A 57,671-nucleotide genomic window follows, 5' to 3' on the forward strand; every position below is an offset into this window, starting at 1 on the left:
GAATTACGGAGGATATTATGAGTGGACAGATCCTAACAACCTGGTGACAGGTCTGAATGTAAACGGAAACTCTAATCCATTAGGTCTTCTATATGGTATTCGTGATGTGTCATCCGTTTGGAGAGGTTTAGGAAATATTCAGTTGGACTATAAATTCCATTTTTTACCGGATCTACACTTTAACGTAAATGCTGGTTATGATTATTCTAAGAGTAACGGTGCAAAAACTGTAAGCCCTCTTTACAGACCGGGGATGAGTGATTTGGGTACATTCAATGAATATACTATGGAGAAAAAGAATAAATTGCTGGAAACGTATTTTAATTACTTAAAAACGATAAATGCAATTTCTACTTCTGTTGACCTTACTGCAGGATATGCATATCAGGGTTTCCGCACGAATATTCCTGGATCAACAACATTCAAAGGTAGAGGTCAGAATACATCAACCAATAATTTTGAAACAAATTATATTTTATTATCTTTCTACGGAAGAGGTATTTTTACCATAGCTAATAAATATATTATATCAGCTTCCATCAGAAGAGATGGATCTTCAAGATTCTATAACGGTACTACAAGTAATGTTTGGGGGAATTTTCCGGGAGTATCTGCTGCTTGGAAAATTAACGAAGAAAATTTCCTGAAAGATACAGGAATCAATGTTTTAAAATTAAGAGCAGGTTGGGGAAAAACGGGACAGCAGGAATTACCTACCCTGGATACTAACAAACCAAGAAACTATCCGTCCTATGCTGCTTATAATATGAGTTCTGACGGTGCTCAGTATCAGTTTGGAGATCAGTTCTTCTATATGATGAGACCGGAAATTTATAATCCGAATTTGGGCTGGGAGATCACTACAACCAAAAATGCGGGTATTGATTTTGGTTTTGCAAAAAATAGAATCACAGGTTCTATTGATGTTTATCAGAAAGATACTAAAGATCTGATCGTGGACTCGCCGATTGCAGCAGGAGATTTAAGTAATCATAACCTTTTGAATGTAGGTAATATGCAGACAAAAGGGATAGAGGGATCCGTTACTGTAGTTCCTATCAAAAAAGAAAATACCACTTGGGAAGTTTCATTTAATGCAACACATTATAAGTCTAAAATTACAAAACTTATTAATGGAGCAGATTCAACTTACAGAATTCTTGTAGGAGGAATTGAAGGAGGGGTAAACAATACCATTCAGGCTCATACAGTAGGACGTCAGCCAAATGCTTTTTATGTATTTCAACAAGTATATGATAATAGCGGTAAACCAATTGACGGACTATATGTAGATAGAAATGCAGATGGTAAAATTGATGTTAATGACAGATATTACTATAAATCAACTCAGCCTGATGCTATTATAGGATTTAATACTAAATTCTCTCATAACAACTGGGACATTGGTTTAAGTGCAAGAGCTGTATTAGGAAATTATGTGTATAATAATGCTGCATCGAATAGCTCTATCCAGTCATTAACAACCAATAACTATTTGCAGAATGTATATTCTTCTACAGCAGATTATAGATTTTCAAGTCCGCAATATTTCTCTGATATCTTTGTTGAAAATGCATCTTTCTTAAGACTGGATAATATTAATGCAGGTTACAATTTTAAAGATGTATTCTATAAAGGAAGTAACATCAGAGTTTACGCAATGCTTCAAAACGTATTTGTAATTACTAAGTATTCAGGAGTAGACCCTGAAGTATTCGGGAATATTGATAATGGATATTATCAGATGCCAAAAGTATATTCATTAGGATTTAACTTTCAATTTTAATTAAGATGAGACGATTTAAAACAAATATAATAGCAGTTGCAGCACTAGTAAGTATTTTAACTGTAACTTCTTGCGTCAATGATTTAGAGCAAATGCCAATCACCGACGTCACTTCAGCCAGTGTTTTTACAGATTTTGCAAATTATCCGATGGCTTTGGCTAAAATTTACGGAGGATTTGCTAACGGTGGGCAGTCTGCAAATGGTGGAAATTCAGATATCAATGGAATTGATGGGAACTTCTCACAATATACAAGAGTAATATACACCTTACAGACATTATCTACTGACGAAGCAGTAATTGCCTGGAATGACGGAACACTTCAGACCATTCATAAAATGACCTGGGATTCTTCCAGTGAATTTGTAGAAGGAGCTTACTACAGACTTTTTACGCAAATTGCTACAAGTAATGAATTTTTAAGAAATGTAACTGATGAAAAATTAGCAGCAAATAATATTACAGGGACTAATTTAGCAGAAGCTAAATACATGAGAGCTGAAGTAAGATACTTACGTGCTTTATCATACTATTATGCATTAGATCTGTTTGGGAACGTACCTTTTGTAGACGAAAGCTATTTACCGGGATCAGTAAACCCGCCTAAAAGAATTACGCGTGCAGAACTTTTTAACTTTGTTGAAAGCGAGTTGCTTGCAGTAGCAGGAGAATTGAAAGATCCTAAAGCAAATGTATACGGCAGAGCAGATAAAGCTGCTGCATGGGCTCTTTTGGCCCGTCTATATCTGAATTCAAATGTTTATAACGGCTCAAATCATTACACAGATTGTATTACTTATTGTAATAAAGTTATACAGGCAGGATATTCATTAAAGACTAAATACAAAGACTTATTCCTTGCTGACAATGATAAGAACAACCCTGAAGTTATTTTTCCTATTGCATTTGATGGGGTTCACATTCAGACATCAGGTGGTACAACATATCTTATCCATGCCGGTATCGGAGGAAGTATGCCTGCTTCTGATTTCGGTGTTAGTGGAGGATGGGGTGGTTTAAGAACTACAAAATCTTATGTTAACTTATTTTCCGGAGCAGCGTCTGATCAGAGAGGTAATTTTTATACCAACGGACAGAATTTAGAAATTAATGATCTGGGAGTATTTACCGATGGATATGGATTCATTAAATTCAAAAATCTTACAAGTACCGGAGTTCCGGGATCTGATGCTTCAGGAAATTTCTGTGATACGGATATTCCTCTATTCAGATTAGCTGATGTATATCTTATGTATGCAGAAGCTACTTTGAGAGGAGGAAGCGGGGGTAATGCAGCCACGGCGCTTACCTATGTAAATGCATTAAGAACGCGTGCAGGAGCACCAACAGTAGCGTCAATTAATACAGATTATATACTGGATGAAAGAGGAAGAGAATTAGGTTGGGAAATGACAAGAAGAACAGACCTTATCCGTTATGGTAAGTTTACAAGCGGTTCATATCTATGGCCTTGGAAAGGAGGTGTTAAAGATGGGAAAAGTGTAGAGGATTATAGAAATCTTTATCCAATTCCGGCAAAAGATATTATTGCTAATCCAAATTTAATTCAGAACCCTGGTTATTAATTTTAAAATTTGATCACGATGAAAAATTTATTTAAAATATTTACTCTTTTTGTCTTAGGATTTTTGGTAATTTCTTGCGAAAAGGATGAAGATAAAGTAGTATTGGGAAGTCCGTCAACTTCAAATCTTACTTCTGACAAATCAAGCTTGGTTTTGATTAAGAATAACGAGACGCAGGCTGCGGTTACTTTCAATTGGAAAGCTCCGGATTACGGTGTCGCTGTTGCTCAGAAAAATCAGCTTCAAATTGCCGTTAAAGGGACGAACTTTGCTAGTCCTAAAAATGTAGATTTGAATGATGGTGATACTAAAGCTACCTATACTGTGGCAGAATTCAATAATTATGCATTAGATGCCGGTTTAGCACCTAATGTTGCAACGGATATTGAAGTTAGGCTTTCTTCAAAATTAGGAAACTATGCGGCTATCACTTCCAATGTTGTGACAATTACAGTAACTCCTTATATGACAGCTTATCCGTCATTTTATATTGTAGGAGAAGCTTCTGCGGTAAACTGGAGTGCAAGCACAGCACAAATGTTGTACAAGAAGGATAATTTCTCTACAATTTATACTTATTTGGAAAACGGAAAAGCTTTCAGATTTTTAGGACAGCAAGATTGGGGACCTACTAATTATAGCTTGGATGTTACAGGAATGAATTCTGGAAATAGATACTTTAAAACCTGGTCTACAAATCTGGCACCTTCAACTCCTGAAAATATTCAGTTTAACGGAGCTACCGGAATGTATAAAATTGTCATCGATGCAGATGCTACAGTTAAATCTATCACTGTAACTCCTTCTGCAATCAATAACTGGAACCCTGCCAATTTATATCTTGTAGGTACAGTCAACGGATGGAATGCCGGAGGAGCTATTCCTATGACAAACTTGGGTGGAGGCAAATTTGAGCATACTATTGCACTTCCTGCAGGTTCACAGTTTAAATTTCTAGGACAGCAGAGCTGGGGAGATCTTGATTGGGGAAATCTTACAGCAGATGGAAATACAGGATATCTAGCTCCAAAAGGAAGTAACGGTAATATTTTATTTGATGGTACTGGCGGAAGCTATAAAATTTCTGTAGACCTGAAGTTGGGTACTTACAAAATACAGCCATTATAATTTAAGAATAAATAATATAGTAAAGTGTTGCTTTATCGCAGCACTTTATTTATTTTTAAAGTTTATAAATAGTCATTATGAAGAAAATTACAGTTGGAGCGATGTTGCTCTCAATGATGTTCACGGGTGTTAATGCACAGTCTTTGAAATCACCGGATGGTAAATTTGAAATGAATTTCCAGCTGAAACAGGGAGTACCATATTACAATCTGAAATACAATGGTGCTGTAGTGGTAGAAGATTCTAAGTTAGGATTAAGATTATTTAAAGACACAGCCATCAAATTTGCGTCTGAAATTGCTAAAGCAGAAGATGCCAAATTTGATCTGAACAACGGTTTCACGAAATCAGATGAAAAACGTGATTCCAAAAACGAAACATGGCAGCCGGTTCTGGGTGAAAAGAAAAGTTATATCAACAATTACAACGAACTTGCGGTTACCCTTGACCAGACTTCTACAAACAGAAGTATTGTTGTAAAATTCAGACTTTTCAATGACGGGCTTGGATTCAGATATGAATTCCCACAGCAGAAAAACCTGAATTATTTCGTAATCAGGGAAGAAGACTCCGAAATTGATTTTCCTACAGACATGAAAGCATGGTGGATCGTTGCAGATTATGATTCCCAGGAATATCAGTATCAGGAAACAAAAATCTCCGAAATTCCTTCCAGATGGGATAAAGCATTCGATGCCAATGCCTCACAATCGTTAGTGAAAAATGCAGTACAGTCTCCATTAATGCTTAAAAAAGAAGGCAAAGATCCTTTGTATGTAAACGTTGCTGAAGCAGCAGTCTTGGATTACCCTGCCTCCCACCTTGAGGTAGATGCTCAGAATTTTAAATTCAAAACCCATCTTACTGCAGACAGACAGGGAGCAAAAGGATACATTCAGACCCCATCGGTAACACCGTGGAGAACAATTATCGTTTCCCCGAAAGCAGAAGAGGTGATGGCTTCCAAAATGATTTTCAATCTTAACGAGCCTACGAAATATACCGATACCTCTTATATTCACCCTACAAAATACATGGGTGTATGGTGGGAAATGATTATTGGAAAATCCCAGTGGGCGTATTCTACAGCTGAAAACGTACATTTGGATAAAACAGATTTCTCAAAACTTACCCCGAATGGAAAGCACGCAGCCAACAATACAAAAGTTAAAGAATATATCGATTTTGCTGCTGAAAACGGATTTAAAGGATTATTGATCGAAGGTTGGAACATTGGCTGGGAAGACTGGTTCGGTCATTCCAAAGAATTTGTTTTCGATTTTATTACGCCATACCCGGATTTTGATATCAAAATGCTCAATGATTATGCCCATTCAAAAGGAATCAAGCTTATTATGCACCATGAGACTTCAGGTTCTGCAACCAACTATGAAAGATGGTCGGATAAAGCTTTTCAATTGATGAACAAGTATGGTTATGATGCCGTTAAAACAGGTTATGTGGGCGATATTATTCCAAGAGGAGAACATCATTATTCACAGTGGACGATCAACCATTTCTACAGAATTGCTGAAAAAGCAAACGACTACAAAATTATGGTCAATTCCCACGAATCAGTTCGTCCTACAGGAGAAAGCCGTACCTATCCGAACTATATTTCCGCAGAAGCAGCCAGAGGAACTGAGTATGAAGCATTCGGAGGAAATAAACCGGACCACCAGACTGTTCTTCCGTTCACAAGATGGATGGGTGGATCTATGGATTACACGCCGGGAATTTTCCAGACTAAATTAGATTATTATTTCCCTGGAGATAAACGTTTCGTGAAAACCACATTGGCGAAACAGCTTGCTTTGTATGTAACAATGTATATGCCTCTTCAGATGGCAGCAGACCTTCCTGAAAACTACAAAAAGCATATGGATGCATTCCAGTTTATCAAGGATGTTGCAGCAGATTGGGACGATACCAGGATTTTATCTGCAGAGCCGGGAGATTATGTAATTACAGCCAGAAAAGCAAAAGGTACCGATAACTGGTTTGTAGGAGGCATTACCGATGAGAATAAACGTGAATATACGGTAGATTTCTCTTTCCTTGACAAAGGTAAAAAGTATGAGGTAACAGTTTACGAAGACGGAAAAGATGCAGATTATATTGATAATCCTCAAAGTTATAATATCTACAAAAAAACCATCACAAGTGATTCAAAAATGAATTTTAAGATGGCTAGAAGTGGAGGTTTCGCAATATCTGTTAAAAAAAAGTAAATATTTTGTAAAAGCTTTTTGTTGTTTGGAAAAAAGATCTATATTTGGTGAATTAGTATAATTTATTAACACAAACTATTTTATCATGAAAAAGAAATTAAAAATTACAAACAGCCTGGAACAGAAAAGCATTCTTAAAAAAGCTATGCAATCTTCTGAAAATGAAAATGTAGATTTATACAAATCTATTTTTGGAGGAGGCCGTGGTTTTGAGACCGTAGAAAACTGTAATGTAACAGCTGCAACGGGAGCTTCTGCTGCTTATAACAGAATTGACCAATTCTTATTAGCTACTAAGCCGAGCACTAGCATTAATTAGTAATTCTTAAATTAAAAATTATAGTTCTTCGTTGTAATGAATAACGGGGAACTATATTTTTATCAGATATAATATGATTACTTCTTTTGTGTTAAAGGTTGCAAGTAGATGCAATCTCAACTGCTCGTATTGCTACATGTACAATTTAGGTGATAAAACTTATCTGAAACAGCCTAAATTTATGTCAATTGACACCATAAAAACTTTTGCAGATAAACTTAGTGAATATTGTACAGAAAATAATCTGAACAATATACAGATTGTTTTTCATGGAGGAGAGCCACTTTTAATTTCCAAAGATTTTTATCGGGAATCCATTGAAATCTTCACGAAAACACTTCCTGATAACAGATTCGATTTTGTAATCCAAACCAACGGGGTTGGGCTGGACGAGAACTGGTATCAGCTGTTTAATGAGTTGAATATCCGCGTAGGTATAAGTATGGACGGACCAAAGGAATACCATGATAAATACCGTGTTTTTCATAATGGAAAAGGCTCTTATGATGAAGTTAGACAAGCTGTTATACTGGGAATGGATTATGGACTTAATGGAATATTGTCTGTCATTAATATTAAAATTCCACCCCGTGAACTTTACGATGAAATTAAAAGCCTTAAAATAAGCGGCCTTAATATTCTTCTTCCGGATGGCCATTTTGACCAGCTTCCTGATGGAATGGAAAAAGAATTTGTGAATACCAAAAATTATACTCCTTATGCAGACTGGCTTATAGAACTATTTAAGATCTGGAAGAATGACAAAGACCGGGTAGAGATAAGGTTTTTTAAAACACTTATTGATTTAATTGTAGGAGAGGATGAAGGAGATCAAATCTTGGGTAAAAATATTAACGGCGTTGCTGTACTGGAAACCAATGGAAATTTAGAAGTTGCAGATTTTATACGGGCCTGCTATGAAGGAATAACAAGAAACAACATTAATATTCACACCCATGCCATTGGTGATGTTTTTAGCGACAGACTGTTTGATGTTTATATAAATGCCCATGCAATGGTATCTCAGAAGTGCCTTAACTGTTCCATTTATGATCTGTGCGGGGGAGGTTTTTTAGGCAATCGTTATTCCAACGACAGAGGTTTTGATAATCCTACTATATATTGCCATGATATGATTAAGCTTATCACGTTTATTCAGAATGATATTATTGATGGAATTCCTCAGGAAACAAGGGAAGAAATGGAGCTGTCAAAAGTTTCTTATGATGATATTGTACACGAACTGGAAGAAGAAAATGAGGATATTATGATTGAATCTGAGATTAAGGAGAAATTAATGTATTACCGTTTAGTATGAATCTGAAGAAAGGAATGTACCTGGTTGGAGATTCTTGTTCCAACCTGAGAGAGCAGCTTAAAATTAATAGTGGAGTAATCGCTGAGAAAGTTATAAATACAGGAATCGACTATTTTGATAACGCCTACTTACCTAATCATGAATGGCGGGATATGGCAGACACTGAATACAAAATTCTATCCGGTCCCGGGCAGCATAAAATGTTTAATACTTTAGGATTAGGTGAAATTCCGGATGAATTAAAAACACTGTTTAAAAAAATAAAGCTGGAGGAATGCAAAACTCTTTTTGATGTTCAGCCGAAATTTCAGGAAAATGAAGAGCTTACACTGCAGCTTAATAACGGCTTAAATAAATTCCTTAATCAGAAATCTGACGCTCAGAAATATCATTTTCACCGCATTACAAGAAGCCTTCCAGGTATGCATACCACTACTTTTCATCTTCATAATAAGGAGCATATAAAGTATACAGGCCTGCATATAGACCAAAGCACAAAATTTACCCCTAATACAGCCTATAAATCAGACAATAGAATCTCTATCAACATCAGTGAAGAATCCCGGTATCTCTATTTTGTCAATTTAACATTGAAACAGATTTATAACGATGTTAAAAAGCATTACCAGGATCTTTCTGTTACTTCAGATAATATCGTAGAATTATTTTTTTCATTGTACCCTGATTATCCTATTATAAGAATAGAAGTAAAACCCTATCAGTATTATATTGCTCCAACGGATAATTTTATTCATGACGGAAGTACGCTGGGAAATAAAAAGTTTGATATAACAATGGTGTTTGTAGGAGAATTTAATAATTACTAATGACTATGAAATTAAAACCAGGAATCAAAATATACGGAGACAATTTGGAAGATACCTTAGAAATCAATTCCGGGGTTGTTCATCACTCAAAACACGAACCCGTAGAAATTATTTTCAACGACAATAAGTTCAGGGCGCAGTACGAACCTGATGCACATCTGGCCAAAAGAGACTGGCGGAAACTTTCTTCTCAGGAACTTCATACTGTAAAAGGAGATCATGTTAACAAGAAAGATTATAACTCTGTTTTTATAGGAGAAATTCCTGAAGAGCTTAAACATATATTCAATAAGCTGAACCTTCATTCTGCCATTTCAGATAATGACGCATTTCAGAAATTTATAGAAAATAAAGAAGTTGTTCAGGAATTAAATACCCATCTTAATGCAGTGTTGGAAAAAATTTCATTGGCACCTTACAGGTTTATGAGTATTGCAACCAACTATCCCAATAGTGAAGTTGTTTCTTTAAATAAGAGAAAATTGCCTGAAAATTATACTTTTAAGGATATTCATTTTATAGGTGTGCATAAAGACAGCTCCAAAGATATGACTTTGCATACCTGCTACCGGTACGGGAATAGATTTACCATCAATTTAGGAGAGCAGCCCCGCTATTTCTTGTTCATTAACCTTACCATGAAGCAGGCGTATAAGATGCTTAAAGAGAAAGTAGAACTTAAAGATGTGGAAATAACCAATGAAAATATCACAGATTACTTTCTGAAACATTATCCGGATTATCCCGTAATTAAGGTAAAGCAGGAACCTTATCAGTTTTATATTGCACCTACGGATAACTGTTTTCATGACGGTACTACCATAGGTAATACCGCAATAGATGTCGTAATCACCTATTTGGGGAAATTTTGTATGTAATTTTAAATAGTATTGAGGTATGAAGTCTTTTTTATCTTTATGTTTGTTATCATTTTTAGCGTCTTTTTCGTCTGCTCAAAATAAATTACCTGTCCTGAAGGCAAATCAGCCCAAAGCCGTGATTTACGAGAAAGATAACGGTTTAAAAACAGATTGGAATATAGATGCTAAAGTTAAACCCGATGTATATACAGTATCCAAAATAAGTACCCGGAAAAAAGTGGTTACTGTAAAAACAGATATAGACTCCATTGCTGTAAAACTCAGAAAAGGAGAAAAAAAAGACTTTATCATTCTTCTGAAAAATAAAGATTCTGCACTTACAAGAATTCAATCTTTACCTCCGAAAGACTTTAGCAAAATGTCTTTTAAAGATACCCTGAAACTTCAGATTAATGAGCAGAATACCATATTTGTAAAGACCATACTAAATAAAACAGACACCCTTTTACTTAATTTTGATACAGGTACAAGTGAGCTTGTACTTACCCAGGAAACATTAAAAAATAAAATTAAAAGTACCTTAAAATCAGGCAGTAATATTCTGCAGATCGGTAAAAAAGAATATCAAAACCTTAATATTTACCCTGCGCAGCTTTCCGGTCATGGTACAGATGGCAGGTTTGGCTGGGATTTATTTGATGGAATGATTGTAGAATTGAATCATGATAAAGGAATAATGGTTGTACATTCCCAGCTTCCGTCTCATGTGAAGTCTAAATATTCTTCACTTCAGATGAAATATTTTAATAATGTTTTTTTGGTAGAAGTAGATATTAAACAAGGACAGTCTAAAAACAAAAGCTGGTATCTTTTTGATACAGGATATCAAAGAACAGCTATGTTAGACGGTCCTTTACTGAATGAGCAGGGTTTTCCTGCTGATCAGATGACAACCATAAAAAAAGTGATCATGAAAAATGCTCAGGGAAAAGAAATTCCTGTGATTACTTCCAATCTTCAATCCTTATCATTAGGAAATGTAAATTTAAAGGATATTCCTGTACAGCTTTTATCACAAAGCAGATTGGTAGGAGGTTCCAGGATGAATATTTTAGGCAATGAAATAATAAAAAGGTTCAATATATTCTTAGACTTTCAAAAAAACAGGGTGTATATACAACCTAATAATTGGGTTAATCATACTTATATTGAAAGTAAATAACTAATTTTTTCCACCCAATACTTACGATTACTTTTTTAATTCGATTTTATTTAATAATGTTGTGTTTGATTATTGTTCAACACACTATAACTATAAAAATGCAAATGAAAAAAATATATACAATTTTTGCTCTTTCAGCAGCTTCAATAGCTTTTTCTCAGATTCAGAAAGTAGAACCCGCTTTCTGGTGGAAAGGAATGAAAAACCCGGATCTTCAGATTTTGGTTTACGGAAAAAATATTGCCAATAATGAAATAGAACTTTCAGACGGTATTCAGGCAAAGAATATTCAAAAAGTAGAAAACCCGAATTATGTTTTCATTACTGTCAATACCAATGAAATTAATTTCCCCTCATTTAAAATCAATATAAAGAAAGGCAAAAAAAATATAAGCTCTTACTCCTATGAGTTGAAGCAAAGGCTTCCTGGATCTGTAGACCGTGAATCTTTCACCTCAAAAGACGTCATGTACCTCATCATGCCGGACCGTTTTGCCAATGGAAACCCATCCAATGACAATACCAGAGATACCGCTGAAAAATCAGACCGTAAAAATCCCGGAGGACGTCATGGAGGAGACATTGAGGGAATCATTAAAAACCTCGATTATCTTAAGGAATTAGGCGTTACTGCCGTTTGGAATACCCCTTTGCTGGAAGATAATGAACCTTCATTCTCTTATCACGGCTATGCGCAAAGCGACTATTACAAAATAGATCCGCGTTACGGAACCAACGAAGATTATAAAAGAATGGCAGATGAGCTTCATAAACGTAATATGAAGCTTATTATGGATTATGTAACCAACCATTGGGGATCGCAAAGCTGGATTATTAAAGATCTTCCTGCGAAAGACTGGATTCATTACTGGAAAGACGGAGAAAAAGGCTTCAAACGAAGCAGTTACAGAATGACCACTCAGTTCGATACCAATGCTTCCAAAATAGATATGGAAAACTGTATGGACGGTTGGTTTGATACCACAATGCCAGATATGAATCAAAGCAATCCGCTGGTAGTCAATTATATGGTTCAGAATGCTATTTGGTGGACAGAATTTGCCGGTCTTGACGGATTACGGGTAGACACTTATTCCTATAACGATAAAAAAGGAATCTCAGAATGGACGAAGAGAATCACCGATGAGTATCCGAATTTTAATATTGTAGGCGAAGTATGGATGCACAACCAGGCACAAATTTCCTATTGGCAGAAAGACAGCAAAATTTCAGCAATAGAAAACTACAATTCTTACCTGCCTTCTGTAATGGATTTTACATTGCATGATGCTATTGGTCAGGTTTTTAAAGAAAATTCCGGCTGGGATTCCGGTATGCAGAGAGTGTATGATAACTTTGCCAATGATTTCCTTTATCCTGACATTAATAATATATTGGTGTTTGCGGAAAATCATGATACACAGCGTTTTAATGAAACCTATCCTAAAATAGAAGACTATAAACTGGTAATGAGCCTGATTTCAACAGTCCGAGGGATTCCTCAGTTATATTATGGTTCAGAGATTGGAATGTCAGGAGATAAAGCCACCAAAGGTGACGGGGATATTCGCCGCGATTTTCCGGGAGGCTGGAATGGAGACACTAATAATGCCTTTGTAAAATCGGGAAGAACAGATTCACAGAATCAGTATTTTGATTTTACCAGAAAATTATTAAACTGGAGAAAAGGAAAAGAAGTTATTCACACCGGTAAGACAAAAAACTATGTTCCCCAGAATAATGTTTTTGTTTATTTCAGGTATAATGAAAAAGAAAGTGTAATGGTGGTGGTTAATAATAATGTGAAAGAACAGACCATAGATATGAAACATTTTTCAGAATCTCTGAACGGATTCACAAAAGGGAAAGATATCATCTCGGATAAAGAAATTTCATTACAGAATTCATTAACTATTCCTGCAAAAACTTCAATGGTGATTGAATTACAAAACTAAAATAAACAGACTATGAAAAAAATAACACTCATCTGTACGATGGTGCTGCTTATGTTTGGTTTTACAGAAATATATGCACAAGCCATTAATGCTAAATTTGAAAAAGACAAAACAGAGATAGGAACCATGCTCGACGGTTTCAATGTGGCAGCTGCAAAAGCAGATTTTAATGCATACTTCGACTATTTTGCAGACGAATCCACATTTATCGGAACTGATGCTACAGAAGTCTGGGATAAAAAAGCCTTCATGATTTGGGCAAAACCTTATTTCGATAAAAAGAAAACCTGGAACTTCACCTCCCTTAAAAGAAATATCTATTTCAGCAAAGACGGAAAATTAGCTTGGTTCGATGAACTGCTCAATACCCAAATGAAGATCTGCAGAGGATCAGGAGTTGTGGAAAAAATCAACGGAAGCTGGAAAGTGAAGCAATATGTACTTTCTGTAACCGTACCGAATGATGTAGTTGATAAAGTGGTTGCAGAGAAAGCACCTATTGAAGATACTTTAATCCAAGAATTAAAAAAACAATAAATGAATAGTTCTCAAAATACTTTTTCGAAAAAAATAAAACCGAACCTTTCCATGGCCCAGATCATCAACATGAGTATGGGATTTTTGGGAATTCAGATGGCTTTCGGTTTGCAAAACGGTAATGCCAGCAGAATCCTTGCCAATTTCGGGGCAGATGTTCACGAATTGTCCTGGTTCTGGCTGGTTGCGCCTATTACAGGATTAATTGTTCAGCCCATTATTGGACACATGGGAGACAACACCTGGAGTCCGCTTGGTAGAAGAAAGCCTTACTTTTTAATAGGTGCGGTTTTGTGTGCCATTGGTTTGGTAATGCTTCCCAATGCAGCTTCTGCAACGCAAATGATGGCTGCCAATGTTTTATTGATGGCAGTAATTTTCCTCGCTATGATGGATGCTTCAATCAATGTCGCAATGGAACCTTTCCGTGCTTTGGTGGGAGATATGCTTCCGAAGCATCAGGCAACCATCGGATTTTCTGTTCAGACCATTTTAATTGGAATTGGGGCGGTTATTGGCTCAGATTTACCAAACTGGTTAACAAAGCTGGGTGTTTCCAACGCTGCTCCAAAAGGCTTTGTAGCGGATAATGTGATTTATGCATTTTACATCGGGGCTGCAGTTTTAATTCTGTCAATTTTATATACAATTGTTACCACGAAAGAATATTCCCCTGAAGAATTTGCTTCCTTTGAAGGTGGAAAACCAATCGTAGAAAATGAGTCCAAACTTTCGGATATATTTAAAGATTTTAAGAATGCACCTTCCCAGATGAAAAAACTGGGAATTGTTCAGTTCTTCTCATGGTTTGCATTATTTACCATGTGGGTTTTCACTACAAGTGCTTTGGCAACCCATCATTTTGGACTTTCTCCCGAGGATACTCATTCAGTAGAATTCAATAAAGCCGGTGACCTTACAGGAAGTTTGTTCGGAAGCTATAACTTCTATGCAATTTTCTTCGCATTTGCCTTAACTCCGATTGCCAAATTTATAGGTAAAAAACAGACTCATGCTTTGGCTTTGGCTTGTGGTGGATTAGGTTTAATTTCAATGTATTTTATTAAAGATATCAACAGCCTCTGGATTTCAATGATAGGATTAGGATTTGCCTGGGCAAGTATTTTAGCAATGCCTTATGCCATGTTGATCGACTCTATTCCTCAAAAGAAAATGGGAGTATATATGGGAATTTTCAATTTCTTTATTGTAATTCCACAAATTATCAATGGCGTTTTCGGAGGCCCGATTGTGAGCAGCGTTTTTGGAAAACAGGCAATTGATTATATCGTAGTAGGAGGCGTTTGTATGCTGATCGGAGCTGTAGTTACTATGATTTTTATAAAATCAGAAGATGAAACTCCAAAAGAAATAGAAGAGGAAATCCAACAGGTACATTTTTAGAAATAGAAGTTAGATGCCGGATATGAAAAACCGGAAGAAAGGAAAAGATGTAAGAGAAAATATTCTTGGTTTCATAAAATATTTCATCACAATGAAAATTCAATAGAAGCGGGCTTTAGCCCGCTTTTTAATTTATAAGCAATAAAAAAGGCTTTAGCCAAATTAGTTGAACATGAAATCTTACATCATATCCCTGAATTTTATAAATCTGCATCTTCCGGAGCTTAAAAAATAACGGCCAAAAAATCTAATAGCTAAAAGGTTTATATTATAGAAAAGAACCCATATCCATGCATCCTTTTATTTATATTATCAATTGAAATTTAATTTTTTCTTAAGCAAGTCTGTTTTTTTATTCTTTACCTTGGGTAGATTAAAATAGTAAAAAATGTACGATATCATCATTATAGGAAGTGGAGCAGGAGGAGCAACAATGGCATATCAGCTTGCCGATACCGGAAAAAAGATTCTGATTGTAGAAAGAGGAGATTATGTGCCGATAGAAAAGGAAAACTGGGATTCCGTGGAAGTTTTTGAGAAAAACAGGTATACTACCACAGAATTATGGCTGGATAAACATGGAAAACCATTCCGTCCGGGTATGCATTACAATGTAGGCGGAAACACCAAGTTTTATGGAGCTGCATTATTCCGTTTACGGGAAGAAGATTTTAAAGAGATAAAACATTACGGAGGAATTTCACCCGCATGGCCTATACAATATGAAGATTTAAAGGAGTATTACCTCGAAGCTGAAAAACTCTTTCACGTTCATGGAAAAAGAGGCTCAGATCCTACAGAGCCTTTTGATTCAGAGCCTTATCCTCTTCCTCCATTACCCCATGAACCCAGAATTCAGAAAGTTGTTGATGAATTGACGAATTATGGCTGGCATCCTTTTGAATTACCGATAGGAGTCAATTTTAAGCCTCACGAAACAGCAAATGCCCCCTATATCCTGGATCGTTTTGATGGTTTTCCTGATGCTGCCGAAAGAAAAGGGGACGCTCATCTTTGCGCACTGGCAAAAGCTCTGGAGCATCCCAATGTAGAACTGATGACCAATACAAAAGTTCTGAAACTGAATACCAACGAAGAAGGAACCAAAATCACAGAAATTCTTGTAGAACAAAACGGAGAAACAAAAACATTAACTTCCGGCTTAATTATTCTTTCTGCTGGAGCCATTAATTCCGCAGCCATACTGCTGGAAAGCAAAAATGAAAAATTCCCGAATGGTCTTGCCAATACTTCAGATCAGGTCGGCAGAAATTATATGTTTCATCAGAATAGCGCATTGGTGGCTTTATATACAGAACCAAACCCTACCAGATTCGGAAAGACATTTGGAATTAATGATTTTTACCACGCGAACAAAGGCTATGACTTTCCTTTAGGACACATTCAGATGTTGGGAAAATCAGATGAACACCAGATCAAAGCAGACAGCCCTGTGGCAGCCCCAGGTTTTACTTTTGAATTGATGGCAGAGCATGCCGTTGATTTCTGGCTTACCTCAGAAGATCTTCCCGATCCTGAAAACAGGGTGACCGTAGAGAACGGGCAAATTAAAATCAGCTATAGCTCCAATAACGAAAAAGGCCATGAACTTTTGAAAGCCGAACTGATCAGAGCATTGAAAGCTTCAGGTAAATTTGAAAGCTTTTTATTCAAGGGAATGTATTTCAGCAAAGGAATGGATATCTCTTCACCGGCCCATCAGAACGGAACCACAAAAATGGGGCTTGATCCGAAAACTTCGGTTGTTGATACCAACTGCAAAGCACACGATTTTGAAAATCTATACATTGTGGATGGCGGATTTTTCGTTTCCAGCGGTGCGGTAAACCCGGCTCTTACCATTATTGCAATGGCACTGAGAGTAGGAGATCATCTTAAAAATCATGTTTTAACATCATGAATTCCAAAGTAGCCCGGATTATTATTGTTTTTTTATTAGCTTTTCTTACAGGAGTTAATTTTGTTGTATTTCCGGCATTAGGAACTGCTTTTACAGATTCCTCGCTCTTTAGGCTTTCTTCCTCACAGTTTGGGAATTTGTTTATTCCTCAGGTGATCTGTATTATTATTTCCTGCCTCGGAGCCCCGTTTTTAGTGAATAAATGGGGGCCTAAAATGGTTTTAACCATTGGATTGCTATTGATGATTGTATCTACAGGAGCCTTATGGGGACTTCAGTTTTTTATGAATGATACAGCTTTATTATTTCCTGTATTAATGATTTTGGTGGCATTCACAGGTTCGGGTTTCGGACTTTCCATCACCACTTTAAATCCTCTGGCAGCAAGTTTATTTGAAAACAATAAATCTTCAGCTATTTTGATTCTTCAGTTTCTGGTAGGATTAGGAACATCTACCGCTCCGTTAATGATGAATGTAATAGGAAATGTAAAGAATTGGATGTATGTTCCCGGATGCATATTTGTAATAGTAAGCGTGGCATTCGCAGCCTTTTTGTTATTAAAACTGGAAAAAGGAACATTCTTTGGGCTTCCCGGGCATTTTAAAATTCCTTCAAAATTATGGCTGTTTTTTATAACAATTGTTCTGTATGGCTGTATTGAGGGAACTTTCGGCAGTTTTGGAGCTGTAATTCTTAAAAATCAGGGACTGGATAATAATAAAGCCAGCCTGGGATTATCCCTGTTTTGGGCAGGAATTGCTTTAAACCGCTTGCTTTTCGGGATCTTTTCAAAAAATAATGATCTGTCTTATCTGTTTCTTTTTTCACCTTTAATGGTTGCCGGTTTGCTTTTACTGCTATTGCTGTATCCCAATGTAAGTATTATTGTTGTAATGATGTTTTTAATTGGTTTTTTCATGGGAAGCATATTTCCCGGATCTATTGGCTGGGGAACGGTGGAATTTCCTTCACTTTCAGTTTTGGTTTCCGGCTTCCTGATGGCAGCCAACCAGATTGGGACAGGTATTATCACCAATGTTTTAGGACATTTTTCAACCCAAACCAATATGATTTTCAGGTTTCTCATTGTTTGCATGGTTCTTATTTGCCTTTTACTTTTCTGTTTAAAGAAAAATTCTAAAATAAAAGAAGCCTTTTAAAATTAGCATAATAAAGGTTTCAGCCAAAACTTAAAATTTATGACAGATTTATTATGCTTTGGAAAGATTGTGCAATACATTCTATAAACCAGCTCAATCTGCCTGATCTGCGAGAAATAAAAATACAATTCTGGCATAACTCAAAAAACTCTGTTTTGCCTCCATCAAAGCCTGCATTCCTTTCTTAACCTACATCAACATTTTCAAACACCCGTTTATCCTACATTTGTACCATAAATAATCACAATATGAAAACAGTATATCATAAAGCAGATTCAAGAGGCCATGCAGATCACGGTTGGTTAAACAGTTACCATACATTTAGCTTTGCCAATTATCAGAACAATGACAGAACAAATTTCGGGGTATTAAGAGTATTGAATGATGATACCGTATCACAGGGAATGGGGTTCGGAACACATCCGCACAGGGATATGGAAATTATTTCTATTCCTCTGGAAGGAGATCTTGAACATAAAGATTCAATGGGAACCGCTGCCGTTATCAGAAAAGGAGAGATCCAGGTAATGAGCGCAGGAACAGGGGTAATGCACAGCGAATACAACAAAAATAAAGATGAAGCTGTAAAATTTCTGCAGATCTGGGTTTTTCCGAGAGAACTGAACGTTGAGCCGAGATATGACCAGAAAAGCATCAAAGAAGGTGAAAAGATTAATGGGTTCCAACAGATCCTGTCTCCGGACAAAAATGATGACGGAGTTTGGATTCATCAGGATGCATGGTTCAATTTGGCTAATTTTAAAGCAGGAAACGGCAAAAACTATATGCTTAACAAAAAAGGAAACGGAGTTTACGCTTTTGTTCTAAAAGGAAGTGCCAAAGTAGGAGACCGCGTTTTGAATGAAAGAGACGGCCTGGGAATCTGGGATACCCAAAGCTTTAATATCGAAGCAGTGGAAGATACCGAAATCTTATTAATGGAAGTACCTATGGAGCTGCCTGCCTACATGAAATAAAAATTAAATTTGTACATTAAAAAAATAAATAAAGAATAATGAAAGTTTTAGCAATAGCAGGAAGCAACTCAGAAGTTTCAATGAACAGGCAATTGGTAGCCTACGCATCATCACTTTTTGAAAATGCAGAAGTAGAAGTAATAGATCTGAACCCTTTTGAAATGCCAATCTACAAGCATGAAAGAGAACTGGCAGGCGGTGTTCCTCAGGAAGCACATGATTTTGCATCAAAAATTGACGGAGCCAATCTGCTTTTGGTTTCATTGCCTGAGCATAACGGAACATACTCTACGGCGTTCAAAAATGTATTCGATTGGGTATCCAGGATCAAAGACAGAACCGTGTGGAATGAGATACCAATGTTCCTGATGTCTGCATCCCCGGGAGGAAGAGGCGGAGCCGGAGTTTTAGAAGCGGCATCCAAGCGTTTCCCTTTCCACGGAGGAAATATTGTGGAAACTCTCTCACTTCCTTTCTTTAATGACAACTTTGATAAAGCTGCACAACAAATTTCTAATGAAGAGAAAAACAGCGAGTTAAAAGAGAAAATCAAAAAGATGGCAGCCATTGAAACCATCCTTGAAAAATAGAATTTGAATATTAATTTAAAATTACTATTTTTGCAAAAAGAAAAAAGATGAAAATTCAGACCACTTTTAAAGAATGTTTCTCAGAGAAAGGGAAAATTGTGGACTCTGAAATTCTGAGATAAAATAACGGCCGATAATCTACCAAGATTGTCGGCTTTTTTATTTTCCAAATCTAGTAAAAAGTAATTATAAAACTAATGTAGCAATATAACAATTTATCAATGTAACAATAAGCTTTACGAAGTTCAATTGGTAAATTGTTATACTGATAAATTGATACATTTTAAAAGTATTAAACATGAGCAACACTTACAAATCAGCAGGCGTAGACAAAGAAGAAGGATACAAAACGGTTGACAAAATCAAAAAAGCAGTAGGAGAAACCCACAACTCAAACGTATTGAATCATTTGGGGAGCTTTGGTGCCTTCTATGAAATCGGAGGATACAAAAATCCTGTGCTGGTTTCAGGAACAGACGGTGTGGGGACAAAGCTGAAAGTAGCTCTGGACACCAAACAATACGGTTCTATTGGTATCGATTGTTTTGCAATGTGTGCCAACGATATCCTTTGCCATGGGGCAAAGCCTTTATTCTTCCTGGATTATCTGGCTTGCGGAAAGCTGGATTCAGAAATAGCTGCTGAAATCGTTCTTGGAATGGTTAAAGCATGTAAGGATAACAACTGTGCTCTAATTGGTGGAGAAACTGCCGAAATGCCGGGAATGTACCAGCCGGGAGATTACGATGTTGCAGGATTTTGTGTAGGAATTGTAGAAAAAGATCAGATCATTGACGGTTCTGCCATCAAAGCAGGAAATAAAATCATTGCCCTGCCAAGCTCAGGATTCCACTCAAACGGATTTTCATTAGTAAGAAAAGTATTCCCGGACTTCGAAGAAGAATTTGAAGGAAAACCTTTATACGAAACCCTTCTCGTTCCAACAAGACTTTATTATCAGGATATTCATAAAGTATTGGAAGAAGTAAAAGTTTCCGGTATCGCCCACATTACAGGAGGTGGTCTTTATGAAAACGTTCCGAGAATCATCCCTGAAGGATTATGTGCTTCCATAGATGCTGCGAAGATCAAAATTCCTAGCGTTATGCTTGAACTTGAAAAAAGAGGAGGTGTAACCCGTGAAGAGATGTTTGGAACCTTCAATATGGGAGTGGGTATGGTGATCGTAGTAGATGCTGAACACGCTGAAAAGATTACCCATTTACTGGATGATGCTTACGAGATCGGAGAAATAACAGAAGGAAACGAAAAAATTGATTTGAAATTTTAAATGACATCAGATTTCAGACACCAGACATCAGACTTTAGGTCTGTAATCTGATATCTGACATCTAACATCTGAATTAATGAAAAACATCGTTGTACTCGTTTCAGGTTCCGGAACCAATTTGCAGAGAATCATTGATACTGTTGAAAATGGAGAGATCCAAAACGCAAAAGTATCGCTGGTAGTGGCAGACAGGGAATGTTACGGACTTGAAAGAGCAAAAAGCCATCATATAGAAAACATTCTTATTCCAAGAGGAAAAAATTTCAGTGCCGAATTGGGTAATGTAATTCCAAAAGATACAAATCTTATTGTACTGGCCGGATTTTTATCCATCTTAAAACCTGAATTCTGTAAGAACTGGACCGGGAAAATTATCAATATTCATCCTGCATTGCTTCCGAAATTCGGAGGAAAAGGAATGTGGGGAATGCATGTACACAATGCCGTTATTGAAGCCAGAGAAAAAGAAAGCGGTGCTACCGTACATTTTGTAACTCCGGGAATTGATGAAGGAGAAGCCATACTTCAGAAATCATTTGAAGTAACAGCAGAAGACACCCCCGAAACCATAGCGGAGAAAGTTCACCATATTGAATATGAAATATTTCCAAAGGCAATCAATAAAGTCCTGGGAAATAATTCATAGGATCAAAATTCCCCTCCCTTGGAGGGGTGGCAAAAATTCAGAGAATTTTTGACGGGGTGGTCATATATATAAAGCATAAAAAAACACTTTAGATTTTTGATAAAAATATTTCGAAAAAACTAAAAAAATCTAAGTAAAATAAAGTAAACCGGAGGTGAAAGACCCGGTTACAGTTTGAAATAGCTGTAAAAAGTAAAAATTGAAGTAAAATGAGTAAAAAGAGAGTTTTAATCAGTGTTTCTGACAAAAGCGGATTGACCGAATTCGCTCAGTTCTTGGAAGCCCGGAATTATGAGTTGATTTCTACAGGAGGAACGTTCAAACATTTGAAAGACGCTGGTTTAAATCCCATTCAGATCGATGAAGTCACCAATTTCCCTGAAATGCTGGACGGAAGAGTGAAAACCCTTCACCCCAAAGTTCATGGAGGTCTTTTGGCAGTACGTGCCAATGAAGAACACATGAAAACCGTTCAGGAACACGGAATAGATCTGATTGATATGGTCATCGTAAACCTTTATCCCTTCTTTGAAAATGTAAACAAAGACATTTCTTTACATGAAAAAGTAGAGTTTATCGATATCGGAGGCCCTTCAATGCTTCGTTCCGCAGCCAAGAATTTTGATTCCGTTACCGTAATTACCGATGTGGAAGACTACGCAACCGTAAGACTTGAAATGGAGCAGAACGGTGATTCTTACATCGAAACCCGTAAAAAGCTTGCAGGAAAAGTATTCAACCTTACTTCAGCTTATGATGCTGCTATTTCCAGAATGCTTTTAGATGAAGAATATCCAACGTATCTTAATGCATCTTACAAAAAAGTATCAGACCTGAGATACGGGGAAAACCCTCATCAGACTGCTGCTTACTACGTTTCCACATTTGAGAACGGTGCCATGAAAGATTTCGAGCAGCTTGGCGGTAAAGAATTATCTTTCAACAACCTTCGTGATATGGATCTTTGCTGGAAAGTGGTAACAGAATTCAAGGAAGAGATGGCCTGTTGTGCTGTAAAACACTCTACCCCTTGCGGAGTGGCTATCGGAACTTCAGCGTTGGAAACTTATCAGAAAACTTTCGAATGCGATCCGGTTTCCATCTTTGGCGGAATTGTTGCAATGAACTATAAAATTGATGCAGCAACAGCCGAAGAACTGAACAAAACGTTCCTTGAAATCGTAATGGCTCCGGACTTTGATGAAGAAGCCCTTGAAGTTTTAAGAAAAAAGAAAAACCTCAGAATTATAAAAATCGTTAACCCTGTTTCCGATAAGCAGACCTGGGTGAAAATTGACGGTGGTATCCTGGTTCAGGATAATGATACTCATTTTTCTGACGATATTAAAGTGGTAACCAATGTACAGCCTTCAGAAGAGCAGAAAAAAGCACTTCTTTTCTCCCAGAGAGTAGTGAAGTATGTAAAATCAAATGCAATTGTTGTTTCCAACGGTATCCAGGCTTTCGGAATCGGTGGCGGACAGGTAAACAGAATCTGGGCTACACAGCAGGCCATTGAAAGAGCTAAAGAGAAATTCTCAGGAGATCTTGTGTTGGCTTCAGATGCATTCTTCCCTTTCCGTGATGTAGTTGATTTCTGCGCTCAGGAAGGTATCAAGGCAATCATCCAGCCGGGAGGAAGTGTAAAAGATCAGGACAGTATTGAAGCTGCCAATGAACACGGTATTCCGATGATGTTTACCGGAGTTAGACACTTTTTACATTAATTAAAATAGAATTAAAAAATAATTTGAGATTGTATTTATAGCACTCAAAATTATATATTTGTAAAATAGACTAGATAATAAATAAAGTATGAGAATATTAATCATAGGTGAAGGCGGTAGAGAATCTGCTTTAGCGGCAAAGCTTCAGAATGACCCGAGAATTTCTAAAATGTTTTTTGCTAATGGTAATGCTACCACCGATGTAATAGGGAAAAATGTTCATTTATCAGAGATCAAGGAACTCAGAGATTTCGCGATCAAAGAAAAGGTAGATCTTACGATTGTAGGTCCGGAAGCGCCTCTTGTAGCCGGGCTTAAAGATGAATTCAAAAAGCACGATCTTAAAGTTTTCGGTCCCAACCAGAAAGTAGCAAGTTTAGAAGGAAGTAAAGCTTTCTCTAAGAAATTTATGCAGACCTATGATATCAAAACAGCCAAAGCTGTAGTATTTGATTCATACAACGATGCTAAAGAATATGTTCAGACCCAGCAGTATCCGTTAGTGATCAAGGCAAGCGGTCTGGCAGGCGGAAAAGGTGTGGTAATCTGCGACAATATTGAAGAAGCAGAAGCTACCATCCACGATTTCATGATCAGAAGAATCTATGGAGATGCCGGAATACGTTTGGTTATCGAAGAATATTTACAAGGTTTTGAGGCTTCAATCATTGCATTCTCAAACGGTGAAAAACTTTTCCCTTGTATTGCTGCAAAAGACTATAAAAAAGCTGGAAACGGTGATACAGGACCTAATACCGGTGGTATGGGATCTGTAGCTCCAAGCCCTGAATTCACTCAGGAGCACTATGCCGATTTCGAAAAAAATATCCTGGAACCTACCATTAACGGTCTTAAAGGAGAAGGATTCAGCTTTAAAGGAATCATTTTCTTCGGATTGATGGTAACCAAGAACGGAGCTTACCTTCTTGAATATAATATGAGATTCGGAGATCCTGAAACTCAGGTACTGATGGCATTGATGGAAAACAACCTCCTTGATGTTATCCAGGACTGTATGGAAGGAAAAGACATTCAGCTTAAATTTAAAGACGAAAAAGCCGTATGCCTTGTTATGTGTTCCGGAGGTTATCCGAGAAACATCGAAACAGGTTACGAAATTGTAGGCGAAGACAAGCTGAAACACTCCAAACTTCTTTACGCAGGAGCAATAAGAAAGGCAGACAAAGTGGTTTCCAACGGAGGAAGAGTACTGAATGTTGTGGCTACAGGATCTACTTATGATGAAGCCCGCAAAAAAGTTTACGAAGATGCAAGCCATATTCATTTCGATTACGGTTTCTACAGAGAAGACATCGGAAAATTTTAAAATAAATCACGAAAAAAGATTTGGAACATCTCCAAGTCTTTTTTTGTAACACAGTGAATTAGCAATAGGCTTTAAGCTATAGGCAGTAAGCTAAGACACAAAGAAAAAAGCCTGCTGCTTATAGCTTAAAGCCTGAAGCTTATCATTAATCAATTATCATTTATAAAATGAACAACGGTATTATCATATTAGATTTCGGATCACAGTACAACCAGCTTATCGGAAGAAGAATCCGTGAGATGGGAGTATATTCTGAAATTCTCCCTTTCAATACACCTTTACAGGATATTCTGGCAAGACAGCCAAAGGGAATCATCCTTTCCGGAGGCCCCAGCTCTGTAAATGCAGAAAACGCGCACCTGGTAGAAAAAGAACTTTACGAGCAGGGAGTTCCTGTTTTGGGAATCTGCTACGGAATGCAGCTCACAGCCCATCTTTTAGGTGGAAAAGTTAACAAAGGAGAGAAAGGAGAATATGGAAAAGCCCATTTGGAAATCATTAAGGAAAGCTCTTTATTAAAAGGTGTTACTCAGAATTCTATCGTATGGATGAGTCACTTTGATGAAGTAGGAGAGCTGCCTGCAGGTTTTGAATTAAATGCAAAATCGGGTGTAATAGCCTCTATTTCCAACGAAGACAGAAAAATCTACTGCGTTCAGTTTCACCCTGAGGTTTCTCATACAGAAGAAGGTGGAAAGATGCTTGAAAACTTTGTTTTCGGGATCTGTAATGCTGAGAAAAACTGGAAACTGACCAATTATATTGAAAAAACAGTTGAAGAAATCCGGGAAAAAGTAGGAAACAACCAGGTGATCCTTGGACTTTCAGGAGGCGTGGATTCTTCAGTAGCTGCAGTTTTAATTCATAAGGCCATCGGCGATCAGCTAACATGTATCTTCGTTGATACCGGTCTTTTGAGAAAAGATGAAGGCAAAAAAGTAATGGATCAGTATGGAGAACATTTCCATATGAACATTAAAATGGTGGATGCCAAAGAAAGATTCCTTTCAAAACTGGCTGGAATAGACGATCCTGAACAGAAAAGAAAGATCATCGGAAACGAGTTTATCCATGTTTTTGATGAAGAATCCCACAAGATAGAAGGAGCTAAATTCCTTGCCCAAGGTACAATTTATCCTGATGTTATCGAAAGTCAGTCTGTAAACGGGCCATCTGCCGTGATCAAGTCTCACCACAACGTAGGCGGACTTCCTGAAGACATGGAATTCGAGCTGTTAGAGCCTTTAAGAGAGCTTTTTAAAGACGAAGTTAGAAAAGTAGGTGAAGAGTTAGGTATTCCACATCATTTGGTATACAGACACCCTTTCCCGGGCCCAGGTTTAGGAATCAGAGTGTTGGGAGCTGTAGATGCTGAAAAGGTGAGAATCCTTCAGGAAGCAGACGATATTTTCATCGAAGAACTATACAAAAACGATCTTTACGAAAAAGTATCCCAGGCTTTCGTTGTTCTTCTTCCTGTAAAGTCAGTAGGAGTAATGGGAGACGAAAGAACTTACGAATACACGGCTGTAGTCCGTTCCGCCAACACCATCGATTTTATGACGGCAACGTGGAGCAGACTTCCTTACGAATTTTTAGATACTGTTTCCAGCAGAATCATCAACGAAGTAAGAGGAATCAACAGAGTGGCTTATGATATTTCAAGCAAACCGCCTGCAACTATTGAGTGGGAGTAGTACACTTGAATTTTAAATACAAATCCTGCCTTTCGGCGGGATTTTTTTATTGAACTTTAAATTAAAATTATTAACTTAGTAAAAACTAAAATAATATCCATGATTACAAAACACATTTCAGCACTAAAGGTTGATGTAGATCCTACAAAAAAAGAACTACTAAAAGAACTTGATCAATATAATTTTGAGCATGTCGCAATTAAAGCTTCTCAAGAATGGCCAGAATTAGATTTAGAAGAATTAAAAAATGAAGGTTTAGATCAATTAAGACGTTATTATGCAATGAGAATAATATACGGAAAAGGTAAAATGGTAGCATTACCTTTAAAAGTAGATCCTTTGGCGCATGTACACGTTCTTTATACAAAGGAATATAGAGATTTTTGTGATCATTTTTTTGGTGAATTTTTTGATCATTGGCCATGTGATAGAAATGATAAAGAACATATGGAGTGGATTGGAGAAGGTTATAAAGATACTTTAATAAGAATGGATGAAATTTTTTCTGATAGAGATCAAAAATGGTGGCCAGAATTAAAAGGAAGTAATTTTGATGAGGTTTGCTGTGGCTGCCAATGTAGAGGAATTTAGTTTAATATATATAAGAATTAAATAAAAGCTCCATTTGGGGCTTTTTTGTTAAAATAAAATTACATCCAATGCAAATAGAAACAAGAGCCCTGACCCTTCAGGATTATGATGAACTGGTAATAACAATGAAACGCGCCTATCCGCAGATGTCCGAATCTATTTGGTCCAAAAAAAGCATAGAAAAACTCACGAAAATATTTCCCAAAGGTCAGATCTGTATTACAGTAGACGGAAAACTGGCTGCTGTGGCACTTTCCATTATTGTGAATTATGACGACTTCGGGGACGATCATACTTATGTGGATATTACAGGAAACTATACATTCAATACCCATTTGTCTACAGGGAATGTCCTTTACGGGATAGAAGTTTTCGTAGATCCCGAATTTCGTGAACTGCGTCTGGGAAGAAGATTATATGATGCCAGGAAAGAACTGTGCGAGCAGCTTAACCTCAAGTCCATCATTCTGGGAGGAAGAATTCCGAATTATCATAAATACAGTGACGAGCTTTCCCCAAGAGAATATATCCGCCGCGTAAGAGACAAGGAAATTTATGATCCCGTGCTGTCTTTCCAGCTTTCCAATAACTTCCTTCCCATAAAGATTCTCAAAAAATACCTTCCCGAAGATGAATCATCACTTGAAAACGCTGTATTGCTGCAATGGAATAACATCTATTACAGCAAGAAACCGAATACCATGCAGGACAGCATTATCCGCCTCGGGCTTGTGCAGTGGCAGATGAGGCATTTTAAAAATATTGATGCTTTCTATGAACAGGTAGAATTTTTTGTCAATGTAATGGGCGATTACAAATCAGATTTTGTTCTTTTTCCGGAACTTTTCAATACACCGCTTTTGGCACCGTTCAATAAGCTTTCTGAAAGAGACAGTATGATAGAACTGGCCAAATTGAGTGAGGAGATCAAAAATAAAATCTCCGAACTGGCCATCAGCTACAATGTTAATATTATCTCAGGAAGTATGCCTGTTTTTGATAGTGACCATAACGATTTGTACAACGTAAGCTATCTGCTGCACCGTGATGGCCGCATCGATGAATACCGCAAAATTCACATTACACCTAATGAAAGAAAATACTACGGAATGAAAGGCGGAAACGAGATCAGAGTTTTTGATACCGACTGCGGAAAAATAGGCCTTGTCATCTGCTATGATGTGGAATTTCCGGAGTTACCGAGGATTCTTGCCGATCAGGGCATGAAAATTCTGTTCGTACCTTACCTTACCGATACTCAGAATGCCTATATCAGGGTGCGTCACTGTGCAGCTGCAAGAGCTATTGAAAATGAATGTTATGTTGCCATCGCCGGTTGCGTTGGAAACCTTCCGGGAGTAAACAATATGGATATCCAGTTTGGGCAGGCTGCCGTATTTACCCCTTCAGATTTTGCTTTTCCATCCAATGCGGTAAAAGGTGAGGCCACTCCCAATACCGAAATGACGCTTATCGTAGATGTAGACCTTAATCTGTTAAAAGACCTTCACCACAACGGCTCCGTACAGGTAATGAACGACCGAAGAAAAGATCTTTATGAAACCTATCTTAAGTAAGTATTCAATTAAAACAGTGTATAAAGACAAAAAGAGCAGAATTAATCTGCTCTTTTTTTAGTAGGTTCATTTTTTATGCATATTGAGGGCAGATCACCGCCGGGCAGATCAGTCTCGGGCATCTTGGTCTTCCGTCTGTAGGACAGCATTGGTTGGAACAGTTTCCGTTAATGATACCGCTTCCCGAAATTCCTTTTAATTGCTCTCTTGAAAGTTTGCTGTTACGTAAATTTTTCATTTTGTAATATTTTTAGGTTAGTTTGAATTTGATAAGGATAAAGATAAAAAAATCATTTAAATAATGTTATGAATAGTATTTTTTTCTTCATAAGATGTTCTTAGTGTCTATAAATACCAGAAAAAGAATGAATAGTGGGTTTATAATAAAAACCTTTCTGTAGCTGTATTTTCACAAAAAAAGATTCATCATATTAAAATTTCTGATGTTCAGATAAAATTATGTATCCTTTTTGATCATTGCATGGCTATTCAGATAAAATAAATAGCAATAGGAACAATTTTTGGAGTAATTTGCATCAACTATTTAGAAATATATGTTTGACAAACAGCAAAGAAAACTGAAAAGATCAGCCAGGCTTATTTCCGTACTCAGTAAATACGGGTTTAAGGATATGCTGGCAAGGATGAACACGGGAAATAAAAATGAAACAATTTCTGTTGATCCGGATGAGGTTATTTCTAAAGGAACGGTATATGAAAGGATCAGGCTGGTGCTGGAAGAGCTTGGCCCTACGTTTGTAAAATTGGGACAGACATTCAGCAACAGGGAAGATCTGCTTCCGCCGGAACTGATTCAGGAGCTGCAGAAACTTCAGGATAAAGTGGATACCGTAGATATGGATGTGGAAGAAATTCTGGAAAATGAATTCAATATATCTGTCAAAGACCATTTTCAGGAAATTCAGAGAGAACCTTTAGCCACTGCATCTATTGCACAGGTTTACAAAGCTGTTTTACTCAATGGGAATCCTGTGATCCTCAAACTTAAAAAACCGGATGTACAGGCCGTTATTGAAGATGATCTGCTTCTCATCAAAGACCTGGAGAAACTGGTTTCCGCCTACTCTGAAATTGGAGAAAAACTTAATCTGAAACAGGCCATTTCCACTTTTGAGAAATCCTTACTGGAAGAAGTTTCCCTGATCAACGAGAAAGAAAATATCCTACATTTTGCCCGGAATTTCAAAAACAATAAAGAAACCTATGTTCCAAAGATCTATGAAGAATATTCCAACAACAATATTCTCTGCATGGAATTTATCGATGGGATTAAGGTAACTGATAAAGCCACTCTTTTAGCCCATAATATTGATCCTGTAAAAGTCTCTGAAGTAGGGTTGAGGCTGTTCGTTTCCCAGATCCTGGATTATGGTTTCTTTCACGCAGACCCGCATGCCGGGAATATTTTAGTGAAAAAAGACGGAAAAATTGTTTTCATTGATTTTGGTGCGGTAGGGAAGATACAGCCCAATGATAAGGAAATCCTTGAAAGTCTTATCGTAAGTTTTGTCGCTAAAAATTCGCATAAAATTGTCCGTCACCTCAAAAAAATGGCAGTCAGTTACGAAATACCAGATGAAAGAAGATTTGAAAATGATGTGGAAGATATTTTGAACTTCGTTCACAGCTCGTCATTACAGGATATCAATGTTCAGGTGATCATCAATAAAATGAAAGATATTTTAAAGGATAACAGGCTTCATATGCCGGATTATTTCTATCTTTTATTTAAAGGAATCAGCCTGATAGAAGGGGTTGGAAGAACAATCAATCCTGATCTGGATATCGTAAAAAGCCTTCATCCCTATACCAGAAAAATCCTGACCAAAAAGATTAAGCCGAAGAATCTTTTAAAAACAGGTATGGACCGGATGATGAATTTCACAGATAATGTGGATGAAATTCCCAAAGAGCTCAGATCCGTGCTGCAAAAACTGGATGATAACAAATTTACCGTATCCAGCGAAATCAAAAACATTGAAAAGACCAACCAGCTGATCAAATCAAGCGTAATCAACCTGATCTTAGCCATGATCCTCGGAGCTAATATTATTGCGACGGCTATAGTTTTTGTCTCAGAATCCGGGCCAAGAATAGGGGAACTGTCTTTGGTTGCGGTTTTAGGCTTTGTATTTTCAGTAGTATTGGTTCTCGTACTTTTACTGAGAGTGACCAGGAAGTGATATTTTTGTTACGTGTTACGTGTTACGTGTTACGTGTTACGTGTTACGTGTTAAGGGTGGAAATTGATGACAAAAAATTACATTTTTGTTCACCAGGATTTATAGCTTAACCCAATGCCCCGAAACTCGAAACCCGCATCCGGCACAACCTCTCAATTTAAATACTTATCTTTGCACCATGGAAAAACTCACTTTTGCGGATTTTGACCTGCCGGTCAGAATTCTTGATGTTTTGGCGGATCTGGAATTATTTGAACCTACACCTATCCAGGAAAAGAGCTTAGGCCCTATACTTTCCGGGAGAGATGTAATGGGAATTGCACAGACCGGAACAGGAAAAACATTAGCTTACCTTCTGCCTGTTCTTAAAACATGGAAATACAACAAAACCGGGAATCCTACTGTTTTGGTTCTTGTTCCTACCAGAGAACTGGTGGTTCAGGTAACTGAAATCCTTGAAAAGCTGACAGAAAATATTACCGCAAGAGTAATCGGAATATACGGAGGGAAAAATATCAATACACAGAAACTGTTATTTAACAATGGATGTGATATTCTGGTAGGAACTCCGGGAAGGGTAATGGACCTTGCCATCGACAATGCCATTTCACTGAAAGAAGTACAGAAACTAATCATTGATGAGTTTGATGAGATGCTGAACTTAGGTTTCAGACCACAGCTTACCCATATCTTCGAAATGATGAAGCCGAAGAGACAGAACATTCTTTTCTCGGCCACAATGACGGAAGCTGTAGATGAAATGCTGGATCAGTACTTTGCCAATCCGATAGAAATTTCACTGGCAAAATCAGGAACTCCGCTGGAAAAGATAGAGCAGACTGCATACAAAGTTGAGAATTTTAATACAAAGATTAACCTTCTTGAACATTTGCTGAAGAATAATGAAGATATGTCCAAGGTGCTGATCTTCACGAATAATAAGAAGAATTCGGATCTTTTATTCTCTAAAGTTGATGAACTTTTCCCTGAGCAGTTTGATGTGATCCACTCAAACAAATCCCAGAACTACAGGCTTAAAGCCATGAAAAAGTTTGAAAATGAAGAGATCAGAGGATTAATTACCACCGATGTAATGGCCAGAGGTCTTGATATTTCCAATATTACCCACGTAATTAATTTTGAAACCCCTGATATTCCTGAACAGTATATCCACAGAATCGGTAGAACGGGTAGGGCAGATAAAGACGGTAAAGCAATTACTTTCGTCACTAAAAAAGAAGAAGCTTCCATCCTTGATATTGAGTTGCTGATGGATAAAGATCTTAAGTTTAATGAGTTCCCTGCAGAGGTAAAAATAAATCCTAAAAAAATCGCTTCCGAAGAAGATGTGATTATAATGAAAAACCCGGCACAGGTAAAACTGAATGAAGGTGGCGGAGCTTTTCACGAGAAAAAGGATAAAAACAAGAAAGAGAACTGGGGAGGACCATCAAAAAGGAAAGCGCCCAAGAAATTTGGAGCGAACAGAGCCCAACAGAAAGCGATATCAAAATCTAAGAAAAAGAAATAATAAAAAAAAACTCCCGATCCGGGAGTTTTTTTATTAAAACTGCATATTATTTTTTTTCAGGATTTCTTTAAACTTTTCAATTTTGCCTTTTTCCTTCATGTTTTTATAGATAAGCGACATCATAGTTTCTGCATCTGTTCTGTAAGGAGACTTTTGTTCAGTATAAATTCTATAGGCTTTACAGATATAATCCAATGCTTTTTCATCGTCTTTCATCCCTGAAAAATACACCTGCCCGATTCCGTAATACATTTCAGGATCGCCGGGATATACTTTTTCTAAAGCTAAATAAGCATCGATAGCCTTCTGGAAATCATTCTTGTAAACATAAACCAGTGGGATATTCTGTAAAGGCATTTTTCCTTTAGGGTCTATTTCAAGAGATTTTTTGTAGGCATCAAGAGATTTATCATATTCGCCTGTTCTTCTGTAATTAATGCCCAGGTTGTCCCAGGCATAAATAAATTGCGGATCTTTTTTTACCGCCTGCAGCCCATTTTGAATGGCTTCCTTCCAATCTTTTTTTTGTGAAGCTTCCAAGGCTTTATGATAAAATTCCAAAGCAGCCGGATCTTTTGAAAGCCCTTCTGTTTTGGTCTCAGATATCATGGCTGCATGTCTCACAGACGTACAATTTTCCATAAGATAACGCTCAAGCTCATTATAACTTTCCATGTACTGCTGGGAGTTTTTATCTGTATTGAAAGTGAGATTTACCTGCTTTTTGCCATTTACTTCAGGTGCATCTTTCTTTAAAGTTTCAACGCTTCCCATTAATACTCCGAGCTGCATTGCCCCTGCAGATTTATCAATACAATCATGTACATCTTTTAAAATGTCTTTTTTATCCCGGTTAAACAATGCAATTGAATCTGTGCATTTACAGGCTTTATCAGACAGTTCCCGGATAAGTTCTTTTTTGTCAAATCCTTTATCTTTTTGTCCAAAAACCAGTGAACAAATAAAAACCGGAATTAGAATGGTTATTCGTTTTTTTATCATTTTTTATATTATTTCATGTAAGGTTTCATTACTTCCGCCCAGATTTTATAGCCTTCCGGTGTCAGGTGAAGCATATCTTCCACAAAAAGATCCCTTCTCACATTCCCGTTGGAATCTTCCATGGCTTTTGTAATATCAATAAATTCTGAATTGGCTTCTTTTTTCATAAAAGCAGCAATTTTTTTATTTGTTTCTTGCATCTGAGGCCACAGGATTTCGCGGCTCGGCGAATATTTTATGGAAATATAATCTACTTCAATATTCGGAAATTTTTCACGGATCTTTTTATAGAATGTCTTAAATCTCTTTACCACTGCTTTGGCTTTCAGTTTATGGTTATCTGCAAAATCATTATCACCACAGTAAATAATAATCTGTTTAGGGTGATAAGGACTTAAAAGATCATCAGCAAAATCATTCAGATCTGTCATTCTTGAACCTCCAAAACCTCTGTTAATAATGGTTTTATCTGGGAAATAGCTGTCAACATCCGTCCATCTTGTAAAAGAAGAGCTTCCTATTAAAAGGATGGCGTCTTTTGGAGGAGGGGTTTCCTGGTCAATTTTTTTGAAATTCTGAATGTCCTGCCAGAACATGGGCTTTTTTTCCTGCGAAAAGGACAGGATAAAATACAGCAATAGAAATGCTGAAAAAATCTTCTTCATTATAATCAATTTTAAAATATCTGATAAATGTAATAAAAAACTCCCGATAAAATCGAGAGCCAGTATTTATCTTTTGTAGCTTACATAGGTAAGATCAGCAATACCATCACCATTCTGATCGGAGGTTCCAAATAGATGTGCCAGTTTCAGGTCATGGCTTGTAAGGACTTCCACTCTGTACCATCTTTCAGTATCATTGTCATTTTTGATGCTTAACAGCTTAGACTCTTCAGTATAGGTATACTTGCCTTCGGTTATTCCGGCCTGTATGCAGTCAGCAGCGGTGGTTCCGGCATAAAACGTATAGCTTGTATAATAATCACTTCTGAAATGCAGAATGTTTTTAGCTTCACAAGCAGAAGGTGTTTCAGTCTTAATTACTGTTTTATTGTCCTTTCCGGAAATAGTTTCTATTTTGCTCACCTTCCAGTCTCCGCTCATCATTTCGAGTTCATAAGCTTCGATATTGTCATCTTTACAGGAAGTTAGTGCCAGAGCTGAAAAGGCAAATAAAAGTAGCTGTTTTTTCATTTTCACAAATTTAAGAATATGCTAAAATATAAATAAATTTGAAATATTTATAATGAAATCACGCTTTTTTAAACGAATGTTTATAAATAAAGGAGTTTTATAGATGTTGGGATGCGAGGTACGGGTTTCGGGCTTTAAAAACCAGATAATAAACTGTTAAAACCAGTCATTATAAACTCTAGCACTTCGAATCTCGAAACCCGCACCCAGCATCTGTTAATAACTCATCTCCACAATCTTGTAAGCATCCTGGGGTGTCAGTTTTTTATATTCTCCCAGGCCGGACCATTTTCGGTCTGTAAATGCTTTTTCTACTCTTTCGGCAGTACCTTTGTAATCTCCGGTATATTCGGAAAGTTTGGTTTTGATGTTCAGGCTGTGGAAAAACTCTTCCATTTTTTTGATACCCAATTCCGCTTTTTCTTCAACCGTTCCGTCTTTGATTCCCCAGACTCTTTCAGCATATTGGGCCAGTTTTCCTTTTTTTGTTTCAAAATTATAACGGTAGTGGGAAGGGGCTATGACAGCCAGTGTTCTTGCATGGTCTATTCCGAAATAAGCAGTCAGTTCGTGTCCCATGGCATGTACCGCCCAGTCGGTAATCACTCCTTTCTGGATAAGTCCGTTCAGAGCCATTGTACAGCACCACATAAAGTTTCCGGCAGCATCATAATCAAAATCATCAGCCAGAACTTTTGGAGCGGTCTCCTGAAGGCTGATCAGGATGCTTTCTGCAATTCTTTCCTGAAGATCCGCAGAAGAAGGTGCCGTCATATATTGTTCTAAAACATGGGTATAGGCATCTGTAATACCGTTGACGATCTGGTTTTTAGGAATTGTTCTGATTACTTCAGGATCTAAAACCGAAAACTGAGGAAAAAGTCCCGGTCCGCCTGAAGATAATTTCTCATTGGTTTCTCTTCTCGAAATTACATAGCCTGAATTCATTTCTGAACCTGTTGCAGGTAACGTAAGGATACTCCCGAATGGCATTCCTTCACCTTCAAAAGTTCTCACAGAGTTTCTAAGAATATCCCACGGTTCACCGGTATAATTGGCTGCTGCTGAAAGGAATTTTGTCCCGTCAATAACAGATCCGCCACCTACGGCAAGAAGATAATTGATGTTTTTTTCTTTGATAAAGCTTAAAGCGTTCAACAGCACTTCGTATTCAGGATTCGCAGGAACACCCCCGAATTCATAAAGATCATGATCTTTCAGGGCTTCCTTTACCTGATCGTAAACGCCATTGTTTTTGATGCTTCCGCCACCGTAAATCATCAGTATTTTAGCATCTTTTGGAATCTCACGGGAAATTTTAGCGATTTCACCTTTTCCGAAAAGTATTTTTGTTGGATTTTTAAACTCGAAATTAAGCATTGTTCTAAATTTATTTGATTCAAATTTACGGAATGAAAAAAGAAAATTGAGTTAATGAAATTTTAAATTTAAAATGATTGAATGTGATGAAAACTATTGAAATTCTGCTAAAATATAAAGATAGTACTGCTTGTTTTTTTATTTATAATGTAGACTGATAAATTCTTTAGCTTTACAAAAATTATCTGTTGCACTTCTATTGTTAAACTGAAGCCGGTTATTTTCATAAAAAAACCTTCAATAAAGAAGGTTTTAATTTAATATTATGGTTTCCAGAAGGTCCAGACTTTTCCATTATAGACGGCCAGCTGTTTTTTTACGGTATCATAAGCCATCATGCCTGCGCTGGGGTCAATGATATTTAAATGTGGACTAGCAACTTTAGGCAGAACCATTGCTTTGTTGTTATCGGCAAGTACCAGTATCCCTTTTGTCGTATCTGTTCCATCATCTGCAGTAATGATAGAAACTTTGGCTCCCGGCTGCTCCGCTCTGTCACTAGCCTGAATGTTGAAATCTGTGTTGCCTGTATTGCCTGTTGTATCAACGCTCAGATCAAACCATGTATTGGTGTCTTTTAAATATTTTACTTTATAGTCTGACATGTCAAAAAGAAGGGTTCCGTTTTCTGTAATTCCTGTTTTATCTGTAACATAGGGAAGTAACAGACCTTTATTTTCATTATCTCCAAACTGCAGCGATACAGAAGCATTACTTACGGATTCTCTGCTTATTCCAATTTGGGCTGAAATCAGATCAGCTGCCAAAAAAACTCCTGTTAGTATTATATTTTTTATCATTTTTTATTTTTTTAGTGAGAACTGAGAGCCTGGCTGGTTGTTTCATATTCAGGCTCTCAAAATTTATTATTTAATCCGGACAGGTCTGTGTAGTAATACAGAACCATCCAAAAGTAGTTCCTCCATCTTGTGAAGTGTACATTTTTAAGCATTTGTTTGTCGTGTCATACACCATCATTCCCTCTACAAAATCTGAAGGCTGAATGCCTACAGGATTTCCAGATGCAAAAGCTATTCTGTTGACAACAAATCCTTTTGTTCTTGCTTCAAGAGCCAGCCATGCACCTTTACGCACCGCAGGCCAGTTATCTGAGCTCTGGGCTCCGGTTCTTTGTAATGAGGTAATTCCCACTTTACTGATCAGTGCCGGATTTCCTGCTGTAGAAGCAATTCCTGATCTGTAGCAGCTTCCAGTAACTGTAACGGTAAGTCTTGCGGTTGTACAGTTAGTACATGAATTGGTTGTGCTGCCGTATGCCGTATAATAACAGTAGCTGTAATCGAGCGTATAAACACCTGAAGGTGTTCCTAAAGGTATATTTACGCTTCCATCTGCATTCAGTACCAGAGCACCCGGAACAGATTGGGAAACCATAGTCACTTTTGTATTCGGGTGGCTGTTTAACGAAGCAGGCGATACGCCGTTCAGAACATCATTGGTAAGAACATTGATGATGTTGTTTCCTGCTTGTGCAGTAACACTATCGTTATTCGCCGTAATATTGTCCAGTGGTGTAACATATACAGTAGTCATATCTATTGTATTATTAGCTGTATTCCCTTCAGTTACAGGCCCTGAAACGGTAGCATTTCCTATAAACTGGATATTTCCCGGGTTCTGTCCTACTTGATAGGTAAGAGTAATGGTGGATGAAGCACCGCCGGTACCCAAGGTTGGGATAGTCCATTTTCTGGCGCTATTGTCATAAGTTCCGGATGTAGCGGTATAAGACTGGAAGATATATGAAGCCGGGTCTACATTTGCTAATATTGCAGTTACAGGATTACTTTCCTGAGCTCCTGAATTGGTTACAGTATAGGTTAATGTAAAGGTGTCTCCTTTTTTTACGCAGGCACTGCTTACTCCGCCATAGGTTATGGCCAGATCTGGACATGAAGTATTAATTGAAATTGGTCCTCTTCGAGAAGTACATCCATTAACAGTATCAACATATTCTGCAGTATAACCACTTGCTGCTGCAACATTGGTAGGATCTGCAACAGGATTGCCGGAAGGATCATAATAAAGCAATGCGATGTTACTTCCCAAAGTTGAAAGAGCCGGGCCGTTGTAGAGGCTGGTAAGATTTACGCTGGCACCTGCACAGATTGATTTATTGGAGAATGATGGAGCAGTTGTAGGTGCATTACATGCGAAGATAATATCACTTGTACTGGTAAATACGCCGGGAGTAGTGCCGAAGTTCATAGATATTCCAAAAGAGTTATCTACACCACCAGTAGAGTAAATAGTGTTATTGAAAGTAGCATCACTACCTAAATCAGTACCTAAGTTGTTCCAATCTGCGGAATAGTATCCTGACCATGGTATTCCGGACTTATATTTAAAAGCTTCATAATTTGCCCCATTACGGGCACCCACTATATAATAAGGCGCAGCACCGGTTACAAAGCCCGGTTCAGGTTGCATAGCCAGATAACTATTCATGGAGTGAGCAAGGCTTATAGGAGCTGTATTGCCTGCAGGAATTTCAACTCTATAGTCTACTGTAAGATAATTATTAGGAATGGTATAAGAATATTTGACATTCAAATAATAGGTAAGACCGCCTGTTACTGCACTAAGACGGATATCTAAGGCCTGTGTGTTTCCTGATGTAGAACAGGTATTGGAAACTACAGTCAGGTATCCTGCATCAGTGTTTCCTGTTACATTGTAGCTAGAGGTCATAATATCTTTTGATCTGTAATATTTATTTCCTATAAACAGTAGCAGACCATCTGATGGTAACGTATTGGGAGCGTTATATGGGCTTCCATTCGCTGGTCCATAAAGCCAGAATTGGACTCCCCCATTTTTAGTTACCTGTATGTTGCCGGCACCGGATATGAAGGTTAGGATTCCGGTTGTGGCCGAATACCCGCCACTAACGTTCAGCACAGTGACATCATTGAAATTAGTGTCTGTACATGATTGCGAATAAAGATTTGAAGAAAAGAAGAAGGATAGAATAATTATTAGCAGAGAGATAGGCCTATATTTTTTTATAAAACCTATTTGGGCACGTTTATAGTGCAGAGTAAATTTTTTTTGCATAGAATGTATTTTTTGAGCAGCTAAACTATTAATTATTTTCCCTTTTAGGTGAATTTCAAGACCTTACAAAATATATCCTAAGGCCTTACAAAATGTATTTTGAGGCCTTACACAGATATTACATTTTAGAAGTAGAGGGATATTTATTGTTTGTATTAAGTTGAATAATATATATGGTTTTCAACGTTCTAACAATTACAATAAATAATTATGTAATGATTCTTAATAGTTTAAAAAAATCAGCTTATCAATTTTATCGCAGGTAAAATCCTTGCGCCTTAGTGCTTTCAAAAAATCCAGTTACAAAGAGATACAGTTTTCATCCTTCGCATACACTCCATTATTTTTTGCTTCCAGTTTTCCGGTTTTCCTGTTAATCTTTATGAAATAAGATTCTTTAATTTCCGGGCAGCCTTTAAACTTGGATGCGTATAAAGAGATATGTCTGTCCTCAATTTTATAGGAGCCACCCAGTTTATTGCTGGTATCAACTGTGAAACCATATGTTTTTGCCAGTAAAATAGCTTCCGGAAGATTATCAACTGTTCCGATAAAATCTCTCAGTTGCTTTTCATTCGAAAAATATACGGATCTGTCGTTCTTACAGGCAAGGATATATGAAAAACATTTTTCTCCGATACATTTCTGAAAAAAACCTCTCTCAGGAACAGGTTCGTTGATCGTCATGAAGTCCGGCATCTGGCTTTCGTAGATTACGGCTTTTTCGGGATCGGGATCATTGGTGAGAACCCTCCAGTACCCATATTCTTTATCCGGAACAATGAATGGGTATAAATACTCTGTAGTGTCAAGAATATCCGGGATTTTTTTGAAATCGGTTGGAATTGTATTTTGGGAAAGTAACAAACCCGGTATCAGAAAAGAAATGATCGGAATAATCTTCATAATTATTATTTTCTTAAATCGTATTAAGACTGTGTAAGCTACTGCAGTACAATTTTATAATATCCTTTTTCGTCTGTCACATCAATACCTATTCCTGTAAATGTTAATTTATTGATCTGAAAACCGTCACAGCCTCCTTTAAATTCTGACGACTGTATTGAAAAATAAAAAGCTTTAACATTAGAGTAGAAATTGTATTTTTTTGTACCATTATAAGCCCCGACATTTTCTAAAATAACCATATCATCAGATGTTTTGGTTAACTGTATCTCAGCCTGATTTTCATCTTTGATAGAATAGGCGGTAAGCGTTCCATTGGTGATGAGGTTTTCATCACTGGAATTAACGAATTTAAAAGCTATCGTCTGAGGAGCATTATAGCAATCTTCACCACAGGCTGTGAAAATAAAAGTCATTAAAACGAATATGAATATATTTTTCATGGGATGCTGATTAATTTCTGTGAAAAGTAAAATTAATCATTAAACTGATGCATTCAAAATTATAATAGCCCTGAATTAATCCTGAGAAAGAATATTAAATACATAATTGATGAATTTTTAAAAGAAACACCATTTGAATTCAAACCAAAATCCATTACATTTGTTATATGATACACGACCAACGAGCAGAAAAATTCAGGCAGATCGTGGAGAATAAGTTCCAGATCTACAATTCATTATTTATGAGCCTGCCTTATGATAAAATGACCAATATCGGGATGCTTCTCCCGTTCCTTTACGAAGAAAGCCGGAACGGATATGATGAAGGCAAAACCCCTGAGGACATTCTTGAAGAATTCTTTAAAAACCATACCGATCTCAAAACGGAAGAACAGAAAATAGAGCTTCTCTTTAAGATCATTCAGTACATTGAAAGACAGGTAGTTTTATTCGACAGTATTGAAGATGCAGCATTTCCCAGCCTGCACTCTGAAAGTGATAACGGAACCGTAACCAATCTTTTTGAGCGTTCTTACCAGGACCACAAACTTGAAAAGGTACGTGAGAAACTGAAAGATTTTACAGTAAAAGTAGTATTTACGGCACACCCGACCCAGTTTTACCCAAGTTCGGTGCAGAGGATTATTCAGGATCTGAGAGGGGCTATTACCAGCGATTCCGTTACCCAGATCGATATGCTTTTGCAGCAACTGGGAAAAACACCTTTCGTTAATAAAGAAAAACCAACCCCGATTGATGAAGCCCTAAGCATTATTTCCTATTTAAGATATGTTTATTACGATACAATCGGAGAGCTGTTTACCAAGATTAAAAAGACCTTCGAAAATGGACATTCCCATCTTCATGAAGATATCATTCAGCTTGGCTTCTGGCCGGGCGGAGACAGGGATGGAAATCCGTTTGTAACAGCTGATGTTACCAAAAGAGTGGCAGAAGAGCTTCGTTCCGCAATCCTGAAATCTTATTACAGCCATTTGAAATTTATCAGAAGAAGATTAAGTTTCAGAGGAGTTTCCGAAGTATTGACACAATTGAGTGATGAGCTTTACGGAGCTATCTTTAACGGGAAAATGATCACAGCAAAAGATATTCTGAAAAGAGCGGACGAAGCTGAAAAAATACTGGTAAATGAGCACAATTCCCTGTTTTTGGACCTTCTTGTGAATTTCAGAGACCGTGTGAAAATTTTCGGAACCCATTTTGCAACTTTGGACGTCCGCCAGGACAGCAGGATTCATCAGAAAGTGATTGATGAAGTTTTTGCAAAAGTATACGGCAATACCGAGGCAGATGAAGCAGAGAAATTCAATAAGCTGATCCAGCTTGGTGAAAAAGTTAATGCAGATCAGTTTGAAGATATCGTTAAAGATACATTACTGACAGTTTCACAGGTTGCCGAAATTCAGAATCTGAACGGTCACAGAGGCATGAACCGCTATATTATTTCGAATTCCGATGCCGTAAAAGATGTTATGAACGTATATGCATTTTTTAAAATCTGCGGTTACCAGGATGAAGAGATCAAAATGGATATTGTCCCGCTTTTTGAAACAATGGAAGGCCTTGCCAATGCAGAAAATGTAATGAACGAGCTTTATCAGAATCCTGTTTATAAAAAGCATCTTGAAAGCAGAGGAAATCAGCAGACAATTATGCTCGGCTTTTCAGACGGTACGAAAGACGGAGGATATCTGAAAGCAAACTGGGAAATTTATAAGGCTAAAGAAGTCTTAACTAAACTTTCCGTTCAGTATGGAATTAAAGTAGTATTCTTTGATGGAAGAGGCGGGCCACCGGCAAGAGGAGGCGGGAAAACCCACGATTTCTATGCTTCACAGGGAAATACCATTGCCAATAATAAAATAGAACTGACGATACAGGGACAGACAATCACAAGTATTTTTGGAAATAAAGAACAGGCTAAATATAATTTTGAACAGCTTCTAACCGCCGGAGTTGAAAATGACGTCTTTAAAAATTCTAAAAAAGATCTTACAGAAAAAGAAAGAAAACTGATTGCAGAACTTGCTGATATCAGTTATCAGAAATATTCGGATTTGAAAGCCCACCCTATGTTTGTTCCTTACCTTCAGGAAATGAGTACCCTGGAATATTACGGTAAAACAAATATCGGAAGCCGTCCATCCAAAAGAGGGAATGGTAGCGAACTGAAATTTGAGGATTTGAGAGCAATCCCGTTTGTAGGTTCATGGTCACAGCTGAAACAGAACGTTCCGGGATTTTTCGGATTCGGATATGCTATGCAAAAGATGAAAGAGCAGGGAAGGATGGATGAAGTAAAGGAATTGTACAAAGGTTCAGATTTCTTTAAAACCTTAGTTCTGAACTCAATGATGAGTATGAACAAATCTTATTTTCCTCTTACCTATTACATTAAAAACAATCCGAAATTCGGTGCATTCTGGAATATACTTTTTGATGAATATGTTCTTTCAAGAGATATTATGCTTGAACTTACAGGATTCAAAATGTTACAGGAAGAAGATCCTTTATCCAGAAAATCAGTAAAGATACGTGAGAAGATCGTACTCCCATTACTGAGTATCCAGCAGTATGCGCTGATGAAGATCCAGAAAGGAGAAGGAAATAAAGAAGCCTATGAAAAGCTGGTGACAAGATCATTGTTTGGAAATATCAACGCGAGCAGAAACTCAGCTTAGATTTATTTAAACCATAGCTTTTAAAATTAAAGATGCTTCGACTACGCTCAGCATGACATTTCTAATACTAACTGTTTTATTTAACAGCATATTTGTAGCTATGTCATGCTGAGCGAAGCCGAAGCATCTCAATTAATAATTACAGGAATTTATATTTATTCCTTGATAAACTTATCATAAAAAACATTATTCTTTGCCTGAATTTTAAGATAATAGGTTCCTTTCGGAAAATCTTCCACTTTTATGGATTGTTGTCCGTTAATTTTTCTGATTAGCTTTCCTAAATTATCATAAACTTCCAATGACAAAATTTCAGCTTCAGAAGCAACATTCAAAATATTGGTGACAGGGTTTGGGAAAATGGCAAATTTTTCTTTTTTTACAATTTCAGAAGTATTCAATACCTGATTGTAAAGGTTTCCAAAATTAAGGATACCATAGCCCATCTGATCGGTGTGACCTGGATAAAGTGAGGCTGTCTGCCGTAATTTTGTTCTCATCTGTTCCCTTTCCATCGAAGGAAAAGCCTGAATGAAACAAGCTACACCGCCTGCTGCAATTGGTGTTGCAATAGATGTTCCGTTCACTGAGGCTAAAGTACTGTTGGTAACCGTTGCAGATGCAGTTCCCCTTGCACTTCCATCAGGCTTTACCACGCCAAGTGAATTAGGACCGTAAGAAGAAAATCCTGAAGAGCTTCCTGCTGAATCCACTGATCCTATAGTGAATACCTTAGCGTTATCTGCAGGAGTCATAATGTAATGCCACGGCTGTAATCCTGAATTTCCTGCTGCTGCAAGAACAAAAATTCCTTTGTTGGCAGCTATTTCAGCGGCTCTGGCAATAAAAGAAGTGGTTCCGTTCATATCCGAATAGGTATAACTGTACCGGGAATCATCAAAAACATTGTATCCAAGGGAGGATGTAATGATATCAACACCTTTTCTGTCTGCTTCTTCAGCCGCTTCTATCCAGTATAATTCTTCTTCCGGAATTTCACCAACGGCATTTTCGCTGCGGTAAAGATAAAAATCAGCATCCGGAGCAGATCCTACAAATGTATTTTCGATATAGCCTCCGATTGCTCCCAGCACAGCAGAACCATGATTGCTGATAGAAGTACTGTACACATTGGTTGTCTTGGTCACAAAATCATAAACGGCTTTGATATGGTTGTTGCTGCGTAGCCTTTCAAAAGCAGAGCCGGTATCTACATAAGGAAAACCGGCATCGATAACCGCAATTGAAATTCCTGTTCCGGTAAATCCGGCAAGATGAAGAGGCCTTATATTGATCTGGTCGATCTGTGCAGAACCCGACCCGTAATCAAAAACAGTTTGTGTCTTTTGAGTCTCAGATGAGGTATTCCATTTATTTTCATGTGTTGTTTTAGGAATAGAAGTGGCATTTTTTGCAAAACGCCCTACCGACTGTACATAAGGCTGTGCCTGTAGTATTGTAATCTGTGCCGGGGTTGCATTTACAGCCGCTCCGTTAAGCCATTTGGAATAATCTGTAACGGTAAAGCCCAGGTTCTGAAGATTCTGGATATAAGATGGTTCGATAGGGGCATCCTGATCATTTAATGTAATGCCCAGCGAAGTACGTCTGTTAAGGGATTTTTGAGTCAGTTCTGAAAGTGGATTAGCATAAAAAGCTGCTTTATTCGGTTTGCCTGTAAAATAAACAAAAACAAGCTCCGTCTGTGCATTTACTGCTGAGTAACCCGCTAGAAGACAAAAGAGTAAAAGTTTTTTCATAAACTTATTTTTTATAAAGATAAAACAAAATCAATAAAATTTTTGATAGGATTTTAAATTCCTTATTTTTACACAAATATTTATTTATGAAAAAAATTCAGATGGTTGACTTACAAAGTCAGTATTACAAAATAAAGAATGATGTAGATAATGCAGTTTTAAATGTAATGGATTCCGCGGCTTTTATCAACGGCCCCGAAGTAAAGTCTTTCCAGAATGAATTGGAGTCTTATTTAGATGTAAAGCATGTGATCCCGTGTGCAAACGGAACGGATGCTTTGCAGATTGCACTGATGGCTTTAGACCTTAAAGAAGGGGATGAGGTGATCACTGCAGATTTTACTTTTGCTGCTACAGTAGAAGTTATTCATTTGCTTAAACTGAAATCAGTACTGGTAGATGTAGATTACGATACATTCACAATTTCTACGGAGGAAATTAAAAAAGCAATCACTCCAAAAACAAAGGCAATTATTCCGGTGCATATCTTCGGGCAGTGTGCCAATATGGAAGAGATCCTGAAAATTGCGGAAGAGCACAATCTTTATGTTATTGAAGACAATGCGCAGGCCATTGGAGCACAGTATACATTTGCAGACGGAACAGAAAAATATGCCGGAACAATGGCAACCGTGGGAACTACTTCATTTTTCCCATCTAAAAATTTAGGCTGTTATGGTGATGGTGGAGCTATTTTTACCAATAACGATGAACTGGCACACCGTTTGAGAGGAATTGTGAATCATGGAATGTATGAGAGATATTATCATGATGAGGTGGGAGTGAATTCAAGATTGGATAGTATTCAGGCCGCAGTTTTAAGAAAAAAACTTCCTCATCTGGATTCTTACAACGAGGCAAGAAGAAAGGCGGCGGATTATTATGATGAAGCTTTTGCTGGGAATGCAGATATCCTTACTCCGAAAAGATCAGAAAGCTCAACACACGTATTTCATCAATATACTTTAAGAATCCTGAACGGAAAACGTAATGAACTTCAAAAATTCCTTACAGAAAAAGAAATTCCTGCGATGATTTATTATCCGGTGGCGTTGAGAAAACAGAAAGCATACTATCAGGAAAGTAACGATGCCGATTTTGTGAATACGGATAAGCTTTTGGATCAGGTAATTTCTTTGCCGATGCATACCGAATTGGACGAAGAGCAGTTGAAGTATATTACGGATGCTGTATTGGAGTTTATGAAATAAGATGGAAAAAAAAGTTTTCAAGTATAAAATAGTGAAAGTTGTTGTTATCATATTCAACTTCTTTTCTCTTTTGCTATTTGGTTTTGGAGCTTTTGATACATATAATCTCTTTAAAAGTGAACACGATAACACTTCTCCGGGAGAATATTTTGTATTTGTCTTGGCTTTACTAATTTGCTTATTAAGTTTTGTAAGCTTGATAATGGTTTTAATAAAGTCATCAAAAAGTATAAGAATCCTGAATATATTTTATGGATTTGTTGTCACATTGTTTTTGGCATCAATGCTAATACAGGTTTTTGAGACTACGGAAAAAGATACTCCATTATCCGATTATCTAATATTAGCTGGGCTTATTTGTACTTTTTCATTTTTAATTATACTTATCAATAAATATAAGTATAGACAAGTACAATATGAGAATATTGAAAATTTAGGAAAACACAACGATTAAAAATATTAAACAAAAAAATGGCAATACTTGTTACAGGAGGACTAGGATATATAGGTTCCCACACAGTAGTAGAACTGATAAACAACGGCTTTGAGGTGGTTATTGTGGACGATTTATCCAATTCAGAAAGGTTTATTTTAAATAATATAGAAGAAATTGCAGGTAAGAAGCCCGTTTTTTATCCTTTCGATTTAAAGAGAAGAGAACTCCTTACACAGGTTTTTGATGCTCATAAAATTGAGGGGTGCATTAATTTTGCAGCTTCCAAGGCAGTGGGAGAGAGTCAGGTGAAACCGGTAGACTATTATGAAAACAATTTATTTTCTCTTATTAATATTCTTCAGGAATTTAAAGAAAGAGGAATTTCCAATTTTATTTTCAGTTCTTCGTGCACGGTGTACGGACAGGCAGATAAAATGCCGATTGATGAAAACACACCCTTGAAGATGCCTGAAAGTGTTTACGGGAAAACAAAACAGATGGGAGAAGAAATCCTGATTGATTTTGCAAAAGCTTACAACAGAAAAATTTCTCTTTTAAGGTATTTCAATCCAATCGGGGCACACCCATCAGGAAAATTGGGTGAACTTCCACTGGGAGTTCCTAATAATTTAATTCCCTATGTTACTCAAACAGCAGCAGGAATCCGTGAGAAGCTAAGTATCTGGGGTGACGATTATGATACGGAAGACGGAACAGCGATCCGTGATTATATTTATGTTGTTGACCTGGCTAAAGCCCACGTAAGTGCCCTTAAAAAATTATTGCAGAGCAGTGATGAACCTGTAATTGATATATTTAATCTGGGAACAGGAAAAGGCTCATCTGTATTGGATGTGGTGAAAGCTTTTGAAACAGCTAATGATGTGAAGGTTTCTTACCAGATTTGTCCCAGAAGAGAAGGAGATATTACCATTGCCTATGCCAATGCTGATAAAGCTGAAAAAGAGCTTCACTGGAAATCTGAAACTTCATTGGAAGAATCTTTGAGAACAGTCTGGAAATGGCAGGAGTATCTTGATTCAAGGAACAACTAAAGAAGAATTTAAAAAGATTATAAATTTTTCTGCAATAGCCAATCAATGGTTATCGTGGAATTTTAATTGACACTATTATGAAAACACAAAAAATAGGTATTACATTTTCCTCATTCGATCTGCTGCATGCAGGACACATTAAAATGCTTGAAGAAGCTAAAACGGTATGTGATTACTTAATTGTAGGGCTTCAGGTTGATCCTTCGCACGATCGCCCGAATAAGAACAGACCCAGCCAGAGTATTGTAGAAAGATACATTCAGTTAAAGGCTGTAAATGCTGTAGACGAGATCATTCCTTATTACACGGAAGAAGACCTTCTCGATATTTTGAAATCATTTGTAATTGATGTAAGAATTATAGGAGACGATTATATGAACCGTGATTTTACAGGTAAACAATACTGTGAAGAGAAAGGAATTGAGATCTTTTATAACAAAAGAGATCACAGGTTTTCTACCAGCGACCTTAGAAGAAGAATCTATGAAGCTGAAAAAGAAAAGTTAGAAAGGGCTGAAGCCGTAAAATAAAAAAAATCCCGAAAATATTTTTCGGGATTTTTTATTTGTATTACATTGGGGCCTGCTGATCGTCGCCACTTGCATTGGAGTTAATATCCTTTTTCTTTTTAGGCTGTTCTACCTTCTCACCCTGTTTGAATCTGTAAGTCAGAGAAACTGAGAATTGCCTTGGCTGCCATTGCATATAAGAATCTCTTACGCTATTGGCTGTATATGTTGTAGATCTCATTGCTCTGGTATTGAAAATATCCTGAACGTTGAATGCTAAAGTTCCGTCGCCTTTCCAAATGGTTTTAGAAGCACCGAAACTGATGGCGTACATATCTTTTCTATCCTGATAAGCCGTTTTCTGGCCCCCTCTGTAGAATCCCTGCAGCTGGAAACTGAATGTTTTATCCACTTTAAACGTAGAAGAAAGTCTTGCTCTTGTAGAAAAGCCCTTACCATTAAAATCAGCAACAGCCTGAATAGGATTTCCATTTTTATCAAAGGTGTCATATAGTGTGCTGCCTTTTGTATTATAACCGAACAGGTCTACATTTCCTAAGAATTTCAACCAACTTGTTGCATCCCAGTTGAAGTTTAAATCCAAACCGAAACGGTCATCTGTACCCAGGTTAATTGGTTTTGTGTGAGATTCTATACGCTTCGGATCAATAATAACTCCATTTTCATCTGTAGCCAAAATATTATACACTAACATTTTTGTGTCATCAGTCTGATGTCTGTAATACAGTGTAGGGTTAATCGTAAATTTCTTTTTTGAAATGCTGTACCCAAATTCAAAAGAGTCTACATATGATGGATTAAGATCAATATTCCCGTCAAAAATATTTTGGTTATCATTATAACTAGGGTTAGGGATCATAAAGAATGATCTTGGGCGGTCTATTCTTCTGGTGTAGTTTAATAACAGCTGATTATCCTTCGCGAATTCATAACTTAAATATACGCTTGGGAATAGGTTATTATAATTTTTAGTCGTTACAATCCCATTTTTGCTTGGATCAAGGCTTAGGTAATTAATGTCTACATTCGACAATTCATCTCTTACACCCACCTGATAGCCTAATTTTCCGATTTTACTTTTGAATTGTAAATAAAAAGCATTAAAAGTCTCTTTATATGTTGCATCATAAGTGTATGGCTTAAGGAAATCTAATGGCTTTGTTGTGGTGCTTTCACGGACATCATTGCTGTAATCATTGGTATTGATATCAATTCTGTATCCTGCTTCTAATTTTGAATACTCACCAATAGGCAGCTCATAATCAGCTTTACCAATAACAGATTTGTTGATTGTATTTTGATTAATGATATCTTTCAAGTTATCAATAGTATCATCAATATTGGTATCGTTGTATGACCGGCTTCTCTGTAAACTTAATGATAATGATAAATTTTGTCCTTTATCATCAAATTTATGATCTAACCCAAAATCACCCTGAAAAGCCAGGTTGTTGTTTGTTCCGAAAGTATTTCTGTTTGAGGTATAAAAAGGATTTTTCAGAGGCGTATAACGATAATCAATATTTCCGAAATTTTCACTGTCAAAAGTTCTTACTGTTCCTGATGCGTTCACTGAAGTTTTTTCAGAAATATCATAAACAATACCTGCAGAAGCGTTGTAGTTGTTGTTTTTACTTTTAGTTTCAGCGTTGGTGTTTCTTTGTACCAAATCATCATCTAATATAGCATTGTTAAAATCATCATTATTTCTACTGGTATTTTTGGATTCCCTGTAACCACCTCCGCCATTTAAAAACCAGGTGAAATTTCCCTTTCTCCAGTTAAGATTGGCATTCAGGCTGGTTTGGGGAAGATAGCCTAACGCTCCAATAACACTACCGTTAAAACCCGTCTTTTTGCTTTTCTTTAAAATAATATTCAAAATACCCGCAGTACCGCTTGCTTCAAATTTAGAAGAAGGGTTGGTAATTACCTCAATTCTGTCGATCTGGTCTGCAGGAATACTTTGAAGCGCATTGGCACCATCATCAATTCCGAGCAGAGCAGAAGGCTTTCCGTTAATAAGGAATTTCACATTGGAGCTTCCTCTCATGGAAACAGTACCGTCAGTATCTACAGAAACAGAAGGAACGTTGGTAAGAACATCCTGTAGATTTCCCCCTTTACTTACAATATCCTGTGAAGGGTCGTAGGTCTTCTTGTCAAGCTCCACTTTATAAGGTTTTGTGGCTGCTGCAGTAATTACTACACCCTGTATTTCCTGAGTTTTGCCATCAAGAGTAGTTGCGGCTTCCGGCTGTATTGATAAAGCTCCAATATTTCCCGGGCCTGCAATGCTTTTATTGACTATGCTTTTTTTGTAGTCGATGGCTTCTACTGTAATGTCGTAATTTCCAGGTGCCAGTTCCAGTTTGTACTGTCCCTTTTCATCGGTAAGTACTGCATCGCTCAAAGTTTTGTTCGCTTTATTGCTGAACGTCACAGAAGCATAGGGAACCGGCTGGTTGTTTTTGTTGACAATCATTCCCGTAACGCCTGCTTTGTCCTGGGCAAATGCCATGGCAGCTGCCGAAAGTACAAAAGTAAGTGCTAACGTTTTTTTTGTGAAAATGTTGACAATTTCCGTCTGATTCATAAGGTATTTTTTGTGTAAAATCGTAAAGGTATAAGTCTTAATATTATGAAATCATTATTTGGGCCTGATTTCGAATATTACGATTTATGTATTTATTTATAGATGTATAAGTCGTGTGTAAGTGTTAAAAGTTAATTATTGTATTGTTAAATGAAAGTTAAATTTATTTGTTATTTTATATTTTTTGAATTCAGCCAATCCTGGTAAGCTTTTGCATTGATGGCATGCTCTTCTGCACTGGCGGTAAATTTATGGTAGCCGAACCTTGCAGGATCAGCACACATGAATATATAGTTGTTGTTTTCAGCATTCAAAACTGCATCTACAGAACTTTTATCCACTACACAGATAGGCCCCGGAGGAATTCCGGCATTGGCATAGGTATTATATGGTGATGGAGTAGACAAATGTTTGTATAATACTCTTTTAATCGGTTCTTTGAAATTAGTCTGCTTGTTGATTGCATAAATGACTGTAGGATCAGACTGAAGCTTCATTCCTTTTCTGTAACGGTTCAGGTAAAGCCCGGCAATTGTTTTCATTTCATCCTTCTTTCCTCCTGATTCTTTGTAAACAATAGAAGCGAGCGCATAAATCTGGTCTCTCGTCAGGCCGGATTGCTGTTCCTTGTTCTTTCTTTCACTGGTCCAGAATTCACTGTACTGCTCATCAAACTTTTTGAAAAATTCTCTTGGACTTACGGTCCAGAAGAAATTATAAGTATCGATGAAAAAATATTTCTTTAAATCCTCTGCATTTTTATAGCCTTTCTCTACGGCCACCTGATTCAGGTCGTTGGCAAAATGTAAAGAATCCAGCTCTGTTTTCCTGGCTACTTTACCTATCATTTGGTACACATCCCCGAAATCTCCTATTCTGAAGCTGTTTTCAGATTGGTTTCCGGCCTTGATCATATTCACAAGATTGGTGTTTCCGGCTCCTGCCTGAAAATGGTACCGGCCCGGTTTAAAGAATTTATCAAGGTTCTTATCTCTGGCAACAGCTTCAAAAGCTTCCTTATCTTTTACATAAGGAGCTACAGAATCAAGGATTTGCCTGAAATCCGATTTGTGCGGAATGAGTACGTAGCCGTCTTTCTCCACATTATTCCCATAATATCTGTTATAATATCTTAAACCAAAAAATCCTGCCGCTCCAACGATAATGAGAGCGATAATGAGAACAGTTTTTTTCATTATTAAAAAAGTTGATTAAAAGTTTAGTTTTTAAATAAGATCTGTTTTACCTCTAAAAACTTGCTTTGCAGGACCTTCAAGCCAAATGTTTTGAAAAGAATTTCCGTTTTTTTCAGCATGAACCTTAAGATTGCCTCCCAAAGTTTTAACTTTTACAGAGATTAGATTGTGTTTTTGCAGAAAAGTTAAAGCAGAAGCCGTAACTCCTGTTCCGCAGCTGTAAGTTTCGTCCTCAACGCCTCGTTCATAGGTTCTTACGAAAATTTCATCATCTGTAATTTTTTCTACAAAATTTACATTGATGCCGTTTTCCTTATAATTTTCAGAATTTCTGATGCCGTGTCCTTTTGCAAAAACGTTATAATTTACCAGATCTTCTACATATTTTACATAGTGGGGGGATCCTGTGTTCATTACCGTGTCTTCTCCGTCACCGGAGATGGTATCCACATCAATCATCTTTAATTTGATGATACCGTTATGGATTTCTGCTTCATGTTCACCATCTATGGCAATGAATTTGCATTTGTCCTCAAAAATATCCAGGAAGAAAGCAAAGGCTACAAGACATCTTCCGCCATTTCCGCACATGGTACTCTCGCCACCGTCAGAATTATAATATACCATTTTGAAATCATAGGTGTTGTCATTTTCAAGAAGGATAAGCCCGTCTGCACCAATTCCAAAACGTCTGTCACATAATTTTTTAATAAGGTCTTTTTCCTTTGGGAATTGCAGATCCCGGTTGTCTATCATCACAAAATCATTTCCAGTACCCTGATATTTATAGAATTCCATATTTTTTATCTAAAATTAACGAGCAAAATTAATATATTTAAAATGAAAAACGAACAGTGTTAGCTGTTCGTTCCCTTATTTATAATCGTTTTATCTAAATCCGCCTCCGCTGGACTGCTGTCTTGTAGAACCGCTGTTTTGCTGAGTGCCGGTACTGTTTCTGAACCCGCCGCTGGAAGTGTTATTCTGGTTCTGGTTATACTGTTGTGAATTTCTGAAACCTCCGCTGTTCTGATTATTCTGGGTTCCCTGATTGTTCTGATAACTTTCGCTTTGATTTCTGAAGCCTCCGCTGTTCTGGTTGCTTTGTGGTCTCTGGCTGTTATTATAATTATTGTTGCTATTAGAGTTTCTGAAACCTCCGTTGGTACTGCTGTTTCTTGTATTGTTTCCTCTGTACCCGTTATTATTATAATTATTTCCGTTATTGCTGCGTGTAGCAGGGAATCCGTTATTAGGTCTCTGTGAAGTTACTGTTGTTCTTCTTTCCACATATACCTTTCTTCGGTTATTTCCGTTGTTATAGTAATAATAGGGAACACCGTTATCATAATAATAATTGACATCATTTCTGTAATAATAGCCATCATTTCCATAATAACCGCCTCCGCCGTAATATCCTGAAGGAGCATAGTAAGCTCCGTTGTTATAATATGGATCTCCGTAGCCGTTATTCGCATACCCGTCAGAATATGCCAAACATGATGTTAAACTACTTATAGCTACAATACTGAGTGCTATTTTAAATAAATTTTTCATGACTTTATTGTACTTTTTTCTTTTAAACTTTTTTTCCAATTGAGGTATCCTAAGATAGCCATTATTGTAAATACCAAATATTGAACCGAAGTGATTCCAAGTTCCTTAAAAATCATCATAGGAATACAAATAAGATCTCCGATAATCCAGAAAATCCAGTTCTCAATGCGTTGTTTGGCCATAAACCACATTCCTACTAAAAATATGGAAGTTGTAATTACATCAAGCCAGTTGGCCCAGTCCAGATGATACAATCCCAGGTTGGCTCCCTCCATTGAAAATTTATTGTCAATATAAGGTTTATAATAATAAATAAGAGTAACCAGTGCAAGGCTTAAGATAAAGAGAACTCCCGCGAACATTCTTTCTTTGTTTGTTGCCCAGCTTACCTCTACATGGACATGGTCTTCGGAATGTTTGGACCATAAGATCCAGCCGTAAATACTCATTGCAGTATAATAAACATTAATCATACAGTCGCCGAGCAGTCCAAAATTGAAAAGTATATAAACATAGATCAGGGTAGAAATGATGCCGGTAGGGTATACCCAGATATTCTTTTTTATTGAAAAATAGACACTCAAAATTCCGAAAAATGCACCGCTCGCTTCCAGTAGGATTTGCATACTACTGTAGTTTTCATAAGGTTTTACGAAAAGATCATATAAATTCATGCGATCAAAAATACGCAAAAATTAACAGTTTTGAAAATAAATTAAATAATGTATAAATCAGTTTTTTAAAACTTTTTGTATAAAATAAATCATTAAAGTTTATCAATAAATGTTAAGGTTTGTAAAATTTTTATATTTTCGTAAATCTTTAATTAAATAAAAAAACATGTCTAAAATTTGGGTTAAGAAACCAATGAGCGCTTATGAAGCTGATATCAAAAAGAGCCAGCTGAAACGCGTTCTGGGAAAATGGAGCCTTACTGCTATCGGAATCGGGGCGATCATTGGAGGAGGAATATTTGTACTTACGGGAACAGGTGCTTATTATAATGCAGGGCCGGCACTGGCGCTTTCATTCGTAATTGCGGGGATAGCCTGTGTATTTGCAGCACTTTGTTATGCAGAATTTGCTTCCATTCTTCCTGTAGAAGGATCAGCATATGCTTATGCTTATGGAACGGTAGGTGAAATTTTTGCATGGATCATAGGCTGGGGGCTGATACTGGAATACGCAATGGGATCTATGACCGTCGCCGTATCCTGGTCGGGATATTTTGGGAAGCTCCTCAAAATGTTCGGGCTTCATCTTCCGGATTATCTTACAACAGACCCACAGACGTATATTGCTGCAGGAAACTCTGGATTTTCTATGAACTTACCTGCATTTCTTATTGTATTTTTTGTAATCTCCATCCTTGTCAGAGGAACCAAAGGAGCTGCAAAAGCCAATAATTTTATAGTAGTACTTAAGGTTTCTGCCATTATTTTTGTAATTGTTGCAGGGGCTTTTATTATTTTCGGTTCTGCTGATCCTTTTAAAAACTGGGTTCCATTTATTCCTGAAGCTACAACTATTACAGAAAACGGAGTTTCCCATTCCGCCTACGGTGTGGCGGGTGTGGTTGCAGGAGCATCGGCTATTTTCTTTGCTTATGTAGGATTCGATGCTGTTTCCACACAGGCGGGAGAGGCTATTAACCCTAAAAAAGATGTGCCTTTTGCCATCATCGCTTCGTTGATCATCTGTACGCTTTTATATATCCTTGTTTCTCTGGTATTAACGGGAATGATGCATTATACAGATTTTAATCCGCTTGGTAAATATCCGGATGCGATCAAAGCTCCTGTAGCATATGCATTTGATATTGCCGGATATGCATGGGCCGGATACATTATTACCATTGCTGCTACTGTTGGATTAATCTCAGTATTGATGGTAATGATCATGGGACAGTCAAGAATCTTCTTAGGAATGTCTAAAGACGGATTAATTCCTGCTACTTTTTCAAAAGTGAACCCTGAAACGGGAGTACCTACAAAAAACCTTATTATTTTAGGGGTAGTAATTGCGGTTATTGCTTCTCTTACCCCAATCAATGATCTTGCACATATGACAAGTTTCGGGACACTATTTGCATTTACAATGGTATGTGTGGCAGTGTGGGTATTAAGAGTAAAGGAACCTAATTTACAGAGAAACTTTAAAGTTCCTGCCTTGCCTCTTATTGCCTGCTTAGGTATCGCAATCAATGTTTATCTGATCTTTAACCTTAGTAAAGAAGCACAAATGTATTCTTTTGCATGGCTGATTATCGGGTTCTTTGTTTATTTCCTGTACAGTAAAAAACACTCAAAACTTCAGAATGGTGAGTTTGGAGAAACTTTCAAAGCAGAACAGGAGCCTTTGGAAAAACCTTAGATTAAAATATAAACTACAATCCGCAGATATTCTGCGGATTTTTTATTTTTGTTACTTATGAAAAAAACTTTTTCCATCCTGTTTTTATGTCTGGGAATATTTGTGTTTTCCCAGCAGATCGAGAGCTTTACTACTATTTTGAATGATAAAATAAGCATTCGTGCCTTAGAAATCTACAACAATAAAGTCTGGTACAGCGGAACAGATTCAAAATTCGGTTTTGTAGACCTTAAGAATCAGGAAAATCAGAAACAGATTATTCTTTCTGATAAAAAAATGCAGTTCAGAACACTGGCACAGGATAACAATGCTTTTTATGCCATTAATATTGAGAGTCCCGCTCATTTTTTTAAAATCAATAAAAAAGACCTGAAATCAGAGATCGTTTTTACGGATACTGTGAAAACTGCTTTTTATGATGCCCTCCATTTTGTGAATGATAAACTGGCCTTCACTTTCAGCGATGCGGACAAGGATAATGTCTTGAAGCTGGCTGTTTACCGTAACGGAAAATGGGCAATGTTTAAGAATAATGTACAACTGAACAACGGTGAGGCTGCTTTTGCTGCCAGTAATACCAATATTGCTTCGTCCAAAAAATTCTTATGGATTGCAACGGGCGGGAAAACATCAAGAATTTTAAGAATGGATCTGAAAAAGGAGAATCTGGAAGCTTTTGAAACCCCTTTCATTCAGGGAGAATCTTCACAGGGAATGTATTCAATAGATTTTTATGATGATAAATTCGGGATTGCAGCTGGCGGAGATTATACAAAACAGGATGAAAGCATTAATAATATTGCAACCACCTACGATGCCGGAAAAACATGGCAGATTCAGGCTTCCGGAAAAAATGCGGGATATACGACCTGTGTGAAAATCAAGCCGGGATCAAAAGGAAAAGAAATTATAGCAGTTGGAGATAAACACATCAGCTATTCTTCTGATTTCGGGAAAACCTGGAAGAAAATTTCTGATGAAAAAGGATTTTTTGTTTGCAGCTGGGTGAATGGCAATACTGTAGTTCTTGCAGGAAAAGACAGGATATCAGTCATGAAATTAAAATTTTAAATTTAATAGATAGAATTTATCATTATTTGAAGAATTCCTTTAACAATCGTATTTAGACTCATTATAAAATACAGGCTAATATATTTCATGGTTTAAAATTCATTCGTAATAGTTAATTTTGCAGAATGAAATTTCCTTAAGCTAAATTTCATCATTCGATAATATTTTAAATTTTGAAATGAATTCTTTAATAGATAAGTATAATATTCCCGGACCACGATACACATCTTATCCAACCGTTCCTTATTGGGATGAAACTACGTTTTCGCCTGAGAAATGGAAGGAAACCGTGATCAGGTCTTTTCATGAGAGTAATGCAGAGGAGGGAATTTCTATTTATATTCACCTGCCTTTCTGTGAAGCATTATGTACATTCTGTGCGTGCCACAAACGGATCACAAAGCAGCACAGCGTTGAAATTCCTTATCTGGAAAGCGTTTTAAAAGAATGGAAACTTTATCTTGAGCTTTTTGAAGAAAAACCGAAGCTGAAAGAACTTCACCTTGGAGGCGGTACCCCTACATTCTTTTCACCTCAGAATTTAAAAACATTACTGACGGGTATCTTTGAAACCGTAGAGATAGCAGAACATCCGGAATTTTCTTTTGAAGGACATCCTAACAATACAACGAAAGAACATCTTCAGACTTTATATGATCTGGGCTTTAGAAGAGTAAGCTTTGGAGTTCAGGACTATGATCCTAAAGTTCAGAAGGCAATTAACAGAATCCAGCCTTTTGAAAATGTAAAAGACGTTACGGAATGGGCCAGAGAGATCGGATACAGGGGCATCAGCCATGATC

48 protein-coding genes (2 of these 48 running past the window's edge) are annotated in these 57,671 nt (G+C 37.1%); 33 read left to right on the forward strand and 15 right to left on the reverse strand.

Annotated features, from left to right (window positions below; all coding sequences use genetic code 11):
* The 23 genes from HNP36_RS02840 to HNP36_RS02950 form a co-directional block, all read left to right on the forward strand.
* Positions 1–1,786 carry the 3' portion of a SusC/RagA family TonB-linked outer membrane protein gene (locus HNP36_RS02840; RefSeq protein WP_184160626.1) on the forward strand. It extends 977 nt beyond the left edge of the window, so the window shows 1,786 of its 2,763 coding nt (coding positions 978–2,763); the start codon falls outside the window, past its left edge; the stop codon is at positions 1,784–1,786.
* A 5-nt stretch (positions 1,787–1,791) separates the two neighbouring features.
* Positions 1,792–3,372, forward strand: coding sequence for a RagB/SusD family nutrient uptake outer membrane protein (locus HNP36_RS02845; protein ID WP_184160623.1), 1,581 nt, complete (start codon positions 1,792–1,794; stop codon positions 3,370–3,372).
* A gap of 18 nt (positions 3,373–3,390) precedes the next feature.
* Positions 3,391–4,500 carry a SusE domain-containing protein gene (locus tag HNP36_RS02850; RefSeq protein ID WP_184160621.1) on the forward strand — a complete coding sequence of 370 codons (1,110 nt, stop codon included), beginning with the start codon at positions 3,391–3,393 and terminating at the stop codon, positions 4,498–4,500.
* Between the two features lie 77 nt (positions 4,501–4,577).
* Positions 4,578–6,731, forward strand: coding sequence for a glycoside hydrolase family 97 protein (locus tag HNP36_RS02855; protein ID WP_184160619.1), 2,154 nt, complete (start codon positions 4,578–4,580; stop codon positions 6,729–6,731).
* An 85-nt stretch (positions 6,732–6,816) separates the two neighbouring features.
* Complete coding sequence (locus tag HNP36_RS02860) at positions 6,817–7,050, forward strand: hypothetical protein (RefSeq protein WP_184160617.1); 234 nt, start codon at positions 6,817–6,819, stop codon at positions 7,048–7,050.
* A gap of 73 nt (positions 7,051–7,123) precedes the next feature.
* Positions 7,124–8,368: a radical SAM protein gene (locus HNP36_RS02865; RefSeq protein ID WP_228456223.1), complete on the forward strand. Its 1,245-nt coding sequence runs from the start codon at positions 7,124–7,126 to the stop codon at positions 8,366–8,368.
* Complete coding sequence (locus HNP36_RS02870) at positions 8,365–9,195, forward strand: hypothetical protein (RefSeq protein ID WP_184160613.1); 831 nt, start codon at positions 8,365–8,367, stop codon at positions 9,193–9,195. The genes HNP36_RS02865 and HNP36_RS02870 overlap by 4 nt, the downstream gene beginning before the upstream one ends.
* Positions 9,196–9,200: 5 nt before the next feature.
* Positions 9,201–10,073: a hypothetical protein gene (locus HNP36_RS02875; RefSeq protein WP_184160610.1), complete on the forward strand. Its 873-nt coding sequence runs from the start codon at positions 9,201–9,203 to the stop codon at positions 10,071–10,073.
* Between the two features lie 19 nt (positions 10,074–10,092).
* Complete coding sequence (locus tag HNP36_RS02880) at positions 10,093–11,238, forward strand: hypothetical protein (RefSeq protein WP_228456225.1); 1,146 nt, start codon at positions 10,093–10,095, stop codon at positions 11,236–11,238.
* 104 nt (positions 11,239–11,342) lie between these two features.
* Positions 11,343–13,193 carry a glycoside hydrolase family 13 protein gene (locus tag HNP36_RS02885; RefSeq protein WP_184160608.1) on the forward strand — a complete coding sequence of 617 codons (1,851 nt, stop codon included), beginning with the start codon at positions 11,343–11,345 and terminating at the stop codon, positions 13,191–13,193.
* A gap of 12 nt (positions 13,194–13,205) precedes the next feature.
* Positions 13,206–13,730, forward strand: coding sequence for a nuclear transport factor 2 family protein (locus HNP36_RS02890; protein WP_184160606.1), 525 nt, complete (start codon positions 13,206–13,208; stop codon positions 13,728–13,730).
* Positions 13,731–15,134 (forward strand): MFS transporter, encoded by a 1,404-nt coding sequence (locus tag HNP36_RS02895; protein WP_184160604.1) that lies wholly within the window; start codon positions 13,731–13,733, stop codon positions 15,132–15,134.
* Positions 15,135–15,522: 388 nt separating this feature from the next.
* The gene (locus HNP36_RS02900) at positions 15,523–17,055 is read left to right on the forward strand and encodes a GMC oxidoreductase (RefSeq protein WP_184160602.1); all 1,533 of its coding nucleotides are present in this window, start codon (positions 15,523–15,525) and stop codon (positions 17,053–17,055) included.
* Positions 17,052–18,218, forward strand: coding sequence for an MFS transporter (locus HNP36_RS02905; RefSeq protein ID WP_184160600.1), 1,167 nt, complete (start codon positions 17,052–17,054; stop codon positions 18,216–18,218). Before HNP36_RS02900 ends, HNP36_RS02905 begins: the two co-directional genes overlap by 4 nt.
* A gap of 248 nt (positions 18,219–18,466) precedes the next feature.
* A complete protein-coding gene (locus HNP36_RS02910; protein WP_184160598.1) occupies positions 18,467–19,195 on the forward strand; it encodes a pirin family protein in 729 nt (242 codons plus the stop codon).
* 38 nt (positions 19,196–19,233) lie between these two features.
* Positions 19,234–19,785, forward strand: coding sequence for an NADPH-dependent FMN reductase (locus HNP36_RS02915; protein ID WP_184160596.1), 552 nt, complete (start codon positions 19,234–19,236; stop codon positions 19,783–19,785).
* 298 nt (positions 19,786–20,083) lie between these two features.
* Positions 20,084–21,076, forward strand: coding sequence for a phosphoribosylformylglycinamidine cyclo-ligase (gene purM / locus HNP36_RS02920; RefSeq protein WP_184160594.1), 993 nt, complete (start codon positions 20,084–20,086; stop codon positions 21,074–21,076).
* 76 nt (positions 21,077–21,152) lie between these two features.
* Positions 21,153–21,722, forward strand: coding sequence for a phosphoribosylglycinamide formyltransferase (gene purN / locus HNP36_RS02925; protein WP_184160591.1), 570 nt, complete (start codon positions 21,153–21,155; stop codon positions 21,720–21,722).
* 209 nt (positions 21,723–21,931) lie between these two features.
* Positions 21,932–23,449 (forward strand): bifunctional phosphoribosylaminoimidazolecarboxamide formyltransferase/IMP cyclohydrolase, encoded by a 1,518-nt coding sequence (gene purH / locus HNP36_RS02930; protein WP_184160589.1) that lies wholly within the window; start codon positions 21,932–21,934, stop codon positions 23,447–23,449.
* Between the two features lie 88 nt (positions 23,450–23,537).
* Positions 23,538–24,776 (forward strand): phosphoribosylamine--glycine ligase, encoded by a 1,239-nt coding sequence (gene purD / locus HNP36_RS02935; RefSeq protein WP_184160587.1) that lies wholly within the window; start codon positions 23,538–23,540, stop codon positions 24,774–24,776.
* Between the two features lie 167 nt (positions 24,777–24,943).
* Positions 24,944–26,473: a glutamine-hydrolyzing GMP synthase gene (gene guaA / locus HNP36_RS02940; protein WP_184160585.1), complete on the forward strand. Its 1,530-nt coding sequence runs from the start codon at positions 24,944–24,946 to the stop codon at positions 26,471–26,473.
* A gap of 99 nt (positions 26,474–26,572) precedes the next feature.
* Positions 26,573–27,064, forward strand: coding sequence for a hypothetical protein (locus tag HNP36_RS02945; protein WP_184160583.1), 492 nt, complete (start codon positions 26,573–26,575; stop codon positions 27,062–27,064).
* Between the two features lie 68 nt (positions 27,065–27,132).
* Complete coding sequence (locus HNP36_RS02950) at positions 27,133–28,641, forward strand: carbon-nitrogen hydrolase family protein (RefSeq protein WP_184160581.1); 1,509 nt, start codon at positions 27,133–27,135, stop codon at positions 28,639–28,641.
* A gap of 73 nt (positions 28,642–28,714) precedes the next feature.
* Here HNP36_RS02950 and HNP36_RS02955 read toward each other — a convergent pair whose 3' ends face one another.
* Entirely contained in the window at positions 28,715–28,879 is a 165-nt protein-coding gene (locus HNP36_RS02955) for a hypothetical protein (RefSeq protein WP_184160579.1), read from the reverse strand.
* Between the two features lie 316 nt (positions 28,880–29,195).
* On the opposite strand from HNP36_RS02955, the gene HNP36_RS02960 reads away from it, so the two are divergent.
* Together HNP36_RS02960 and HNP36_RS02965 are read left to right on the forward strand one after the other, a co-directional pair.
* Complete coding sequence (locus tag HNP36_RS02960; protein ID WP_184160577.1) at positions 29,196–30,845, forward strand: ABC1 kinase family protein; 1,650 nt, start codon at positions 29,196–29,198, stop codon at positions 30,843–30,845.
* A gap of 178 nt (positions 30,846–31,023) precedes the next feature.
* Positions 31,024–32,376: a DEAD/DEAH box helicase gene (locus HNP36_RS02965; RefSeq protein WP_184160575.1), complete on the forward strand. Its 1,353-nt coding sequence runs from the start codon at positions 31,024–31,026 to the stop codon at positions 32,374–32,376.
* 33 nt (positions 32,377–32,409) lie between these two features.
* Here HNP36_RS02965 and HNP36_RS02970 read toward each other — a convergent pair whose 3' ends face one another.
* The 8 genes from HNP36_RS02970 to HNP36_RS03005 all read right to left on the reverse strand — a co-directional run bounded on the left by HNP36_RS02970 (position 32,410) and on the right by HNP36_RS03005 (position 40,381).
* Entirely contained in the window at positions 32,410–33,378 is a 969-nt protein-coding gene (locus tag HNP36_RS02970) for a tetratricopeptide repeat protein (protein ID WP_184160573.1), read from the reverse strand.
* Positions 33,379–33,386: 8 nt separating this feature from the next.
* Positions 33,387–34,043, reverse strand: coding sequence for a GDSL-type esterase/lipase family protein (locus tag HNP36_RS02975; RefSeq protein WP_184160571.1), 657 nt, complete (start codon positions 34,041–34,043; stop codon positions 33,387–33,389).
* Between the two features lie 66 nt (positions 34,044–34,109).
* Entirely contained in the window at positions 34,110–34,574 is a 465-nt protein-coding gene (locus tag HNP36_RS02980) for a lipocalin family protein (protein WP_184160569.1), read from the reverse strand.
* 216 nt (positions 34,575–34,790) lie between these two features.
* Complete coding sequence (locus tag HNP36_RS02985) at positions 34,791–35,954, reverse strand: iron-containing alcohol dehydrogenase (protein WP_184160567.1); 1,164 nt, start codon at positions 35,952–35,954, stop codon at positions 34,791–34,793.
* Positions 35,955–36,217: 263 nt separating this feature from the next.
* On the reverse strand, positions 36,218–36,754 hold the full coding sequence (locus tag HNP36_RS02990; protein WP_184160565.1) for a hypothetical protein: 537 nt from the start codon (positions 36,752–36,754) through the stop codon (positions 36,218–36,220).
* Between the two features lie 70 nt (positions 36,755–36,824).
* Positions 36,825–39,032: a DUF11 domain-containing protein gene (locus HNP36_RS02995; protein ID WP_184160563.1), complete on the reverse strand. Its 2,208-nt coding sequence runs from the start codon at positions 39,030–39,032 to the stop codon at positions 36,825–36,827.
* 300 nt (positions 39,033–39,332) lie between these two features.
* Positions 39,333–39,938 (reverse strand): hypothetical protein, encoded by a 606-nt coding sequence (locus HNP36_RS03000; protein WP_184160560.1) that lies wholly within the window; start codon positions 39,936–39,938, stop codon positions 39,333–39,335.
* A 38-nt stretch (positions 39,939–39,976) separates the two neighbouring features.
* Entirely contained in the window at positions 39,977–40,381 is a 405-nt protein-coding gene (locus HNP36_RS03005) for a hypothetical protein (RefSeq protein ID WP_184160558.1), read from the reverse strand.
* 167 nt (positions 40,382–40,548) lie between these two features.
* On the opposite strand from HNP36_RS03005, the gene HNP36_RS03010 reads away from it, so the two are divergent.
* Entirely contained in the window at positions 40,549–43,083 is a 2,535-nt protein-coding gene (locus HNP36_RS03010; protein WP_184160556.1) for a phosphoenolpyruvate carboxylase, read from the forward strand.
* Between the two features lie 155 nt (positions 43,084–43,238).
* Here the strand turns inward: HNP36_RS03010 and HNP36_RS03015 are convergent, their stop codons facing one another.
* Positions 43,239–44,843, reverse strand: coding sequence for a S8/S53 family peptidase (locus HNP36_RS03015; RefSeq protein WP_184160554.1), 1,605 nt, complete (start codon positions 44,841–44,843; stop codon positions 43,239–43,241).
* A gap of 86 nt (positions 44,844–44,929) precedes the next feature.
* Between HNP36_RS03015 and HNP36_RS03020 the strand changes: the two genes are divergently transcribed.
* The 4 genes from HNP36_RS03020 to HNP36_RS03035 all read left to right on the forward strand — a co-directional run bounded on the left by HNP36_RS03020 (position 44,930) and on the right by HNP36_RS03035 (position 48,075).
* Positions 44,930–46,054 carry a DegT/DnrJ/EryC1/StrS family aminotransferase gene (locus HNP36_RS03020; RefSeq protein WP_184160552.1) on the forward strand — a complete coding sequence of 375 codons (1,125 nt, stop codon included), beginning with the start codon at positions 44,930–44,932 and terminating at the stop codon, positions 46,052–46,054.
* Between the two features lies 1 nt (position 46,055).
* A complete protein-coding gene (locus tag HNP36_RS03025) occupies positions 46,056–46,508 on the forward strand; it encodes a hypothetical protein (protein WP_184160550.1) in 453 nt (150 codons plus the stop codon).
* A gap of 17 nt (positions 46,509–46,525) precedes the next feature.
* Complete coding sequence (galE, locus tag HNP36_RS03030) at positions 46,526–47,545, forward strand: UDP-glucose 4-epimerase GalE (protein ID WP_184160548.1); 1,020 nt, start codon at positions 46,526–46,528, stop codon at positions 47,543–47,545.
* A gap of 77 nt (positions 47,546–47,622) precedes the next feature.
* On the forward strand, positions 47,623–48,075 hold the full coding sequence (locus HNP36_RS03035; protein ID WP_184160546.1) for an adenylyltransferase/cytidyltransferase family protein: 453 nt from the start codon (positions 47,623–47,625) through the stop codon (positions 48,073–48,075).
* A gap of 40 nt (positions 48,076–48,115) precedes the next feature.
* Here the strand turns inward: HNP36_RS03035 and HNP36_RS03040 are convergent, their stop codons facing one another.
* The 5 genes from HNP36_RS03040 to pnuC all read right to left on the reverse strand — a co-directional run bounded on the left by HNP36_RS03040 (position 48,116) and on the right by pnuC (position 54,098).
* Entirely contained in the window at positions 48,116–50,671 is a 2,556-nt protein-coding gene (locus HNP36_RS03040; protein ID WP_184160543.1) for a TonB-dependent receptor domain-containing protein, read from the reverse strand.
* Between the two features lie 170 nt (positions 50,672–50,841).
* On the reverse strand, positions 50,842–51,867 hold the full coding sequence (mltG, locus tag HNP36_RS03045) for an endolytic transglycosylase MltG (protein WP_184160541.1): 1,026 nt from the start codon (positions 51,865–51,867) through the stop codon (positions 50,842–50,844).
* Between the two features lie 30 nt (positions 51,868–51,897).
* Positions 51,898–52,665 carry a diaminopimelate epimerase gene (gene dapF / locus HNP36_RS03050; RefSeq protein WP_184160539.1) on the reverse strand — a complete coding sequence of 256 codons (768 nt, stop codon included), beginning with the start codon at positions 52,663–52,665 and terminating at the stop codon, positions 51,898–51,900.
* Between the two features lie 90 nt (positions 52,666–52,755).
* A complete protein-coding gene (locus HNP36_RS03055) occupies positions 52,756–53,424 on the reverse strand; it encodes a hypothetical protein (RefSeq protein WP_184160537.1) in 669 nt (222 codons plus the stop codon).
* The gene (pnuC, locus tag HNP36_RS03060) at positions 53,421–54,098 is read right to left on the reverse strand and encodes a nicotinamide riboside transporter PnuC (protein ID WP_184160535.1); all 678 of its coding nucleotides are present in this window, start codon (positions 54,096–54,098) and stop codon (positions 53,421–53,423) included. The genes HNP36_RS03055 and pnuC overlap by 4 nt, the downstream gene beginning before the upstream one ends.
* Before the next feature lie 166 nt (positions 54,099–54,264).
* Here pnuC and HNP36_RS03065 point away from each other — a divergent pair, with 166 nt between their 5' ends.
* From HNP36_RS03065 to hemN, 3 genes are all read left to right on the forward strand, one after another.
* On the forward strand, positions 54,265–55,797 hold the full coding sequence (locus HNP36_RS03065) for an APC family permease (RefSeq protein ID WP_184160533.1): 1,533 nt from the start codon (positions 54,265–54,267) through the stop codon (positions 55,795–55,797).
* Between the two features lie 57 nt (positions 55,798–55,854).
* A complete protein-coding gene (locus HNP36_RS03070; RefSeq protein WP_184160531.1) occupies positions 55,855–56,868 on the forward strand; it encodes a WD40/YVTN/BNR-like repeat-containing protein in 1,014 nt (337 codons plus the stop codon).
* A gap of 178 nt (positions 56,869–57,046) precedes the next feature.
* Positions 57,047–57,671 carry the 5' end (the start) of an oxygen-independent coproporphyrinogen III oxidase gene (gene hemN, locus HNP36_RS03075; protein WP_184160529.1) on the forward strand. 734 nt of this gene lie beyond the right edge of the window, so 625 of the gene's 1,359 nt are visible here — the first part of the coding sequence; it begins with the start codon at positions 57,047–57,049; its stop codon lies off the right edge, out of view.

The sequence above is a fragment of the Chryseobacterium shigense genome (assembly GCF_014207845.1).
Classification (GTDB): domain Bacteria; phylum Bacteroidota; class Bacteroidia; order Flavobacteriales; family Weeksellaceae; genus Chryseobacterium; species Chryseobacterium shigense_A.

Bases quoted from the DNA above. Each gene is read 5' to 3' on its own strand.
- HNP36_RS02845 (WP_184160623.1), top strand. From the start codon at position 1,792: ATGAGACGATTTAAAACAAATATAATAGCAGTTGCAGCACTAGTAAGT.
- HNP36_RS02850 (WP_184160621.1), top strand. From the start codon at position 3,391: ATGAAAAATTTATTTAAAATATTTACTCTTTTTGTCTTAGGATTTTTG.
- HNP36_RS02855 (WP_184160619.1), top strand. From the start codon at position 4,578: ATGAAGAAAATTACAGTTGGAGCGATGTTGCTCTCAATGATGTTCACG.
- HNP36_RS02860 (WP_184160617.1), top strand. From the start codon at position 6,817: ATGAAAAAGAAATTAAAAATTACAAACAGCCTGGAACAGAAAAGCATT.
- HNP36_RS02865 (WP_228456223.1), top strand. From the start codon at position 7,124: ATGATTACTTCTTTTGTGTTAAAGGTTGCAAGTAGATGCAATCTCAAC.
- HNP36_RS02870 (WP_184160613.1), top strand. From the start codon at position 8,365: ATGAATCTGAAGAAAGGAATGTACCTGGTTGGAGATTCTTGTTCCAAC.
- HNP36_RS02875 (WP_184160610.1), top strand. From the start codon at position 9,201: ATGAAATTAAAACCAGGAATCAAAATATACGGAGACAATTTGGAAGAT.
- HNP36_RS02880 (WP_228456225.1), top strand. From the start codon at position 10,093: ATGAAGTCTTTTTTATCTTTATGTTTGTTATCATTTTTAGCGTCTTTT.
- HNP36_RS02885 (WP_184160608.1), top strand. From the start codon at position 11,343: ATGAAAAAAATATATACAATTTTTGCTCTTTCAGCAGCTTCAATAGCT.
- HNP36_RS02890 (WP_184160606.1), top strand. From the start codon at position 13,206: ATGAAAAAAATAACACTCATCTGTACGATGGTGCTGCTTATGTTTGGT.
- HNP36_RS02895 (WP_184160604.1), top strand. From the start codon at position 13,731: ATGAATAGTTCTCAAAATACTTTTTCGAAAAAAATAAAACCGAACCTT.
- HNP36_RS02900 (WP_184160602.1), top strand. From the start codon at position 15,523: ATGTACGATATCATCATTATAGGAAGTGGAGCAGGAGGAGCAACAATG.
- HNP36_RS02905 (WP_184160600.1), top strand. From the start codon at position 17,052: ATGAATTCCAAAGTAGCCCGGATTATTATTGTTTTTTTATTAGCTTTT.
- HNP36_RS02910 (WP_184160598.1), top strand. From the start codon at position 18,467: ATGAAAACAGTATATCATAAAGCAGATTCAAGAGGCCATGCAGATCAC.
- HNP36_RS02915 (WP_184160596.1), top strand. From the start codon at position 19,234: ATGAAAGTTTTAGCAATAGCAGGAAGCAACTCAGAAGTTTCAATGAAC.
- purM (WP_184160594.1), top strand. From the start codon at position 20,084: ATGAGCAACACTTACAAATCAGCAGGCGTAGACAAAGAAGAAGGATAC.
- purN (WP_184160591.1), top strand. From the start codon at position 21,153: ATGAAAAACATCGTTGTACTCGTTTCAGGTTCCGGAACCAATTTGCAG.
- purH (WP_184160589.1), top strand. From the start codon at position 21,932: ATGAGTAAAAAGAGAGTTTTAATCAGTGTTTCTGACAAAAGCGGATTG.
- purD (WP_184160587.1), top strand. From the start codon at position 23,538: ATGAGAATATTAATCATAGGTGAAGGCGGTAGAGAATCTGCTTTAGCG.
- guaA (WP_184160585.1), top strand. From the start codon at position 24,944: ATGAACAACGGTATTATCATATTAGATTTCGGATCACAGTACAACCAG.
- HNP36_RS02945 (WP_184160583.1), top strand. From the start codon at position 26,573: ATGATTACAAAACACATTTCAGCACTAAAGGTTGATGTAGATCCTACA.
- HNP36_RS02950 (WP_184160581.1), top strand. From the start codon at position 27,133: ATGCAAATAGAAACAAGAGCCCTGACCCTTCAGGATTATGATGAACTG.
- HNP36_RS02955 (WP_184160579.1), bottom strand. From the start codon at position 28,879: ATGAAAAATTTACGTAACAGCAAACTTTCAAGAGAGCAATTAAAAGGA.
- HNP36_RS02960 (WP_184160577.1), top strand. From the start codon at position 29,196: ATGTTTGACAAACAGCAAAGAAAACTGAAAAGATCAGCCAGGCTTATT.
- HNP36_RS02965 (WP_184160575.1), top strand. From the start codon at position 31,024: ATGGAAAAACTCACTTTTGCGGATTTTGACCTGCCGGTCAGAATTCTT.
- HNP36_RS02970 (WP_184160573.1), bottom strand. From the start codon at position 33,378: ATGATAAAAAAACGAATAACCATTCTAATTCCGGTTTTTATTTGTTCA.
- HNP36_RS02975 (WP_184160571.1), bottom strand. From the start codon at position 34,043: ATGAAGAAGATTTTTTCAGCATTTCTATTGCTGTATTTTATCCTGTCC.
- HNP36_RS02980 (WP_184160569.1), bottom strand. From the start codon at position 34,574: ATGAAAAAACAGCTACTTTTATTTGCCTTTTCAGCTCTGGCACTAACT.
- HNP36_RS02985 (WP_184160567.1), bottom strand. From the start codon at position 35,954: ATGCTTAATTTCGAGTTTAAAAATCCAACAAAAATACTTTTCGGAAAA.
- HNP36_RS02990 (WP_184160565.1), bottom strand. From the start codon at position 36,754: ATGATAAAAAATATAATACTAACAGGAGTTTTTTTGGCAGCTGATCTG.
- HNP36_RS02995 (WP_184160563.1), bottom strand. From the start codon at position 39,032: ATGCAAAAAAAATTTACTCTGCACTATAAACGTGCCCAAATAGGTTTT.
- HNP36_RS03000 (WP_184160560.1), bottom strand. From the start codon at position 39,938: ATGAAGATTATTCCGATCATTTCTTTTCTGATACCGGGTTTGTTACTT.
- HNP36_RS03005 (WP_184160558.1), bottom strand. From the start codon at position 40,381: ATGAAAAATATATTCATATTCGTTTTAATGACTTTTATTTTCACAGCC.
- HNP36_RS03010 (WP_184160556.1), top strand. From the start codon at position 40,549: ATGATACACGACCAACGAGCAGAAAAATTCAGGCAGATCGTGGAGAAT.
- HNP36_RS03015 (WP_184160554.1), bottom strand. From the start codon at position 44,843: ATGAAAAAACTTTTACTCTTTTGTCTTCTAGCGGGTTACTCAGCAGTA.
- HNP36_RS03020 (WP_184160552.1), top strand. From the start codon at position 44,930: ATGAAAAAAATTCAGATGGTTGACTTACAAAGTCAGTATTACAAAATA.
- HNP36_RS03025 (WP_184160550.1), top strand. From the start codon at position 46,056: ATGGAAAAAAAAGTTTTCAAGTATAAAATAGTGAAAGTTGTTGTTATC.
- galE (WP_184160548.1), top strand. From the start codon at position 46,526: ATGGCAATACTTGTTACAGGAGGACTAGGATATATAGGTTCCCACACA.
- HNP36_RS03035 (WP_184160546.1), top strand. From the start codon at position 47,623: ATGAAAACACAAAAAATAGGTATTACATTTTCCTCATTCGATCTGCTG.
- HNP36_RS03040 (WP_184160543.1), bottom strand. From the start codon at position 50,671: ATGAATCAGACGGAAATTGTCAACATTTTCACAAAAAAAACGTTAGCA.
- mltG (WP_184160541.1), bottom strand. From the start codon at position 51,867: ATGAAAAAAACTGTTCTCATTATCGCTCTCATTATCGTTGGAGCGGCA.
- dapF (WP_184160539.1), bottom strand. From the start codon at position 52,665: ATGGAATTCTATAAATATCAGGGTACTGGAAATGATTTTGTGATGATA.
- HNP36_RS03055 (WP_184160537.1), bottom strand. From the start codon at position 53,424: ATGAAAAATTTATTTAAAATAGCACTCAGTATTGTAGCTATAAGTAGT.
- pnuC (WP_184160535.1), bottom strand. From the start codon at position 54,098: ATGAATTTATATGATCTTTTCGTAAAACCTTATGAAAACTACAGTAGT.
- HNP36_RS03065 (WP_184160533.1), top strand. From the start codon at position 54,265: ATGTCTAAAATTTGGGTTAAGAAACCAATGAGCGCTTATGAAGCTGAT.
- HNP36_RS03070 (WP_184160531.1), top strand. From the start codon at position 55,855: ATGAAAAAAACTTTTTCCATCCTGTTTTTATGTCTGGGAATATTTGTG.